This window comes from Methylomonas sp. MgM2, from assembly GCF_054172045.1.
The window spans coordinates 57,672-109,744 of record NZ_JBSYXO010000015.1 but is presented as its reverse complement, the minus strand read 5'-3'; the positions used below and the strand labels follow the sequence as shown (position 1 = coordinate 109,744).

Sequence of the window (52,073 nt, the reverse complement as noted above, 5' to 3'; positions counted from 1 at the left end):
CTTGCCCGAATCGTTTTCCGGTTTGGCTATTTCGTCCAACATCGACTCGACTTGCTGCTTATCGTTGCTGTCCTGCGCGAGCGTGGCCGCGACGATGAGTATGCTTATCCACGTCGACGGCTACCTGGCCGTTGCACCCCTGCACGAAACCAATTATCTCAACTCCTTTCTGTTTTCAAGTGTGTTTTAGCGCGATTGCCCTGATTGGACAAGGCTATTATTAGGCATTGAATAAGCGGCACGGTATAATCGCGACATTTTACTTGTGGTTATAGTATGTCCAAACGTCCCCATCATGTCGGATTCATCAGCCTGGGTTGCCCTAAGGCGCTGGTTGATAGCGAGCAGATTTTGACTCGTTTGCGCGCCGAGGGTTACCAAGTCTCTCCAAACTATAAAGACTCGGATTTGGTCATCGTCAATACCTGCGGTTTCATCGATGCGGCCGTGGAAGAGTCTTTGGACAGCATCGGCGAGGCCTTGGCCGAAAACGGTAAAGTGATAGTGACCGGTTGCCTCGGTGCGCGCCAAGACGAGATACTTGCGCGCCACCCGCAAGTGCTTAAGATTACCGGCGCGCATGCCACGGATGAGGTCGTGGAGGCCGTACACGAACAATTGCCGCCGGCGCATAACCCGTTTCTGGACCTGATGCCACCCCAAGGCATCAAGCTAACGCCCAAGCATTACGCTTATCTCAAGATCTCCGAAGGCTGCAATCATCGCTGCACGTTTTGCATCATTCCGTCTATGCGAGGCGATTTGGCCAGTCGGACCATCGACGACGTGATGTACGAAGCTGAAAAGTTGGTGGATGCCGGCGTTAAGGAGTTATTGATCGTGTCGCAAGATACCAGCGCTTACGGTCTGGACTTAAAGTACGAGCAGCGCCAGTGGCGCGGCAAAGGCCGGCAAACCCGGTTTTACGACTTGTCCGATGCCTTGGGCGAATTGGGCATTTGGGTGCGGATGCATTACGTTTATCCTTATCCGCATGTGGATGATGTGGTGCCGTTGATGGCGGAAGGTAAAATTTTGCCTTATCTGGATATCCCTTTCCAGCACGCCAATAGCCGCATCTTGAAATTGATGAAACGCCCGGCCGCCGCCGAAAACAATCTGGAGCGCATCCAAGCTTGGCGGAAAATATGTCCCGATCTAACGATACGCAGTACCTTCATCGTCGGTTTTCCCGGCGAAACGGAGCAGGAGTTCGATGAGTTGTTGCAGTTTTTGACGGACGCGCAGATGGATAGAGTTGGCTGTTTTGCCTACTCGCCGGTCAAGGGTGCGGCGGCAAACGACTTGCCGAATGCGGTGCCGGAAGAGGTCAAGCAGGAGCGGTTGGCTCGCTTCATGGAACACCAGGCCGCAATCAGTGCGAATCGCTTGCAACGTAGAGTTGGCCGCGTCGAAACCGTCTTGATCGACGAGGTTGTCGAAGAAGGTGCGGTGGCGCGCAGTAAAAGCGACGCGCCGGAAATCGATGGCCAGGTCTTTATCGACAACGCAACCCACCTGAACGTCGGTCAATTTGTCGACGTGCAGATCGAAGAGTCCGACGAATACGATTTGTGGGGCAAATTAGTCTAGCACCACAAATTAAACCGCCCGGCGTTCACTTCCGGGCGGCCGCCGCATTTATAAGTACCGGTTGATCTTATAAAGCAGTCACGTTTTCAGCTTGCGGGCCTTTCTGACCATTAGTCACTTCCATGGTCACTTTTTGGCCTTCTTTCAACGTCTTGCGGCCAGAACCATTGATAGCGCTAAAGTGTACGAACACGTCTTTACCGCCCTCTTGCTCGATGAAACCAAAACCTTTTTCATCGTTGAACCATTTTACTTTGCCTTCTACTTGTGCTGCCATAAATCTCTCTTGCTAAAATTGCCGTTGTCGGCGTTTGTGTTACGGGTGGTGAATAAAGCGGGGTAGTAGTAGACGTGTAAAGCGACAACGAATACCGAGCTAAATCGCTGCCCATTATACAGATCAATAGAATTACGCCAAGAAAAAAGATGGATTTTGTACGTTAAGGTTGTGTGACAGCGCGAAATCGCTGCGGCGTCCTAAGCGTTATTATCCTCGATTAAATTTTAGGCTATTGAATTTACGCGGTATTTCAATCGAGAACACAGCGAGATCATTTGAGCGTTATGGATAAGATCATCTGTATTTGAGTGACATCGATTCCTTTTTCGGTCATTCCGGCGCCGTATTTTTTTAAGATATCTACTGAAATTTTTATCTAGTTTTTTAACTGCGTCTCTGAGTATTTCTCGTCGATGTCATTTAAGTGTTGAAGACTAGCGAGATCGTTCAATCGGGCGCCGGTTGATTAGCCGTCCGATGCATGCATGCTGCCGAGAAACCGTGAACCCGCTTTAACGCGATTCTCGCAGCGGAGCGGGTTTCAAGGAATGAATTCTAACGCTTGCTTTCTTCCAGTTCGTGACGCAACATGATGTAGAGCTTGCTGGTGATGATCTCGTTTTTATGCAATTTGTCCAACGTGTCCTGCTTGACTATAGCCAGCGACTGATTGGCGGTTGCCTCATTTAGTTGGGTTAGCAATTCGGCATTTTCGTGAATCACGGCTTGCATTTTCTCCGTCGCGTTAGCTTGTATGTCCTGGTATAGTGCGAGCAGTTTTTCCAGCGCCGATTTATCGTCGAACACCTCGCTGAGGCTGGAATCTTCCATGGTTTTCAACTCCTTAACCACTTTGCCGCTAATTTTACTCAAGGCGCGGTAATAACCGTATAACTCCGCAGCCGGTACAACGTGTTTACGCCAGAAGGCAACACGCGTCACCAACAATACAAACTTTTCTAGGCTGTCGATCGGAAAATGCTCATCGACCGAAGCGACTTGCTGTTGTCCTCGCTTGATTCGCTCCGTTTGTATGCTGAGCATATTAGCGATCTTTTTATAGGTTTTCTCTTCGATCTCACCTCGTAAAAAGATGTCTTTCAGTTCCTCTCTTTCGATGCCCAACGCATAAGTGCGCAGCATGTTTTCGATCAATATGTCCGATTCACCGATCGCATTTTTACATTCAAGGCAGGCAATCTGATAGAGGCTTTCATAACGTTGCTTCAAACTGTCGTATTGTTTCGGAGTCAATTGCTGGCCTTTTAGTAAATCTTCCAGCTTTTTCAATGACTTGTCGTATATTTGCGCTTTGCTTTTATGATAGCCGACTTCCTCCATGCCGGTCAGCGCGTCTATGCCCAAGGCGTGCATGACTTTACCTATCGTCGTCGCCTTGACCAACAGCGTAAAGTAGATGCTGCCTATCGTGACCGCGGCGACGAAGTCCTTGACGCTGAAGCTGAATTTCCAGCCGGGTAGACTAAGGTCGTCGGGAATCAACAGAACCATGATGACCGCCAGCGAGCCGCGCAGACTGCCCCACGCCAACAAATGCATCCAGTTCATCGGAATGGTGCGTTCCTTGCCGGTTTTATTCAACAGCCAAAGCAAGGGGTATACCGCGACCGCGCGGCCTACCACGACCGTGGCGATGCCCAACAAGATAGGCATCAGCGCGATGTTTAAATCGATGGCCAGGTCGGCGAACAGCAAGCCCATCAAGATGAAGACCAAGGAGTTGGTCACGAAGGCGAAATAGCTCCAGAACTTTTCCATGTATTCTTCGACGTCCGGCGACATCTTGTAGCGGCCGAAGTTGCCGATGACCATAGAGGCGATCAGCGTGGCGATGATGGAGGACAGCCGTATTTCCTGGCCGGCGATGACGATGTGTTCGGAAATGACTTCGGTCAGGATGAACGTGAAGTGAGCGACCAGCAGGGTCAGGGTGATTTCCAAGTGTTCGTTGCCGCGCACTCTTTCGATCAGTTTGGCAAACAAGAAGCCCATCATCAAGCCGAAGACGAGTCCCCCGCCCAACATGATCGAAAACGACCACAGAGCGTTGACGATCGATTCGGAGCCGTGGTAACCGTTGGTGATCAAATCCAAGATGATCAGGAAGGCTGCGAAGCCGGTGGCGTCGTTGAATAAACTTTCGCCTTCGAAAATCAAGGTCAAGCGTTGCGGTGCGCCGTATTCCTTAAACAGAGCCAATACCGCTACCGGGTCGGTCGCCGAGATGATGGCACCGAACAACAGCAGGGCCAGCATCGGTATGTCGATCCCGGCCAGTTCAAAGGCGTAATGCCCGGCGATGCCGACGAATATCGTGGAAATTAACAGGCCGACCACCGCCAGCGAACCGATGGAATAGATATTTTCGGTGACGTGGCGTATGTTCATGTTGTAGGCCGATTCGAAAATCAGAATCGGCAAAAACACGAAGAACAACAGCTCGGGCGTGAGTTCGAAGCTGGTGATGAACGAAAATAATTCGATCTGGGAAATCGGTACCAGCAGCGAACCGGCTATGACCAGCAGTACCGTGTAAGGCACTTTCAATTTTTGCGACAGCATGAAAACTGCCAGGGAAATCAGCATCAAGCTGAACAGCGACAAAAATACGTCTAGATCCATACCTGAATCTCCAAAATTTTTATTGCGGCATCAAAGTACCAAGGCAGTTGCGGCGATCTCGCAACTGCCTTGGGCTACCATTCAACACAATGAGTTCGGGTTCGCTTTTATGTTGGAAAGCGAACCGCCGCCGGCGTCAATTCCAGCCTAGGTCGGATTAGCCTTGTTCCAGCAGATAAGTCAGCCAAAGCGATGAAAGCTTCTCCTGTACCGTGTTTTGGCGCAGGCGGGCGTTCAGGTTCGGAAAGTCGACGCGGTCCAGGGCTTGGTCCTGGTTGTAACAGGAATAGACAAAGCTCTCCGCATGGGTTTCCGGATCGATGTGTTTACACATGCACTGCGCGCAAACGCCTTTCATCATGCATTGCATCGGCGAGTTGATCGACGCAACGGCTTCGTGGCCTTCTTTCAAATAGGGTTTCAATACGCCGAAACGGGCGGCTTTGACGGCAGCCATCATGCGGTCCGAACCGATCACGATCAAGTGTTCGACGTCCTGCAGTTTCAGCGTCGTCTCGCCCAATTCGCCGCCGGCGTAGGCGACCATCGCCTCGACGATGTTGCCGACGAAGCTTTTGTCCTGCGGTCGAGTGACCGGAATCGCTTCGTTGCCGGGCAGTTTGTCGACCGCCCAAACAATGACGTCGGAGGCTTCCTCGATCTCGGCGACTTTGAACAAGTCCACACGGTTGCGGTAACCGGCGAAGTACAAGACTTTGTTGCCGGCGTTGCGCATGGCTTTGCCGATAGAGAACAATACGGCGTTACCCAGGCCACCGCCTAACAGCAACACGGTCTTGCCGGTCGGAATCTCGGTCGGGGCGCCGGTCACGCCCATCAATACCAGCGGGTCGCCCGGTTTCCAGGTGGCGCACAAGCGGCTGGAGCTACCCATTTCCAACGCAATCAGCGAAACCAAACCTTTTTCCTTGTCGACCCAGGCGCCGGTCAATGCCAGGCCTTCCGCCGCCAGACTCGTACCTTCGATGACCGGCGCTAAGGATTCGTAGTTTTGCACGCGGTAGAATTGGCCGGGCTCGAAGTTTTTCGCCGCTGCCGGGGCTTTGATGACGACTTCGATGATGGTCGGGGTCAGGCGGTTGACTTCGACCACATGAGCGACGAGCAGATCGTCCAGTTGGTCTTGCATCGCGCGCAATCGCGCATCGCGGTCGGCTTGTCGCGCCGGGTCCAATGCCGCCAATTCATCGCGGAACAGCTCGACGATGTAGGGATAACCGTCTTTGGCGCTGGCCATGGCTTTCACCACGTTGCCGGCGTAGACAGGGTGATTGTCGCCGTAGAAGGTGATGTAGCGGCCGTTGCTGCTGTATGAGGTAAACGGTGCGGGTTTGCCGACCTTGACTTGGGCCTCGTCGGACATGGCGGTCAGTTCCGCTTGGCCTTGCAGCCATTCCGGTTCGTGGCGTTTATAAAACTTGCCGTCCATCTCGAAGGTCATCGGATGCTCGGATTGATAGATCGTGTTCGGCGCGGTGCCGGCGGCGATGAACAATCCGCGCAAAGTGATTTCCGCCTCGCCGACATTGCGCCACTTACCTTCTTGCAGTTGCAACTGCTCAAAGCGTACCGCTTTCAAGTGGCCGTATTCGTCGTTGATGGCTTCTACAGGGCTCATGCCTTCGGCCAAATAAATACCTTCGGATAAGGCTTCGTGAATTTCCTCGTGATTTTGACGGTAAGCCGGGGAGTCTTTGATACCTTTACGATAGAACATCGTCACGCCGCCCCATTGTTTCAGAAAGGGCAGGAAGTTAGGGGTTTCGCCGGCAGCAGCGGCTCGTTCGCGTTCTTGTTCGATGACGCGGCCGTGCGCCAGGAACTCTTCCAAAATCTCCAGTTCTTCCTTGTCGTAACGGCCGCGTACGTCGGCCTCGCCGTATTTGCCGACCAGTTTGTCGTAGCGTTTGACGATTTTGCTGACCTGTACCGGATAATAAGCCAGCAGCTCCGTCGCGGTGTCGATCGCGGTCAAGCCGCCGCCGATGACGCCCGCAGGCAGGCGAACTTGCAGATTGGCCAGGGACGATTCCTTGGCTGCGCCGGTCAATTGTAGTCCCATCAGGAAGTCGGAAGCCTTGCGGATGCCGCGGGTCATATTGTTTTTTAGATCGATAACGGTCGGTTTGCCGGCACCGCTCGCGATCGCGATGTGATCGAAACCCAATTTCCACGCTTCGTCTATCGTTAGCGTGCCTCCGAAGCGCACGCCGCCGTAGCATTTGAACGCATTGCGGCGTAACAAGGTCAGGTAAATGACTTTCAAAAAGTTTTTATCCCAGCGCACGGTAATGCCGTATTCGGCTACGCCGCCGAAGCCCAGCATGACTCTTTTGTCCAGGTCATCGTAAAGATCTTTGAAATCCATGATCGGCATGGGTACGTTGTCTTTATCGCCGGTTAGATGCAGAGGCAGCGGTTCGATTTTCAAAGCGTCGATTCCGACTACACCGAAGCCTTCGTTCAACAAATAATGGGCCAAGGTATAACCGGCCGGTCCCAATCCGGCAACTAACACGTTTTTGCCGTTGTAGGGCAGGGCGACCGGGCGTTTGACGTTCAGCGGGTTCCAGCGCGTCAGCAAGCTGTAGATTTCAAAACCCCACGGCATGAACAGTACGTCGGTCAGCACGTTGGTTTCGATTTGCGGGATGTTGACTGCTTCGGTCTTTTGATAAATACAGCCGCGCATGCAGTCGTTGCAAATTCGGTGGCCGGTGCCGGGACACATCGGGTTATCGATGATGACCATCGCCAATGCGCCGATATTGTCGCCCTGGCGTTTGACCACGTGCATTTCGGAGATTTTTTCTTCCAGCGGACAACCGGTCATTAAGGACCCGAGGTGGTTGGCCTTGAAGGTGCCGTCTTTCTTGTTTTTGATGCCTTTGGAGCAGGAGTCGTTGTCGCGGTCGTGGCAATAGATGCAATGGTCGATTTCGTACAAGGCTTGCCGGCGTTTGAAACGTTTATCAGTCAACGCAAAGCCGTCGCGGCGGCGATGGTGGTGTTCGTCGCAAACCCAGGCATCGTATTTTTCCAGGGCTTCGGTGTCGTGGTGTACCAGGTTGTCGAGATCGGTTTTTTGCGGGACTTTAAAGCTCAGCCATTTTTCGACTAACGCTTGCAGTTCGGCATCCTGTGTCGCGGCGAAGCTCCAGCGGCACACGATGTCCAACAGGCCGGCGATCAATGCGGCCGGGCTGTCGTAAAAGGCATTCAAGGCCGGCGATTCGCCGATCTGGCTTTTTAATACCGCCACATCGGTGTCGTTTAGTTCGTCTTGTTGCGATAATCGCCACAATTCTGCGCCCAACTGGCTAACGGCGAGTTCGGGATCATCGTTAAAGAGCGTTTGTTTACCGGTCGCGACCAGCAATGCGTCGAGCTGTTCTTGCAAGGCACCGATGTCCCAGCCTTCGATGGTCTGGCCTTTAAACAGCTTACTCAGCTTGCCGATGATCTCCGTACGGTAGACGAAGACGCTATCGAATTCACCGGAAATCTGCTCGATCTGTTGCTCGCGAACGTCGCTTACGTTAAATAATCCGGCGACAAAAGCGCCGACGAGCGGGGCGAGCCTGACCAATAATTCCGAGATTTCCTCCGGCTTCATGCCGTCACCGCCACACGCGCGGTAAGCGGCAATTTCTTCGAATAAGGCGGGGTCGTGGTCTTGTACCGACTGGTCGAACGCCGAAAGCAGGTCGTCTAAACGTTTCGCATCGAACAGGTCTTGATATTCAAACCCCGGAATGCCGAGCGTAAGATGGGTAAATTGGCTGGTATTAATGTGGTTCATCAAGTTGTACCGTTAGTAATCGCTTGTCAGAAATGTAAGATTAATTAATTAGGGCAATTCATCCAGAACATTTTCTTTTTGAGCAATCATCAAATCTTCCTTGTTTAGACCCAAAGCCAGGGCGATCGCGCTGGCTACATAAATCGATGAATAGGTGCCGACCAGGATGCCGATCAACATGGCGATCGCAAAACCGTGGATGATTTTCCCGCCCAGAAAGACCAATGCCATTACAGTCAAAAAGACGGTAAACGATGTCAGAACGGTGCGGCCCAAGGTTTCGTTCAGCGCGTTATTGGTGATTTCTTGCACATCGGATTTGCGGCTGGAACGGAATGTCTCGCGAATACGGTCATAAACGACGATGGTGTCGTTGATCGAATAACCGATGATCGCAAGTATGGCCGACAGGACTGTCATGTCGAATTCCCAGCCGAATACCGAGAAAAAACCGAGGGTGATGATGGAGTCATGAATCAAAGCGGCAACTGCGCCGACAGAAAATTTCCATTCAAAACGAATGCTGACGTATACCAATACGCCGATGAAAGCGAATAGTAGAGCTAAACCGCCATCATCCAACAACTCGTCGCCTACTTGCGGGCCGACAAATTCTACGCGGCGCATTTCGCCGGGTTGCGCTTGGCTGGCATTGGCCGCGTCCATGACCTGCTGGCTTAGCTCTTGTTGCTTGATATCTTCAATCGGTTTTAATCTCAGCAATACCTCTTCCGAGCTGCCGAAATGTTGCACATTGGCGTCGGCAAAGCCGCGCTCCGCCAGGGTGGTGCGCATTTTGTCCAAGTCGACGGATTGATTGAAATGCATTTCGTAGACGCTGCCGCCGGTAAAATCGATACCCAACGACAAACCGTTGACCAAGAACGATATCAGTGAAATCAAAAGCAAAACACTTGAAAAGATAAAGGCCAGTTTTCTTTTGCCAAGAAAATCAACACGTCGAATGGGCTTCATGAATTAATCCTGAATAGTAATGTATAAGTGACGGTTAGCTTGCGCTCGGAAGCGCGCCTGATAACTGTAAAACCGTAAATTGTACTATTTTCTCCAGAAAGTAGGGGTAAAAAGCACAACTAAGGTAAATACTTCCAAGCGGCCGAGTAGCATAGTGATGGCGCATACCCATGTTTGGAAGTCATTCAGGTGGGCGTAATTAAACGCCGGGCCGACCGTGTTCAAGCCGGGACCTGTATTGTTGATACAAGCCATCACCGCGCTGACGGATGTTACGGGGTCCAAGCCGCTGAATATTAGAGTGAAGGTCGTCAGTACGACGGAGATAAAGTAAAGGAAAATAAAAGCTAGCACGGCGAATATAATTTTGTTGGCGATCGGCGTTTGCCCAATGCGTATCGGATTGACTGCGCGCGGATGCAAAATACTGAACAATTCGCGTCCCGCTTGTTTTATCAGTAATAATGCGCGGAACATCTTAATGCCGCCGCCGGTTGAGCCGGTACATGGCGTAAAGCCACTCAAGAATAAAATCAACCACGGGATAAAAGGCGGCCACAGACTGTAATCAGTACTGGAATAACCGGTGCCGGTGGCAAGCGAAACCGTATTGAAGCTGACATAACGTAGACCGGATAAGAAGTCGGGATAAATATCGAAATGCGAAATGTAAATGGCGCAGAGCATGATGGTGCTGACTATCAGCCCTAGCATCGGTAAGGCTTCGGGGTCGAGAGAATAAGCCTTTAAGCTGGCATGGTGTATTGCGGTGTAATGCGTGGCGAAATTAATGCCGGAAAGTAGCATAAATACGGTGATCACCAGTTCTATGGCCGGGGAGTCGAAATAGCCTATGCTGGCGTCGTGAGTGGAAAATCCGCCCAGCGATAAGGTCGAAAAGGAGTGACAGATGGCATCAAACCAGCTCATTCCGGCTATTTTCAAGCTGACAATACATAAAAAAGTGTAGCCGACATAGACCAGCCACAATAAACGTGCCGTTTCGGTAATTCGCGGGGTGATTTTGCTGTCTTTGACCGGACCTGGGATTTCGGCTTTATAAAGCTGCATACCGCCGACGCCTAATAGCGGCAGAATCGCTACGGCAAGTACGATGATACCCAAGCCGCCTATCCAGTTCAGTTCATGTCGCCAAAGATTGATGGATGGGGCTAAATTATCCAAGCCGACCAATATCGTGGCGCCTGTCGTAGTAAAACCGGACATGGTTTCAAAAAAGGCATCGGTGAAAGATAGTCCCGGTAAACCCCACATCAAGGGTAATGTTGCCGCCGACGCCATCAGTAACCAAAAGAAAGCGACTAATAAATAACCATCCCGGTTTTTTACATCCCCCCTGAACTGCATGGTGCTGCCTGCCAAAATACCGCCGACTCCGATATTGAGCGACATGCCGCGTAAAAAATGCTCCGTCATACCGTCGTCAAAATACAGCGATGCGGCGATCGGTAAGGCATAAGTCAGCCCGAAAATCATCAGAATCAGGCCCAGAACGAAGGCCAGGGTACAAAAACGTTGCATATTTTGCCTGTCTTAAGCGAAGTACGGCTATCGGTGAGGTACTTAACGGATGAGGGACGCGAATTGTAACAAACAATTAAGTCATACAATGATCCACTTGCCGCTGATTAAGCCGAACATTGGTGCGAAGCGGGTGCTGATTTGAAGAGCCGGAGGGTCAGAAGCGTGTGGCAGGCGAATTTTGTCTGCAAGATTTGAATCAGCTTGGGATAGGGCGGTTAGGAGTAAAGGTTTGGATAGGCTGATGGTTAGCGGCGGAGATTTCGGCCGTATTTTCCAAGCCGGCCATGACATAACGAGGCATGAACGCATTCAACGCTTGTTCGGCTGTATCCGTCCCGTCTCGATGCTCGCGCAAGAGTCTCGTCTGAAGGCCACGCTTGCGGCCTGCAAGCTCTCTAGCCGGTATAGTGGGAGTTGCGAGGTATGCGGGATAAACCGCACAAACAACGGCTGCCGTTCTTAAATCGATGCGAAGATCCGGTTTATGAGCTCGCGGTTTTTTAGTCAAGCGAATTCAGCAGAAATAAATCTTCGATTAAATCTCTTTCTTCCTTAGTCAATAAAATACGTACAGTCCGTTCTGAAGTAACTTGCCTTTCCAGGCATGAATTTTGGCGACGTTCCGGTTGTCTTCTTTCTGAACGCCGTCTCTCTCCCAATCGTCTATCGAAATTAGGGACATACGCGTATGGATCGGCGACACTTGCTATCCATCCGGGCGAACCGAATTGATGGTCGTGTTGCCGTCTATCCGAGATTCTTCTCGAAGGGCTTTTGCGACGTGTTTCTTTGCGATAATTTTTGATATTCATATGTGACCATTCCTTTATATCAACTCGCGTTTCCGCATGATCTTATCATTTTCCATTTTTTGTTGCAGAATCGACTGACAAACTTGCGGTAAGTTCAAAGTCCACGTTCGTTCGCCGATTTTTTGAGCGATGCTTAAGGCTTAAAAAAGCGATCGGTTTCGTCCTTAACGACTTTCGACAGCATTAACAGCGCTACTAGATTAGGCAGCGCCATCATGCCGTTCATTAGATCTGAGAAATTCCAGACGAATTCCAGCTCCATCATCGCGCCGACCATGACCGTGGAGATAAATGCTATCCGGTATACCCGAACGGAACGGGTGCCGAACAAATATTCGATGGCCTTCTCGCCGTAATAATTCCAACCGATCAAAGTTGAAAACGCGAACACCGATGTGGCTAAGGCAATGAATATTTGCCCGGACTCCCCCAGGGTTTCGGAGAAGCTGGCGCCGGTCAATTGGCCGGCCGTTACACCTTGCTTCCATGAATCGGCGGTCAGAATGACCAGTGCGGTCATGGTGCAGACGATTAATGTATCGATGAAGGTTTGGGTCATGCTGACCAGCGCTTGTTTGACGGGTTCTCTCGTCCGAGCTGCGGCGGCGGCAATCGGCGCCGAACCAAGGCCCGATTCGTTAGAAAATACGCCGCGGGCAATGCCAAATCGCATAGCCGCCGCTACTCCGGCGCCGGCGAAGCCGCCGCTGGCCGAAGCCGGCGAAAAGGCATGGCTGAAGATCGATCCAAACGCGGCGGGAATCTCGGAGATATTAAGTGTCAGCACGGTGACAGCCGTCCCGACATATCCGAGTATCATGAACGGTACCAATACGGAGGTGAAGCGGCCGATCGAACGGATGCCGCCCAATATCACCAGTGCCGTCAGCGTCATCAATACAAGCCCTGTAACCCAAGGATCGATGGCGAAAGTCGCTTCGAATATTTTCGCGGTGGAATTGGCTTGGGTCATGTTGCCGATGCCGAAAGTGGCCAGCGCCGTGAACAAGGCGAACAGCCAGCCGAGTTTAGGAAGGCCGGCGCCTTTGGCCAGATAATACATCGGGCCGCCGCGCATGCCGTGCTCGCCTTTTTCCCGGTATTTGACCGCCAGCACCGCTTCGGAATACTTGGTCGCCATGCCGACCAAGCCGGTCATCCACATCCAAAACACCGCTCCCGGGCCGCCGAGCGCGATTGCCGTGGCCACGCCGACAATGTTGCCGATGCCGACGGTAGCCGCTAACGCAGTCATGAGTGCGGCGAAATGACTGATATCGCCGGCATGTCCTTGGTCTTTATGGAAAATCAGTCGAAACGCTAAAGGCAGCGCCCGAAACTGCAAGCCGCGCAGCAGCACCGTCAGATATAGCCCCGTACCGACCAATAAAGCCAACATCGGCGGCCCCCAAACCCAGCCGGATAATGTGGCGGTCAGCGATTCGATGGCTGGCATAGGGTATTCTCCATAATGATTTTTATAAATTCAACGGGCTGCGGCGAACATTAATCCGGTTGACACTACAGCACAAGACTCGCGATTCGAGCGGCCGAGTGACAGCATACTATTTCATGGCTGGAAACGGCGTTGATTAAGTGAATGCTTATCGATCCAGTCAATATCTTCCGTATTTTAGGAAAGGTGGTTTTGTAGATGCGGTTAGCGGATGAGTTTTATACCGGAGTGGTTATCGAATAAAATAATTCGGAAGTGAAAATTTATTTACTCATATTATGGCTGGAAGTAATATTGACCCATTTATCTGATAGTTTTCGTTTACAAATTTGTCGAAATTTACCTTAAGTAATCATGGATGGAGCCGGTTCTCTCAGCAATCATTTAATTTGGAATGACTCATTAGCCGATGAGTTGAGACGTTTTTTGACTAAACGTTTGAAATGTCCGGAAGCTGCGGCCGATTTAACGCATGAAACTTATTTGCGGCTTCAGCACAAAGATAAGTCACCTGATAATGCGCGCGCCTTGGCTTTTCATATTGCCATGAATTTGGCTGTCGACTATCAACGTAAAATTGCCGTCAGAAACCGGTTTATGGTGGACGAAGACATTGATTCCTGCACTGACCTCACGTCCACTTGTCCTGAACAAACCTTAATCGCTCGAGAACGTCTTGAAATCTTAAAAAGTGCACTAGATGAGCTGCCTCCAGACTGTAGAACCGTGTTTTTGTTGCATGGTGTGGAGGGATTGAAATATGCAGAAATCGCTACGCGCTTGGGTATTTCCTTATCGATGGTTGGAAAACACTTATCCAGGGCCTTAGCGCATTGCGCGCAACGGATCGATGATTGATTTAGATACTGTTTTATCGACGTCGCTTCATTCACACGTCTTATTAGAAAAGAATGCCTAGTCGGATTTAAAAAATGTCCCCAGATTTAGACGATGCAAATTTGCCTAAGCCGAAACAAGAAGCCATTGATTGGCTGATCCGTTTGCGAGACGAAAACATTAGCGATGGCGAAATGAAAGCATTCGCGGACTGGCTGGCCGAGGATTATCGTCATTCCGAGGCGTTTGCCTATGCCGAAGATTTATTCGATGAGATGGTGCTCGCAGAGCAGGCTGCGCCAATGCCAAATCAGCACTCTATCGTTAGAGCTCAAACAACGACCAGTGATATTAGCTTATGCTTAATATCCAACGATCCTAATAAGCGCATTCAGGGAAAAAAGCCGGTGGGTGCCAAGCGATGGATGACTGCAATATTTTCAATAGCAGCAGTTTGGTTGTTTTCCGTCAATTTAGTGGTGCCGGAAAATTCCCATCCGTTTAATAGGTTTTTGAGCGACTACCATACCGTTACCGGTGAATTGCGCGAGATTCAATTGAGTGACGGCAGTCGTGTGCTGTTGAATACCAATAGCGCTGTGTCCGTCAACTACGATAATACAACCCGGCAAATCGTTCTTCATCATGGCCAGGCGCTGTTTACTGTTGCCAAGGATCAGCGTCCGTTTGAAGTGAGAACGGATGATGTCGGCGTGAGGGCTTTAGGTACTGTGTTTGAAGTGGACCGGCACGATCCTCAGGAACTTAGCGTGTTAGTTCAACAACATGCGGTTAGAGTTGATCTATTAGGGAGGCAAAATAATTCTGGTGGAATAGAGCTGCAAGTTGGGCAAAAGTTACGTTATAGACACGATGGTCTGTTGCAGGACGTGGAATCGACTGATTTCAACCAAGACTCAGCATGGCAAAGTCGGCGCTTGTTTATCAATGATCGTCCTTTAGCCGAACTCGTTGCCGAGCTTAACCGTTATCGGGTCGGGCGCATTTTCGTTACCGACGAGCGGTTGGATAATTTGAGAGTGACAGGCGTTTTCTCGCTTGATAAACCGGATGATATTTTGCGGTCGGTTTGCGATGTGCTGGACTTGCGAGAAACTCGCCTGAGCGATTGGTGGGTTCTGCTGCACCGCTGAGTAAAGTGCGTGTGAAGTTGTTGAAATATTAGAAGAAATAAATGTTCGAATTTTTGTACTCGAATTTGGGTGTCAAACGGCTTTATAGATGTAACCTCTAATAAATCCGATATCACAGGGATGATTCTGCATAAACACACCGGCACAGATGCGTTACATGAACTTAACGAAATTCCGAGTGACTTTTTTCTATTCTTGACCGTGTCGAAGGACTGCCGGTGGCGTGACGTAGATGATTTACAAGGCTGAAGGCAATGGCTTGTAAATCATTGTCTAGAATTTTGATTAAGGCCGGACGATTTTTTGTCAAATATTCGATAACCCATAACATTTCGGTGATATTAACTTTTGCGTTGGGTCTTGGACTTGTTCAGGCTACTTTTGCTTCCGAACAGACCATTAATTACAGCATTCCCGCACAAAGCCTTAATAATGCTTTGATTAAGTTTGCCGTTGATTCTAAGCTTGAATTGATTTTCTCGGCCGACATGGTGCGAGGCATCCAGGTAGACGGATTAAAAGGCCAAATGACGCCGAAACAGGCTTTGAACACGCTACTGAAAAATACCGGTCTTGACTATCGATTTATCGATACCTACACGGTGACTTTGGTGTTGCGCGAACCGGTCACCAAGTCGCCGACTGAACCAATCTCGATTTCTACTATGGCTGCCGTTACCGTACTCGGCGAAAACGATAGAGTTTACGATGAAAAAACTGGTAGCTTGGTTACGGATGAAGATCCGCGGAGTTATCGGGCCAGTCATGTCATTTCAGCGACGCGCACCGACACTCCTGTCAAAGAAGTTCCACAATCGGTTCAAACCATCAAGCGCTCACTGATTGACGATCAGCAAAATATTACCCTTAGTGAAACTTTGTACAATGTCAGTAGCGTAGTGCCGCGCAACGTGCTGTACACCCCGGTAATTGAAGGGACTTTGGTGAGAGGTTTTCGCGCCGAGCAATTGGTGGATGGTTTCACTCAGTACTACAACCCGGGTGATCGCGAAAGTACCGTTAATCTGGAGCGCATCGAGGTTGTCAAAGGTTCGAATGCGGTGCTGTATGCCGGCGGTTCGGGTTCACCTGTCGGTGGTGTGATCAACGTCGTCTCCAAATTGCCGCGTGATCAGCCTTTTGCCGATGTGGGTTTCAGGCTAGGCAGCTACGATTTTTACCAGCCTTATTTCGATTGGAATCAGCCTGTCTCTGACAATCTGCTGTTTCGGGTGACCGGCCAATATACTGATTCGGAAAGTGAGATCGATGTGATACATACACGACGTTTCAACATCAATCCGACTGTGGTATTGACGGATCGCGACAGCACCTCACTCAGAATCCAGGGCAAAATTTCCCGCTGGCGGCAACCGGAATATCAAGGTTTACCAGCCACAGGTACTCTAGTAGGCTACTTCCACACACCGGAACATACCTTCATCGGGCCGGCGGACGTCCCCACCAGTCACTCCGATAGCGATGCCGTTTGGGCCTCCTTGGATCATGTCATTGACTCGGTCTGGTCGGTAAGTGTCAAAGCCCGTTATGCGGCCGGCGAATTCGATCAAAAATCGATGACTGTGTTTGGAAGCGACGGTTCGGTAGGTGATACGCCGTTGGTTGAATCTAATTGGACGTTAGTCAATGGCGAGTTGTTTCAGAGCCAACGTGAATACAGTGCCTTGGCCTACGCCACTGCAGCTTTCAGTTGGGGCTCTAGCGAAAACACCTTTTTGTTGGGAGGCGATTACAGTTATCTAAAAGATGTGGGTTTTCTGAATGCCGATTTTATTGACTCAAGCAGCGTTGATTTGTCCAGGCCGGAGTTTTCATATGCATATAATGACCCGACCATAGCCTATAATAACTCGGTTGTCAGCAACACCACCTATGGTGGGTATTTACAACTGCAAAGTACACTGTTCAGACGTTTCCATTCATTGTTGAGCCTTAGACTAGGGGGTGTGGAAATCGATTTTCAAGACAAGGTCAGCATGGCGGAGGTCAACACTCAAATATTAAAGCCCTTACCGCGAATAGGCGGCGTCGTTGACCTTACGGATGATATATCTTTATTTGCCGGATACGGAGAAGGCATGCGTGGTCAACCCTATGTGAATTTTTCCGGCGCACCGTATCCGGAATTGTCCAAGCAGATCGAGGCAGGCATCAAATTCGACTTTTCCGGCCGGTTTAGCGGTCAGATGGCTGTATATCAAATAGAGCGCGATCACGTTGCGGTTAGCGACCCTACCAATCCGTTTCGCTCGATCGCTGCAGGCCGTCAGCGTTCCCAAGGCATTGAAACCGACCTGGTATGGCAACCCAACGATTCGGTCGGTGTGTTGGCTAACTATGCGTACACCCAGGCCGAATTTTCCGACGCGTTGGCCGGAGTTCCATCTGGTAACCGGTTACCCTTAGTGCCGGAATATACGGGCCGATTTTGGGCAAACTATCGTTTCCGGCAAGACGGTATAAAAGGTCTGAGCATTGGCTTGGGGGTTTACTTGAGCGCCGGTGCCTACTTGTCGAACAACAATCAGTTTAAAACCAGCGGTTATCACCGCTTCGATGCCGCGATTGCCTATGAAACCACACGATTCAAGTTGGCGACTTCGGTTAAAAATCTTACCAATCAAGACTACTTTCAGCCTTTCAATTATTTTGCTGGTCGAGTAGCGCCCGCCGATGGCATATCAGTTTATTTTTCTGCTGTAGTGAAATTTTAGGAAAGGAAACTTTGGGCTTCATGCCAGCGTAGTCAAAGCCGAAATGCGGGTTAGTTTTTCAAAAGCGGGTGCAATAATCCGGTTCCCTTGACTTGGTTAAACCTAAAAAGAGCAGTTTAATTAGGTTGAAATCTGCTAACCATATGATTTTAAAGTACTGAATTCAACTGCGGAGCGGTTGAAAGCGTCACCATTTTGATGAGTGTAAAAAAACCGTTGTTCTCAATGAATACAGCGATTTACATCATTCAAATAGCTTCAACTGCCGAATTTAGGTTAAACGGTCAATATCATTTATTCGTCGTGTTTACCTCGATTTATCCTGTTGACTGGTTTCCTAATCTGGAAACCGAGTACGTACTTTTTTTGCCGATAGCGCATTCATTCTCTAAGCAACAATGCGCCGTCATGGCTTCCTGCTGAGAAGTACAAAACTAAATTAAAAATCACAAATTTTTATGTCATTAAAATTCAATGACATATCCTTTTTTGCAAAGCAAACGCCATGTTTTTCAGATTTTTTTTCCGACGGCGGTAGTCATTTTTTTCGTTCGTACGGCTTAGTAGTAGAAGAGCGATCGTTTCGGTAAATAACTAAACATCAGAGATAACCGGAATTCTCTTCGCATAGTGCCGCCGATAACTAATATCTCTGGTAGTCGGTTAACGAAAAGGATATTCAATGCACGTTTCTCACGGATTAGAGCGAAGTCGTAGAAACATGGCAACCATGCCACATTCGTCGAGAGGCGGAGCCGGAAAGCCACGGGTCTTGGATGACGAGACAGCCGGGTTACCTTCAAAGTGCGGATAACTGGGACAAGCACAGTTTGGTTAGTTCAAAAAGTCGTTTAATGGCTGTTTGCAAGCTTAAATGATTTTGCCCCTTGTCTTTGAAGCTAATTGTCAACTTATGTCTAACGTAGCAACAATAAAAGGAAAAGTATGAAAACAACGAAGAAAACGAATAATTTCGCGCTGAACTCATCCGTCATAGCCGCAGCTATTACTATGGTGTTCGCTTCATCGGCAGCAAACGCGATTCCTGTCAGCGCCAGTACCGGAGGTACGTTTACTTTTAGTATGGATCGGGATGCCAATGCGATTCTCGCAGGCGGAACGGTTCAAGATCCGGGCTATTATTTGGCGCAGTATTTCGACGCCGCGGAATCCGATTATACGACCCTAGCAGCTGCCGACTTCCAGTTGCCAGCCGGTTCTCCGGAAGTATCTTCAGTGAATTTGGTTCACGATATAACGCCGGTGAGCGCGACGAATCCGACCGGTCAGGCCAATGGCCGTTTCGTAAAATCCACTACTCCTGATTTCTCTATTGAGTCTGATACCTTAGTCGGCACGGGTACCATGGGGATGACCGGGGTTGAATCGTTTCTAGGTAATTTCGCCGGTTATTTGCTAACGGGCGATTGGTCCCTACGCTACAGCGTTGCGGGTCGGCAGTTTGCGTGGGAAAACTACGAAGTAGCCGGCACGCCGACTGGGTGGTATTTACAAAACAACATCAGTTTTTCGGCTGTCGGTTATGACTTAGGCAACTTGAACATGCTAGTGCTAGACGCAAACAATTGGCAACTGACCGGTGACTTGTTAATGAGCCCGGAAAACGCCGGTTTTCTGTTAGGTCCAGCTTTGGCTGACATGGGCAATTTTTGTTTAGGCGTTGGGTCGTATTCCGGATGTACCGCTCCTTTAACCCCGGCTGCGGTTCCAATTCCTGCGGCGGGATGGTTGTTTGGCGGCGGGCTAGCTAGTTTGCTGATGCGTATGCGCCGTAAATCCGCGCTGGCGGTTTAATGTCTAAATCTGTAATTGGATTTTTGTTTGATGATTTCGGAGGGGTTTTACAAACTCCTCCGAAACTTTACATCGATCGAATTATTAAACGTCTTCCGGTTAATACTTATGAAAAACTGTTTCTATTATTTCGGCCAAGCGCGCCACGGCACGTTCATTTTTTTTAGGCTATTCGGTGTTATTTTACTTATTCTTAGTGCATCAGAAATCAAAGCGGCAACCGTCGCTGGCGGTGATTTCGTCATGAATATCGATCGCGATGCTTTGATTGCCAATATTCATGTAGACAATTATCCGGATGAGCCGACCCCGGATTTTTCTATATGCTGCAGACCTTCTCTGTATGTCGAAGAATTTTGGGATGCGAGCGCGTTATCGAAAAACTTTGCTGAATTGCGGGATGAGAACACGCCCGATTTATATGACAATATTCCCGATGAAATACCGGCAACCAATCTGCAATTTGCGGTCAACGGTGCAACAATAGCGCCTAATCCGATAGGTCGCCAAAACCGTAGCACCACCCTCACATTCGACCCTTCTGATTTGACCGGTTCGGTAGCTGGCCGTGTGGGCTTAGCCGGCGTCATTCGCTTTCGTATCGATGTAGATCCTCCGACCAATCGAGTTTTAGCAGGCGATTATACCCTCGAATACCATCCTGAAATGGAGGACCAAGCACTCGGGCGTTCGGGTTGGCTATTAATGAATCAGATAGGATTTCCGATAGTCGGTTTTACACTGTTCGATGTGAACACCGAATTGACGGCCGATAATTTTGCCCTAACAGGGGTTCTTGGTTTGGGCGAAGGATTTGATCATTTACAGGGAGTGCGTGACGCTAGAGTGGGGACATTTAGTTTCGAAACGGCGGTGGTACCGATCCCGGCCGCTGTTTGGTTGTTTGTGTCTGGATTGACAAGTCTCGGATTAGCTGCACACCGGTCAAAAGAGACTAGGAGATGACGTTTGCCATGACTAAGTACTCAATTTCGGTGATGGTGGTACTGTTAGTGGCCGCCGACGTTCACGGCGATAGCACGGCACCTCTGCCGGATAAATTAACATTCGGTTCATATACCAGCGTACAAGTCAATGTCGATACATTTGGCCGGAATATAGTTGGAGACGCCGCGAACGAACCGGATATCGCCGTTAATCCGGTGGATCCGCAGAATATGGTAATTACTTGGAAACACTTTCCGCAGGTATCGTCTTATGTCCGTTTTGGTGGCTACGCTTATACGCAAAACGGAGGAAAGAGCTGGACGTTTCCCGATGTATTAACGCCGGGAGAAGCGCGTAGTAATCTATCGGTAGATGTCGATTCCGAAGGCAATTTTTATATTCAAGGCTTACATTTTGATGAGGCGAACTTGCATGTTGAAGATATTCAGGTTCTGAAATCGATAGATGGTGGACGCAGCTGGCTAGAACCGGTTTTTGCTTATGGTTTGGCTGCCGATAAGGGACGCATCGCTGTTGATAGAACGGGCGGGATAGGCGATGGATTTGTTTACGTCAATTGGCGTGATGGATCTACTCCAACCTTTTTTACCCGTTCCATTGATGGCGGGCAAAGCTTCCAAGAGCCGGTAACTATTCCGAATCCTCCTGGTTTCGGTACTGTCGCCGTAGGCGTTGACGGGGCGGTTTATGTCGTGGGCAGAAGCGAAATTTCAGAATTTGACGAGGACGATTTTTCACGGCTGTATTTTAGGCCGTATTTATTCGCAAAATCGACGAATGCCAATGATGCTTCGGTTAAGCCGAGTTTTGAGACGCAAGCACTGAATTTGGGTGGCGACGCGGTAATGTTTACATATCAGAACAATCCGAACCAGTACGGACCCATTGGCGATGTACAAATCGACATTGATCATTCCGATGGGCCGTTGCACGGAAATGTGTATATCTTGGCTTCCGTTGATCCCTCAGGTGTTGATAATCAGGATGTCTATTTTATTCGCAGTAGCGATGGTGGCGGGAGTTGGTCCGAACCCGTGAGGATCAACGACGATCCGCCTAATAAGGACTCGTACCAATGGTTCGCGGTGCAAGGAGTGGCCGATAACTCACGTATTGATGCCGTATGGTACGACACCAGAAATAGCGGCAAAGCCAAAATATCGCAGCTATTTTATGCTTATTCTTGGGATGGCGGGATAACCTGGAGTAAAAATCAGCCAGTGACTCAGTCTTTCGATACTCATATCGCTTACCCATTGGGCGCACAAAAGCTCGGCGACTATACCGGCCTAGTATCGGATTCATATGGTGCCCATGTCGCTTATACCGCTACGTTTAACGGCGAACAGGATGTGTTTTATTTGAATGTCTTCCCTGACTGTAATAACAATTCAATTTCCGATGTCCTAGATATTCAGCAGAGGCAAAGTGGCGATACCAATAGCAACCACATTCCCGACGCTTGCGAAAAACTATCGGTTGCCGGTGATCAGGATGGTGACAAAGATGTGGATAAACTGGATCTACAATTGCTGTTGGGGCGCAGAAATACTGTCGCTGCAGGAAATGATGACCCTGGCGATTTAGACGGAAACGGCGTTATTAACGCGCTTGATGCCCGCAAACTGGTCTTGCTGTGCACCCGTCCGCGTTGTGCCGTGTAAGCCTTTCACCGACTAAGAAATCAATAAAATGAATATATATGCCTTCAAAGGATTATTGCTAATCGGGCTGCTGCTAATAGACGATAACTTGCAAGCGTCCGTCGATCTCGGATTTTCCGAGGTTTCTCGGACGGCCGACAGCGTCGACATGGCGCTGGAGGTTTCCGGACTTGACGGGGGAGTAGCATCCTCCTTGAGTACTTATGATCTAGATGTTCATTTCGACTCGACTCACCTTACGTTTGCCGGCGTGGTGTTCGGCGATGCAACATTGGGCGATCAACTGGATCTGTTCGGTTTTGCTTCCAATCCTATCGCCTCGCACCTTACCGAGCCAGGTGTCGTCAATGTGTTTGAATTATCCCTGGATACTCCGGAAAATTTAGACAATTTACAGGCGGATCGATTTGTTCTGGCCACGCTTTCTTTCGATATTATCAATATTGGCACAACCCGGTTATATATTGATGTCAACGCATTCGCGGACGCCAACGGCAATCCAATCGTACCAATTGTCTCGTCGGCCACCATCAGTAACGTGCCGTTACCGGCATCCGCCGGACTGATGGTGGCAGGCCTGGGTGTAATGTTAAAACGAAAATGGTGTTAAGCGCGCGATGAAAATTTGCCGGTTTCGGTATTAACCTTAATGGTTTCACCCGTTTCTATGTATTCCGGTACCTGAATCTCCAAGCCTGTTGTCAGCTTGGCCGGTTTGGTTCTGTTGGTCGCGCTGGCACCCTTCATCGCCGGCGGGGTTTCGACGACTTGCAAGGTAATCGTGGTCGGCAACTGTATGCCGAGCGCTGCGTCGTCCATCAACAACATGATGATTCCATCCAATCCGTCGGTTAAATATTCGGTCTGTCCTTCCAAGTCGTCTACGGAGAGGCTGTATTGGTCGTAGGTTTCTGTGTTCATGAAGTAATAGGTATCGCCGTCCTGATATGAATACTGCACGTTCACCCTAGAGCAATCGGCGGCTTTCAGCATGTCGTCGCTTTTAAAGGTTTCGTCCAGTTTTTGTCGGGTTTTCATATGGGTGAAACGGATTTTATACAGCGTCGTCGCGCCGCGCGAGGTCGGATTACGCACGTCGATATGTTTAACCACATATGGCTCACCGTTAATTTCGACGGCGGTTCCTTGCTTGAGTTCGTTGGCTTTGGGCACTGGGTTTTCCTCGTTAAATCGAAGCGTGTTCGGAAATGGTTTGCCACTTGTCCGCTATAAGGCCTTCGAGCGGCTGATATTGAATTTTGTAACTCATTTTACGACATTCTTTGATCCAAAAGCCCAGATAAACATAATCGAGCCGGCGGCGCTTGGCCTGTTCTATTTGCCAAAGTACGGCGTAGACACCTGGACTGTATCGGTTAAATTCGGGATCGAAAAAGGTATAAACCGCCGATAGGGCGTTTTCCAATACATCGACGACGGCGACGGCCATCAGTCGGTTAGCAACGCTAAACTCGACAAACCAGGTGTTGCACCAATGGCTGGCTAAGAACCGAATGTAATCGCCCCGGCTGCAGGAGACGGCTTCATCTTTTTCTTTGTGTCGCGCGCGCTGATAACGTTGGTACAGGTCGAAATGCTCGTGATCGAAACCGGCCGGTTTAATTATCACAGCCGTTTCCGAATTACGCTTGAGGCAACGCTTTTGCGCACGATTCGGTTGAAATTGTTTGACCGGGATTCTAGTCGGAACACACGCTAGACATGCATTACAGTAAGGCTTGTAGACTTGATCTCCGCTACGGCGAAAGCCTTGAGTAATCAGCTGGGAATATAGCTTGGTATCCATCTCGAATTCGGGGTGGACAACGGCCGAACGCGATAGCCTATTATCGAAATAGCTGCATTGATGTTCTTGCGTTAGCCATAGCGGTACGGAAATCATCTATTCCATGCTTCGGCGGCAGGTGTGAGGGAACAAAGACGGTCGAGCAGGTCGACAAAGTCGCCGCGCGGGATTTCCTCCGCGCCGAGGCTCAACAAATGATCGCTGCAAACCTGGCAATCAATCAAGTTATATCCCCAGGCCGTCAACTGCTTGACCAAATGCACGAAGGCGACTTTAGAGGCATCCCTGACCCGATGAAACATCGATTCGCCAAAAAACACCCGGCCTATGCCCAGTCCATATAAACCTCCGACCAGGCGGCCGTTCTGCCAAGCCTCGAAACTATGCGCGATACCGAGCTCGTGTAAGCGCTGGTAGGCCATTTTCATATCGTTGGTTATCCAAGTACCTCCATAAACCTGACGCGGCTCCGCGCAGGCGTCTATCACTTCGGCGAACGCACTGTCGTATCGAATCTGAAATGCTTGTTTGCGCAAGGTTTTCGCTAGGCTGCGAGATATGTAGAGATTATCGGGAAACAAAACCGAACGCGGCTCGGGTGACCACCATAAGATGGGTTCACCGGGGTTGAACCACGGGAAAATGCCTTGGCGATAGGCGTTTGTAATGCGTTGAGGCGATAAACAGCCTCCCACCGCGATGAGCCCGTTGGGTTCCTTAAGGGCCTTATCGAGTGATGGGAAATTTTGATTCGGATCGAACGGGTCGAGAATGCGTAGTTGCATGCATCAAATATCGACGCGGGATTGTCGTAAGGACAATCCCGCGCAGATTTAAGCGGAAGTTTCGTCCAGGAATTTCTCGGCATCCAATGCAGCCATGCAGCCTGCGCCGGCTGAAGTGACCGCCTGTTTGTAATGCGAGTCCATTACGTCGCCGGCTGCGAATACGCCGGGTACGCTGGTTGCCGTGGCATTGCCGTTGATTCCGCTGTTGACGACGATATAACCGTGCTTCATTTCCAATTGGCCGGCGAAAATATCGGTGTTCGGCGTGTGGCCGATGGCAATGAATACACCGTGCACATCGATATCTTTAGTCGAATCGTCCCGGGTGCTTTTAATGCGGATACCGGTAACTCCCATGTCATCCCCTAGAACTTCGTCTAAGGTATTGTTCCATTCGATACGGACGTTTCCGTTTTGGGATTTTTCGATTAATTTGCCCGTCAGGATTTTCTCGGAGCGGAATTTATCGCGCCTGTGTACGACGACGACTTCCGACGCGATATTGGCCATGTACAAGGCCTCTTCGACCGCGGTATTGCCGCCGCCGATCACCGCGACGGGTTTGTTCCGGTAGAAAAAACCATCGCAGGTGGCACAGGCGGATACCCCTTTGCCTTTGAATTCTTCTTCGGATGGCAGCCCCAGATATTTAGCCGAAGCCCCGGTAGCGATGATCAATGCGTCGCAGGTATAAACGCCTGCATCGCCGGTCAGCGTGAACGGACGTTTCGAAAGGTCTGCGGTATGGATATGGTCGAAAACGACTTCGGTATTAAAGCGTTCGGCATGGCGCAGCATTCTGTCCATCAGTTCCGGCCCTTGCACACCGTCGACGTCGCCCGGCCAATTATCGACATCGGTTGTCGTGGTTAACTGGCCGCCTTGCTGCATACCGGTAATCATGACAGGATTAAGGTTGGCGCGCGCGGCATAAACGGCAGCGGTGTAACCAGCTGGACCGGACCCTAAAATTAACAGTTTGCAGTGTTTTGCATCGGCCATTGAGGCAGTCTCCAGAAGTCGGGTTAAGATCAAACAATTATACGGGCAAACGTCTAGCCTTTAAACCGTTCAGGTTTTAAGGCATAAAGGATGGAGTAGTTTTATACGAACCGTGTCGGATGTTCCGGGCAAAAATAGTATGGAAGGCGGCGAACGGGTAGACAATCACTCGTCATTCAACTAGCTCCGTTTGATAACAGTCCCTTTATTTTAACGCCCATTCGTGTTTCTGAATTTCATGGAAACAGTCTATTTCCCGGCAATGCTTTCCGGTTCGCATGAGGATTGACGGCAACCGGAACGCAGGCGCGTCAATCCGTTCGGAACGATGGAAAGCTTTGCGTCAGATCAGTGTGATGGTTTCAACACGATTAACCGAATCAATCGTTATTTTGTTTTCCTGAGCCAACCAGCCGATGCTACGTTGGATAATTTTTTCTTCTTCCATAAGCTCGGTAATTAACTTGGAAACCGATGTGGCGCCGTTTTCGGACAGGTAGTTCCAAATATTGCCGGCAGTTAAACCGACGCGTTCCGATGTCGTTAAGGTCGACATGACGGTTTCGGTTTTTTTAGCGGCGGTTTTGGCTGCCGATTTTTGGGGTGCCGCTGCAGAGCTTAAGTCTTCATTTTTGGCTTGGTCGTCTTTGGTTTTAGGCGAGACGGGTTTGGCTGTTTTTCCGGCGGTGCTCGTCTTTTTTGCGGCAGCTTTAACGGGTTTGGCGGCAACCGCCGGTTCGGTTTTGGTCGTTTCCAATGGCTTTTCAGCGCTGATGTGCGGTTTTTTCATAATGAGGTTCATAAATAGCTAAGGAATATAGGGGGGCAGTATAGTACGTCCTAGGCAAATTAGCTCTAACGTCCATACATTTTCTTTTCCCGAATTGTTTGCGGTCAAACGCTGCAAATCGTGCGGTGAGAGCCTGATTTACGTTCAAGCCGGAAGATTGAGACCTGTTTCGGCATCTGGTTTCCGGAGAATCCGTCGGGGGCGATTTGCGCCATATATCGGCCCGCCTGCATGTTTTGCATCAAAAAGATGCCGGATTTTGCATGATGTGCACTAGAGCCGCAAGAAAAAATTGTCAACCAGCCGTCAGCAGGCTATCGTGGTCCGGGATTTAACAAAACCGATTTGTGCGGACGTGGGTTCAAGGCCTGAATAGGGTCGAGTCGGAAGGACTGAACGCAGCCTATCGGTGTTGAACGAATGCTGAATAGAGTGCAACCCAATCACCCTTTGCCCGTATGCAGTGCATAAGAACGCAATAACGACTCAAGCAGAACCGACGGATTTAACGGCCATGACGATGAAATATGACTAAGCCAGACCCGCCCTCAGCCGAATACTTTCAGTTCGGCCGACAACGCTTAGACCCGCAAACGGTGTGGGAGTTTGCCCGAACGGCGATGCAGCCGGATGCACATTGGCAACTGGAATTTGCCACGGAAGCGCTCGCGCGTATGCGTTCCAGCGCGGATTTGGTTGCGAGAATGGGAGAGGGCGATGCATTGATTTACGGCGTGAATACCGGATTCGGCCATTTTGCCGAACGCCGAATTGCACCGGATCAGTTACGACAGCTCCAAATCAACCTGATTCGGTCTCACGCGTGCGGCGTCGGTGAGGAGGTATCTCGCGATATCGTGCTGGCTTTATGGCTGTTGCGTCTGCATACCATTAGTCGTGGCTTTAGCGGCATTCGCCCGGAAACCGTTGATTTTATAGTCCGCTTGTTGAATGCGGGGATACTGGGTTGCGTTCCGTCGCGCGGCAGCGTTGGCGCATCCGGCGATCTCGCGCCTTCGGCTCATGCAGTGTCGGTTCTTATCGGGGAAGGGTTTTGCACCCGCCCGTTGCCGGCGGGAAACGGATTCGAGCGCGTCTCCGCAGAGCGAGTGCTTGGACAGTTGGGTTTGCAAGCCATGTCATTGGCCCCCAAGGAAGGGCTGGTCTTGATCAACGGCACCCAATATACCACGGCATTGGCGCTTAAAGCCTGGTATGAAGCGAAACAGTTGCTGCGCGTCGCCAATTTAGCCGCAGCAATGAGTATGGAAGCCACTGGCGGTGCACTGTCGGTATTGGATGACATAGTCTTGCAGACTCACCACCCGCAAACCTTGACCGTCGGGCGGGAAATCGCCGCTTGGCTGGCCGGCAGTAGCTGCGCTCAACGCGCCAAGACGGAACGGCGTTTCATACAGGCGCCTTATTGTCTGCGTTGCGCACCTCAAGTACATGGCGCGGTTAAATTGGCGATCGATTCCGGCGAAACGACCTTGGAGGCCGAGATCAACGCCGTTTCCGACAATCCTCTGGTGTTTGCCGATGCGAACGGCGGCGAAGTCCATTCTTGCGGTAATTTTCATGGCATTTATCCGGCACGCGTTAGCGACGATCTGGCTTCCGCATTGACCGTTTTAGGTTCTATCTCCGAACGTCGGATCAACATGATCATGGATGAGCGTTTAAGCGGCCTGCCTTGTTTTCTAACCGAATCCGGGGGCGTCAGCAGCGGCATGATGATGGTGCATGTGACGGCCGCGGCCCTAGCCGGAGAATGCAAGCTGCTCTGCGTGCCGGCCGGCATCAATTCCATTCCCACCAATTGCGATAGGGAAGACTTTGTTCCCATGGGGCCGGCCGCAGGTTTGAAGGCTTTACAAGTCGTGGGCTATGTCCGGCAAATATTAGCCATCGAACTGCTGGTCGCGGCCCAGGCTTTGGATTTACGCCAAGCGGCGGCCTTACCCGATAGATTGGCCGGAATACATGGTCTGATACGCCGCGAAATTCCGTTTTTGGCGGAAGACCGGTCGCTGTCTTCGGATATCGCGGCGCTGGCGAAGTTTATCGCTAGTGAAAGCTTTAATGCCGAATTGGCCGAGGCCAGCGGAAATATCTCCGAGTTTGACGGCTGAATGCGTCGGCTATCACTTATTCGTCGCCGGCATTGGCCGAAGAAGCGAGGCGACATTGTTCCGGTATTCCGTCCTTGAACGATGCGGCGATACTCATAGGCACTTCCGTAATTCCCTGGAGTAAAAATAGGTAAGCCTGACCGTCTATGCAAACCTTACGTAACCGCCAGGTCTGGACGTGGCCCTGAATGTTGATACGCTCCAGGCTTATTTGATCGAGCGGCAACGAACGCGCGTCCTGAGGCTTTGCGTCGGCGACGAGCGGCATAAGCATTAGGAGTGAACCCAACAACTTTCTATTCATGGCTGTTTCTCCGACTGATTAACCTGGAAAGTGCAATCAAACCGATTAAATCCGGTTCAACGCAGGTTAACGATAAGTTGCGCAGGACGGGTATGCTACCTGAGATTGTTGCAAACTAGCCAGCGCTATTTTGTGCTAGCGCTTCTGCATTAATTTCAATAAACCCTTTATGAGTACCAAGGGTGCGGGCGGGCAGCCGGAGATGACCAGGTCGACCGGAATCACATTGGATACGGCGCCGCAGCTGGCGTAAGACACGCCGAATTCGCCGCCGCAGGCGGCGCAATCGCCGACGGCGATCACCCATTTCGGATCCGGGGTGGCTTGATAAGTGCGCAGCAAGGCGGTTTGCATGTGGCGCGATACCGGCCCCGTGACCAGCAATACGTCGGCATGGCGCGGGGACGCCACAAAATGGATGCCGAAGCGTTCGACGTCGTAATAAGGATTGTTCAGCGCATGGATTTCCAATTCGCAGCCGTTGCAAGAGCCAGCATCGATTTCCCGTATTGCGATGCTGCCGGAAAATTTGCGGTCGATATGCCGTTTGACTTCAAGGCCCAATTGTTGCAATTCATCGTCTTTAGGCGGCTTGATCCGTTCCGTGACGATGCCGGTGGTCAGGATTTTTTTGAATAGTCTCAACATGACTGTAGCCTATAAATCGTTGCCGGAATAGGAAGCGTTCACGGATTTGTTGCAGACCGGAAAGTCCGGCACGATGTTGTCCAACACCAGTTTTTCCAACACCGGCCAGTTGAGTTGGCTGGGGTCGCGCGGATAAAAACGGCTGATGGTGTCGTCGCCGCCAAAGCGGACGAAGGTGACGATTTCGCCGCGCCAGCCGTCGACTATACCTAAACCCGCGCTGCCTTCCGCAGGCGTTCTCCATTTCGTCACGATTTCGCCCGGTTCCAATAGATTGATGAATTGTTCGATCAACTTCATCGAAGCCATCATTTCCTTATAACGTATCCAGAAGCGCGAGGCGATATCGCCTTGTTTTTCCAACGCCACTTTGAAGGTGACTTGGTCGTAAGGCGCATAAGGCGCATCGCGGCGCACGTCGAAATTCTGGCCGCTGGCCCGCCCCACATAACCGACTGTGCCGTAGGCCGACGCGATGTCCTCGGATAAAAAACCCGCCGTATATAAGCGGTCTTCCAGAGACGAATTCAAATCCAGCGTCGTGATAAGGTCCGACAACTCCTTTCTGAGCCTAATGATGTCTTGTTTGAGCATGTCGCAATCCGCATCGGACAAGTCGGATTCGATTCCACCCGGTATCACGCAATCCATCAACAGTCTATGCCCGAAGATTTTGGCCTGAGTCCGCAACCAGTCTTCGCGCAAACGGGAGAATTGGATCTGGGCGAAGGTGAAGGCGACGTCGTTGCAGATTGCGCCGATGTCGCCCAAATGGTTGGCGATCCGCTCGCGTTCGGCCAAGATACCCCGGATCAACGCGGCGCGCGGCGGAATGCTCAGGCCGGCGGCCCGCTCCATTGCCATGCAGGCCGCCCAGCTATGGCTGACCGTGGTATCGCCGGAGACTCTGCCGGCCAGCCGGGCTAGCGCACGCGGGGATCGGCCTTCGGCAATTTTTTCGATGCCTTTATGCACATAGCCCAGGCGTTCTTCCAGATTCAGGATCAGCTCGCCGACGGCCTGAAAACGAAAATGGCCGGGCTCTATGATGCCGGCATGTACCGGACCGACCGGAATTTCGTAGGTACCGGCGCCGTGGGACTTGACGAACACGTAATCGGTATCCGGCGGCGTGACGTCTTCCGGCTGTCCCAGCACGGCAAAATCCTTACGTAAGGGATAATCATGTTTACCCCAGGCTTTATGCCGAGTCCAGGGCCGGTTATCGGGGTGGCCGGTAAAATTGATGCCTAACATATCCTGGGTATGACGTTCGCTTCGGTCGGCGGCGGGATATACGATGGCCTGGCTGGGCAGTTCGGGATAAGCTTGGTCCAGCAGGCAGTACAGCCACAAATAAGTCCCTTGTTTTTCCAGCAACGCATGAACCGTGAAACGGTCTCCGTCGTGCTCGGCCCAACCGGCCGACCAGCGCGCATCCCGTTGCAAGGCCAATTCGGCCACATGCTGCCAGGTTTGGCTATCGACTTGCCAGGCGGTTATTCGGACTCCAGCGTTGTTTGCCGATGCTTCAATGGATATTCCGTTTTCATCCAAGGTTTGTTGCAATTCAATCAGCCAATCGATGGTGTTCATAACGGCATGCTCCCGGAGATTAGATAGGTGGCCTGCGAAAACCAGTTGGCCAGGAAACCCGGTATGGCCAGGCCCAGCCACAAAACCAGCGCCAGATGTATCATCACCGGCCACAGATTGGCATGGATAGCTTGCTGGCCTTCCGGCCTATCGCCGAAAACGATGGGCTGGATATGGCGGAACAGGCCGGCGAAGGCGATGCCGATGCCTAACAGCAGCAGCGGTGTCAACCACGGATAGCTATCCATCGTCGCCAGCAATACCAGAAATTCGCTGGTAAATACGCCGAACGGAGGAAAACCGGCAATGGCGACCGTGCCTATCAACAGGCCCCAGCCGATCTCGGGCTGGGTCTTGATCAAGCCGCGTATCTTGTCCATATTCTGAGTGCCGGCCAGTTGCGAGGCGTGGCCGACGGTCACGAATATCGCCGATTTGGTCAGGGAATGCACGGTCATGTGCAATAACGCGGCAAAGGTTGCCAGCGGCCCGCCGATGCCGAAGGCGTAGGTCATGACGCCCATGTGTTCGATGGAGGAATAACTGAATAGGCGTTTGATGTCTTTTTGCCGGTGTAGAAACAAGGCGGCCACCAAGAACGACAGCAAGCCGAAACCCATCATCAGCAAGCCCGCCATGTCCGTGTGAGTGGCGCCGTCCACCAGCATCTTGTTACGCACCACCGCGTACAAGGCATCGTTAAGCAGCAGTCCCGACAGAATGGCCGACATCGGCGTAGGCCCCTCGGAATGTGCGTCGGGCAGCCAGTTGTGCAAGGGGACCAAGCCAATCTTGGTGCCGTAACCGACCAGCATGAAAACAAAGGCGATTTCCAGGATATCCGGATTCAATTTATCGGCGTGATGGTAGAGCACAGACCACAATAATGCAGTGCTGCCATCCCCGATTTGACTGGCGGCGTAATAAAGCAGGATGGTGCCGAACAGCGCTTGTGCGATGCCGACGCCGCATAAAATAAAATATTTCCAAGCCGCTTCGATGGACTCCGGCGTGCGGTACAGACTGACCAACAATACCGTCGCCAGCGTCGCTCCTTCCATGGCCACCCACATGATGCCCATGTTGTTGGTCGTCAACACCAGATACATCGCCAGCATAAAGCCTTGGTACATAGAGTAATAAAGCCTCATGCGTCTTTCGGTCAATTTGCCAAGCTGCCTTTCATGCTCCATATAAGGCGCCGAAAATATCGCGGTGGTCAGGCCGACGAAAGCGGTCAAAACGATCAGATAAACATTGAATGAATCGACGATGAAGGCCCGGCCGCCGGATAAAATGGTGCCGTTATTTAACACATTAACGGCCAACCAAACCGTTGCGGCCAGCGTAACGGCGTTAAAGCGGACATTGAAGCGGCCGGTTTCCGGTTTGTGGCCGAAGAACGCAAAAAACACGATGCCGATAAAAGGAACGAGCAAAACCAAATAGGCGGCAATCATTGATCGACCTCGTGCAAGCGGTTTAAACGATCCACGTCCAGCGAATCGATGCTGGTGCGGATGTGCAGGAAAAATATGCCGAACAACACGGCGGCGACCAGCACGTCGAAGGCGATGCCGAGTTCCACGACCATGGGCATGCCTTTGGTAGCGACGATTGCGGCAAAGAACAAGCCGTTTTCTATGGACATGAATCCGACCACGTGCGCGATGGCCTGCCGATGGGAAATCATCAACAGCATGCCCAGCATGACAACCGACAGGCTAACGGCCAAGGCATTCAGCATGATAAGGGTAGAGCCTTGCACGACGGGATGCAGCACATAGTAACTGAATACCATCAGGCCGGCGCCGAGCAACATGACGGCAGTTTTGTTTTTTAAGGCCTCTACATCGCGGTGCATATTCATCACCAAGACTTGCCGCCTCAGCATCCACGGAATGAACGCCACTTTCAGCACCAGCGTCAGAAAGGCGGAAATATACAAATGATGGTTGTTCAAACTGTAGGCGGCGAGTGCCGTGGTCAAGGTCAATAACAATCCCTGCAGCGTGAAAACGAAAATCAGCCGTAACAATCGGCCTTGGCCCAACATCAGAAACGAAGTGAGTCCCACCAGTGCCGCCATCGATAAAATGGCTTGGGTGTAGAAATCCAGTTGTTCGATATTCATCAGCGCGAGGCCTCCAGAATAATATGACTCAACATTCCCAGCAAACCCAACAGATAGGCGAAACTGAGATATTCCTGCACTCTGAACAAGCGCATTTTCGCCACCAGGGTTTCGGCAAAGGCCAGCAGTATCGCTAACACCGCCAGCTTGCCGGTGACGGCCAACAGTCCGAAACCGAGTGATTCGGCGGTAAAATCCCGGGCGATGCCCCAAGGCAGGAAGATATTGGCAATCAACACCCCGTACAGCATCAACTTCAACTGGCTCGCCCATTCGATCAAAGCCAGATGACGGCCGCTATATTCCAATATCATCGCCTCGTGTATCATCGTCAGCTCCAAGTGGGTGGTCGGATTATCGACCGGTATCCGGCCGGTTTCGGCGATTGCCACCAGAATCAAGGCAAACATCGCGAAGATGAACGACGGCCTGAGTACCATACCTTCCGTCAGCACATGCTGTATCGCCAGCGATAGATTAGTGGTCGAAGCGGTCATGGTCAGCGTAAACACCGCCATCAGCATGGCCGGTTCCGCCAGCGAAGAAATCGTCATTTCCCGCGACGAGCCCATGCCGCCGAAAGCCGTGCCGATGTCCAGGCCGGCCAAGGCCAGGAAAAACCGAGCAAATGCAAAGAAACCGACCAGCACGATCACGTCGGCGCTCGCGGCGGTCGGCAATTCGACCGCGATTAGCGGCACGACCGATGCCGCCAGCACCATCGCCGCGAACATGATGTAAGGCGATTGCACGAATATCCATGAAGCATGCTCGGCAACGACCGGTTGTTTGCGGGTCAGCTTCAGCAGATCGCGATAAGGTTGCAACAGCGACGGTGCCTTGCGGTTTTGCAAATGGCATTTGCACCATTTGATCCAAGCGCTCAACAGCGGCGCCAACGCGACGAATAAAACGGTTTGAAGGACGGCGACTAACCAGCTCATTAACTGACCACCCATAGCATGATGATTAAGGTGACAAAGGAATATCCAAGGTAAACCCGGATGTTCCCGGTTTGAATGCGGCCGACCTGTCTCGCCAATTGATTAATGCCCTGTGCGACGGGCTGATACAGTTTGGGCCAGCTGTGGTCTTGTATCTGTAAACGATACTGGATGGAAGCGACATTCATGTTGACCGCACCTTTTCGCTCCTTGTCGATTTGCTCGTCTATCAGCCAAACCTTGGCGAATATGCGCCGAAACGGCATGGTAAATGCGCTGGAACTGTATTGCATGCGGGACGTCAGGCCGCCGAAACCGCAGTCCCAGGCCGGCGAGCTGCGCATCGTTTTCGTGCTGGGATCGCGCCGCAAATACCAAAATAGGATGCCGGCCGCGACCAGCACGCTGATTAACACCAATACCGGGGAATAAGAGGCTTTCTCGGCCGACACCGGCGCCAGCCACAACCAACTCAATGTATTCGCGCTGGGCAAGGTCTGCCCCAACAATTGCTGAGCGACATGATTCAACAGATGAATGACCGATGACGGAAAAATCCCGAACAGGAAACAACATCCCGCTAATATCGCCATGCTCAGCAACATGCCTTTGTCTTCCACTTCCTTGGCTTTATCGGCATTGCGCGAGCGGGGTAAGCCCAGGAATATCAGGCCGTATACCTTTACGAAACAGGCCGCCGCCAAGGCTGCCGTCAACGCGAGGCCGGCAGCGGAGACCGGAATCAAACTGCGCAACACGCCGTTATTCAGCGCGTCGACTTGCAACGCGGTTTGGAATGCCAGCCATTCGGACACAAAACCATTGAATAACGGCAGCGATGAAATACTCATGCAGCCGATCAAAAACAAGACACTGGTCTGCGGCAGGCGCCTGATCAAACCACCCATGCTGTCGATATCCAGACTATGCGTTTGATGCTGCAACACACCGGCACCCAAGAACAACAAATTCTTGAACAGGGCGTGGTTGAAGGCGTGAAACAACGCGGCCAGTAAACCCAATGCGGCCAATTGCGGAAAGCCGTTGGCCATGAATATCATCGAAAGCCCCAATACCAGGAAAATCACCCCGATATTCTCGACCGAACTGTATGCTAAAAGACGTTTCAAATTGGTCTGCATCATCGCATACAAAATCCCGCCCAAGGCCGATACGGTGCCGAGCATCAACAGCGCCACACCCCATTGCCAATAGACATCGGTCAGCAAGTCGAAGCAGAATCGGATCAGGCCGTAGACCGCCACTTTCAGCATCACGCCGCTCATTAGGGCCGAAATATGCGAGGGCGCCACCGGATGCGCTTCGGGCAGCCAGACGTGTATCGGCACGATACCGGCTTTCATGCCAAAACCCAGCAGGGCAAGGGCAAAGGCGATACTCGCCCAGGTCGCGGGCAAACGAGCTCCCCGCATCGAGTCGAAGGAGATGCCGTCGGAAAAGCCCGCCAACACCCCGAAGCCTAAGATGATGGCCAATGCGCCAACCTCGGCCATCAATAAATATAAAAATGCCGCTCTTCGGTTCGCCGGGTTTTCGTGCTGAAATGCCACCAGAAAATAACTGGCGACCGACATCAGCTCCCAGGCGACCATAAAAAAGAACGCATCGTCCGCCAGCAACACCAGCAACATGCCGCAGACGAACAAGCCGGTAAACAGGCCCAGTACGGCGAAAGGGTGTTTTTCTTCCTCGTAGGCTTCGACATAGCCCGGCCCGTACAGGCTGACCGTAGCGACCGCAATGCCTATGATCACAAAGAAAAAGCCGGATAAACCGTCGAAGCGTACGTGCCAGGGTAACCAAGGTAAACCAAGGCTGAGTTGACCGGTAACGGTCGTTTGCCCGATCAAAACCGCCAAGCCGGCCAATACGGCGAAGATGCCCGATATCCCCAGCAACGCGAATACGGCTTTTCGTAACAGCGCGGGATATCGGCTCTCATCCGGAAACCGCCCCATAAGCTCCCGGCAATATCGATGCTCTGGAAAACGGCTTAAATAGCGGTCAGCCAGAGCGAGCAGCAGAGGTCGTTGTCTAGCCAAAAGCGCCAGCAATCCTGAGGCGAAACTAAGTAACACGGCGGCATAGGCCAGTATCAAAATCATATTGCTAACTCGTTGTCGAAATGACTGGGATCAGTGAGTTGAAACTGTCGTTCGATTACTTCAGCCTGGAATTATCCGAAATCGCTTATACCCTTTCATGACAATTTGCGCCGAGATGCCAGGTGATGATTCGAATAGGCTCGGTGTTCATCCAATCCGACAATATCGCAATGGCCGCCGTTGTGAATATATTCGTTGGTAAAGTGGTGAATGAATTCCATCACGGTATGATCGATCAATTTAGCATCGCTCAAATCAAAAAATACATTTTTTTGTGCAGGAAAATCGGCCAGCAAACTTTTTAGACTGATGATATTGGAAAACACCGCGGCGCCGCTGACTTTGATGTGATAAGTGTCTTCGTCGGTTTGGCTGACATCGTAGGCCATCGAAAACAAGTTGTGCGGTTTCAGGCCGCGGGCAAAATGCATCAGCAATTTGACGACGATGCCGATCGCGACGCCGATCAACAAGTCCGTAGCCAAGACTCCGATGATCGTGGTCAAAAAAATCACGAAATTATCCAAACCGACTTCCAACGTTTTGGCGAATTCCTTGGGCGAAGCCAGACGAAAGCCGGTAAACACGAGCAAGGCCGCCAACGAAGCCAGCGGAATTTCGTGTATCAACCTCGGAAACAAGGCCACGAAGAGCAGCAAAAAGCCACCGTGAAAAAAGTTCGCCCAACCGGTTTTGGCGCCGTTATTGATATTGGCCGAACTACGGACGATTTCCGCAATCATCGGCAAACCGCCTATCATGCCTGAAGCAATGTTGCCGACACCCACCGCGGTTAAATCGCGATTTAGGTCGGAATCGCGTTTGTAAGGATCTAACTTGTCGACCGCTGCCGCGCTTAACAGGCTTTCCAGGCTACCCACCAAACAAATTGAAACGACCGCCACCCAGAATTCATAAGTTGCGATTTTGGAAAAATCGGGAAAATAAAAGCCGGCCGTAAAATTTTCCGGAACGGCGACCAAAAATTTGGGGCCGACGGTAAATTCGTGATGCGGCAAGAATTCCGCATCCGGCAAAAACAAATATTTGTGCGCATGATCCAAATCGTAATATTGTCCCAAGGCCAGACCTATCATGACGACCAAAATCGGTGCCGGAATCATTTTCAAATATTTATTTTTGATTAATGCCCAAATCACCATCAATCCCAGGCCGATAATGCCTATGACCGATACTTCGGGGTTCATTTCGATGATCGAGTGCGGGATTTCGGCGATCGTGCCGATTAAGGAATCGGCCTCCGGTTTGACGCCGAGCAAGGTATGAAACTGCTTGGCCATAATGATGATGCCGATAGCGGCCAGCATGCCGTGGACGACCGAGGTCGGGAAAAAAGCGCTAAGCTTGCCGGCCTTGAATACGCCCATCAATACCTGCAATATGCTGGCAATCACGATCGCGGCTAGCGTATAGCGATAGCCTGCCATCGCATTGCCTGCACCCAAAGACTGTACCGCATCGAGAATAACGACAATGAGTCCGGCTGCGGGGCCGTTAATCGTTACATAAGAGCCGCTGACACGCGATACCACCAGTCCGCCGATGACGGCACTGATAATCCCGGCCATCGGTGGAAAACCCGAGGCCATGGCAATCCCCAGACAAAGCGGCAGCGCAATCAGAAAAACCAGAAAACCGGACAACAAATCACTGCGCCAGTTTTCGACAAGTCCGGCAAACCCGGTTTTAGGCGAAACTGCTTGAGAATAGGCCGACATAACACATTCCGATTAGATGAAAACATCGATTCGTATGCAAGTGTCAAGCCATAACAATTTGTTATATATATTAGTTGCTTATGCCAAGTCGCCGCGGTAAGTTCAGCATATCCACCAAAATCGCGGTCGATTAGAACCAGTGGATGGTTTATTTGAACCGGAACATTTCGATGGCGGATGCGCATTTCGACCGGACAAACGGACGTTTATGGCCTATGTTTACCGAATTACCCGGGATCGACGCTCGTTTTAATTCGAACGAACGGGGTGCAAAAAAATTGCTCGCGTCATTAAACTGAATGCGTGCCGCCGCTGTGGTTAAGTTGTTGCAATATTCAGCCGGTCGGCGAGCAAGCGCAAGTCCATTTTTTATCCAGCGGAGAATTATATGAGGCTAATCCACATCGCACCCCTGCTGATAGTTATGTGCTCATCTCATTTTTTAAGCGGTTGCGCTTCCAACGACATTTATCGAAGCGATTACACATCGTGCACTGTTTCCGAGGAAAACCGCTGCGATAAAAATTCGCTTCAAATACACCATCCGGGAACATCCATGGAGTATAGCTTAGGCTTTGTTGAAATAGACGACCAAGGCCAGATGCGCGATCGCAAGCAGATGGATGCCTTGCTGGATTCCTTGTACCGGCGGGCGGGAAAAGAAAGTTTATTGTTAACCGTTTTCGTGCACGGCTGGCATCACAATGCCAAACCGGGCGACAAGAACATCGAAAGCTTCAAAAATAACCTCGCAATGCTCAGCGCGATCGAGCATCGGCCCGGAGGAAACGAAAAACCTCGGAAGGTTGCGGGTATCTATGTGGGCTGGCGTGGAGAATCGATCGATGTTCCTCCGTTCAACTATCTAACTTTCTGGGATAGAAAAAATACCGCTCAGGATGTTGGCTACCTTGGCATTAGCGAGTTGTTAGTCAAATTGGAAGAAATTGCCAATGTGAATAACGTGATGTACCCGGACGCGAAAAGCCGCCTGGTTGTTATAGGCCATAGCTTCGGCGGAGCCGTGGTGTTTAGCGCGACCTCACAAATATTGGCTAGCCGCTTCGTCAACAGCGGGAAAGGCAAGGCCTACACCGGCGATGCCGACGGCTTTGGAGATTTGGTCGTCCTGTTAAACCCCGCGTTTGAAGCGCTCCGCTACGCGCCTTTTTACGACATGGCGCAAGCTCGCTGCAGTTATTTTCCATCACAAACGCCGCGTTTGGTCGTGTTGACTTCGGAAGCGGACGATGCGACCGGCACATTATTTCCGTTAGGTCGGATTTTCTCTACCGTTTTCGAGACGCACGACGATATTAACCGTGAGGATTGCGGCTTCGCGCTTGAATTGGATGAAGGAGAAGCCGACCGCAATACCATAGGTCACTATCTTCCCTTAATCAGCCACACCCTGAAACCTTTCGCCGAGGAAAAAGGCTTTCGAATTGCTAGTCACGACAACATCAAAAACATCTGGAGTACGCAGTCACGGGGCGGTTCGACCGTATTCGGATCCACGGTATTGACGCATCTAAAAAAAACTACGCCACAAAACCCCTATCTAAATATCAGAGTCGACGAGGAAATCATTAGCGACCATAACGATGTATTCAACGATCGGGTGATGGAATTTATACGTTTGTTGATTACTCTGTCGACAAGCGATTAAGCGGGACGATATTTGCCGGTTCCGCCTGCTTTAGTTTGACGCTATAAACTCCGAAACCAAAATAAGAATACTTGAAAACGCGGCAAGATAATTTATTTTATAGTGATTTATAATATTCTAATTTGTCTTGCTGAAAAAAATAGACAAGCTACCTTGTTTTATCTAACATATTTCTTCGCTGGCTTGCGTAAAGATTATGTGGGTTGGGTTGCGCATACATTACGTTTCCTCAGCAATTAAGCAATTATTGAATTAAATATTTATTTAGATTCGGCGAAGAATAATAATTTGGCATGAATTCTTAGTTCTAAATTGTTAATGTTTAAATTTTGGAGGTTATATGAATGGTAAACATGTAGTTGTTGTCGTTAGCGCGATGTTAATTTCAGCTCCGGTTATTGCAAAAAATATTAAAGGTTGTCCGGTTACCCACGATCAATTATCGGCGGCTTTAACCGCGGCGCAAGCTCAAAACAACGGGGATTTAAGCTTGGATATGTGGGCCACCGTGGTCACGAAAGAAGGTAAGGTATGTGCGGTTGCAAAAACCGGTGCCAAGTTAGCTGACCAGTGGCTCGCGAGCCGGGTGATTTCGGCTCAAAAAGCTTATACCGCAATGAGTTTGAGTAATAACAAGGGGTCGTCCGCAACCACAGCTACGCAAAGCTTCGGTTTTACCAGCGCAGGACTTTACCTTGCGACTCAACCCGGCGGCTCGCTGTATGGCCTTCAGCATAGCAACCCGGTCGATACGAAATTCGCATACGCGGGAAGTAGCAGTAAGTTTGGCACAGCTAACGATCCGATGCTCAATAAGTATGTAGGAGGCGTCAATGTTTTTGGCGGCGGTTTGCCATTGTTTGATGCCAATGGCCAAGTTATCGGCGGTCTCGGTGTTAGCGGCAATACCTCTTGTGCGGATCATAATATCGCCTGGCGTATAAGAGGTTCTTTTGCTGACGATGGTTTGGCTCAAGGTGCCGGCATAGAAGTTGGAATCGACTACGCCGGCGGCTATCCGTCGTGCGATGATGGCGCTAAAGAACTTTGGTATTCCGATATCATGAACATTTCGCAATATTTTTAGAATTTAACGATGATGATTTCTTCCCCCGGTTTTGCCGGGGGAATATTTTATGCCGGTCCCACCGATTCTCCGAAAGCATGCGTGTCGTTTCATCAATTTGCTCGATAAGCAAGCACACGGCCTGTTTTTTACGCCAACGGAAAAGATAATCGCGTATGGAGCAAAACTATATAAAACTCTATTGCCGTACGGTAATGGCATGCCTTCAACCTGGTTTAATATGCCAGTATTCATCGACGGGTGGCGTTATGAACAAGTCTTGACCGGTTTGATTAAATTTTCAGACTAGGGTTTTTAACCTTATTCATTTATTGCTTTAGCTTGTCCGGTTTTAAATATTTTGCTCAAAAAAATAATTATTATATTAGTTCTATCCGCCGCGGTATTCGTATTATGGTTAATCGAGACCGGATATTGGTCTGAATTGAGGTTTTGGTCGTCAACCGAGCCTAATTATCGAGAGAAGAAATCTCAAGTCAAACCGGAGAACATTGACTCGACGCGGCTACTCGAAAGATTTCAGACAGCCCAATCGTACGAACCCACGCCTGAACAAATAGCGGAAGATCAAGCTTTTGAATCGGAACAGGTCGATTTAGCAAGACAATGGTTGTCGGACCTTGATTTAGAGAAACGCATGGAAGGTTTGGAACAATTGACCGCTTATCCATCTCCGCAGTCCGAGCAGATGATGGTAGACATTTTGCAAACGGATATGTCCGATGAGATGAGGGCGCTGACCGCCGATTATTTGTCTTATATCGAGGAGCCTTCATTAGCGACGCAAAATGCGCTCATTGACGCGTTAAACGACCGCAACGAAGATGTAAGGTCGAATGCGCTGAATACGCTGGAGTCTTATCTTGCCTCCTTGGACGAAGATAGCGCAACGGCGCGGCGCATCGTTAATTCGCTAAAGAAGCAATCGAAAAACAAACAGTTGCCCGGCGACATCCGGCAAGAGATTAAAGCATACTTAAGCGAGCAAGACGAAAATTGATTTCGTTGCGAAGCTTATTCGTCGCAGACGTGTCTGGGCTTGCCGCCTTCTGTCTGCGGCTGCGCAGTGCCGGGTAGGTTCGGTATCATATCCCGCATGCCCTCGCCGCAATTCCGCATGTCCTGCATTATCTCGCTGTTCATTGACTCTTTACCGAAAGCCATGGCCCTGGCCATGGCGGCATCGCGCTTGCCGGCAGCGCAGAGCGCTTTGACTTCAGCGTTCATCGCTTCGGCTTTTTGCTGAAATGCGGCCAATTCCGCCTGATCGATATTGGCCATGCACGCTTGCATTTCTTGCGCTTGTTGCATCATTTGCTGCATTTGGGCTTCATCCATCGGCATACCGCCGAAATTCTGGGCAGTCGCGGCGACTGGGGCAACAAATAGACCGACAAATAAAAATTTGTTCATAGTGGATCTCTTGACATAATTTGGTCTGTGTTCAAGCAAATTAATTTTGCAAATATTGGTTGATTTCGAGTAAATCCTGGTCAGTCAAATTACCGGCCGCCTGTTTTAGTTTGACGCCGTTAATCAGATATTGATAACGACTTTGCGCATAATCGCTTTTGGCCCGGTAATAATTACGCTGGATTGTCAGCACGTCGACCATGGTGCGGGTACCGACTTCAAGACCGGCTTCGGCCGCTTCGACCGCCAATTCACTGGACGCCGTCGTGGTTTTTAACGCCTTAACTTGATCGACACTGGCAACGACCCCGCGATACGCGTCTTTGACTTCACGGTTGACGCTACGCTTGACTTTGGTTAATTCTTCCTTTGCGGCTTCGTATTCGTATTGAGCTTGCCGGGTTCGGGATACGGTATCGCCGCCTTCGAACAGCGGCATGTTTAACTGTACGCCGTAGTTTTCATTATCGCCGCGAAAGCCAAACAGGTTTCCGTTGTCCTGTTGCCGGTAATTCGCCACGAAATCGATGGTCGGTAAATGTTTGGACTGTTGTATTTCAATGGTTTTCCGAACGAATTCGGCTTGATTGATTTGGGCGACGATAGAAAAATTGTTGCTTTCGGCCGCGGTCGCCCATGCTGAAATATCATTCGGCAGGGGGGGGCTCAAAGGTATTTCGGGGGTCAATTTTTTTAAGGCGGCAGGGTTGTCGCCAATAATTTCCCGCAACACCTCTTTACTATTGTCGACTTGATTTTCAGCCTCGATCACCGCCGCTTGCGCACGGTCAAACGCGGCTTGTGCTTCGTAAACGTCGGTTATCGCGATGATGCCCACATCGAAGCGTTGTTTGGCTTGTTCAAGTTGTTTTTCGATCGCCTTTTTTTCGGCATTGATGAATTCCAGATTATCCTCGGCCGCCAACACATTAAAATAGGCCTCTACCGTTCGGGTCATCAGACTTTGCTGATTGGCCTGAAATTCGGCTTCAGCCTGGGCTATCTTATTATCGGCTTGGTCCAGTTGCACCCAGTGACTCCAGTTAAACACCGGTTGAGTCAGGCTGATCACCAGGCTGTGGTCCCAGAAATGTTGTAACAACGCACCGGTGGGGCTTAAATAACTTTGTTTCGTACTATTTAAACGATTCTTGAGGCTGCTCGCGGACAAGCCGAGATTAGGCAACATTTGTGCGATACTCTGCGACTTGAATTCTCCGGCCACCGACTGATTGATATCGCTGATTTTGAATTCGGGATCGTTTTGCAACGCGAGTTGATAAATTTCCATCAAATCTTCGGCCCAAGCCGTCTTCAACGGTATTGACGCTAGCCATAGCGCCGCCAACAGTCTTATCATTGGGATATATTCCAGAAAGGGATGTGAAACAAATAAATATTATGGCCTAAAATACAGCTACTTCTATAGATTAAGTTAAGTTTGGAATAAGGTTAGGCTTTCAAGATCAATTCGTCAAAACCAAAAAACGACATAGAGCAAATATGACAATAAAAGTAACTAAAGCTGTTTTCCCGGTTGCCGGTTTAGGTACACGTTCATTGCCAGCGACTAAGGCAGTCGCCAAAGAAATGCTGCCGATAGTCGATAAGCCGTTGATTCAATATGCTGTAGAAGAAGCGGTAGCTGCCGGATTGGACACGATGATTTTCGTCATCGGCCGCAATAAAGAATCGATAACCAATCACTTTGACAAATCCTACGAATTGGAAAAAGAGTTGGAAAAAAGCGGAAAGACCGAGTTGTTAAAAATGCTGCGTGAATTATTGCCGCCGAATGTTTCCTGTGTGTACGTCCGCCAAGCTGAAGCCTTGGGACTCGGGCATGCGGTACATTGCGCCAAGCCGGTCGTCGGTAACGAGCCGTTTGCGGTCATATTGCCGGACGATCTGATCGAAGACGGCGAACGGGGTTGTTTAAAACAAATGGTCGATTTATTCAATCAGGAACAAAGCAGCATTCTTGGGGTTGAGCGTGTCGACCCGCAGGAAACCCATAAATACGGGATCGTTGAATATACCGAAAAAGCGCCGCGCGTGGGGATTTTGAAATCCATCGTGGAAAAACCCAAGCCCGAAGTGGCTCCGTCCAACAACGGTGTAGTCGGACGTTATATTCTGACGCCGGCAATTTTCGACAAAATCGAAACCACCGAACGCGGCGCCGGCGGCGAAATCCAATTGACCGACGCAATCGCGGCACTGATGAAAGACGAACAAGTATTGTCCTACGAGTTTGAAGGCAATCGCTACGATTGCGGCTCTAAATTCGGGTTCTTGCTGGCGAATGTCGAATATGGGCTGTTGCATAAGGAAATCGAGACCGAGTTCGCCGATTACCTGAAAGATCGCGTCAGCAGAATCTAAGCGGAAACTTCCGAACGCCGGCCGGTTACAGGTCGGCATTCGAGCCCGTCATTAGGCGTAAAGAAAAGAATTTTTCCTATGGCAGCATGGGTCTTGGATGGCGATAATATCCGGTTTGCATCGGACTTTGCTATCTATTATGAGTCTTCGATATCAAATCATCTTACGCGTGCTGCTCTCATCCGCTTGCCTGTTGGTGCTCGGAGGGGCCATCGCTATCTGGCAAGCCAGACAGGCCGTTGAAAAAGAGGTCGACGCGTCTATCCACCTGGCGCTGCAGCTGATCAAGCTAGGTATAACGGGCACGCCGCAGACGCTGGATGATTTATCCCGTTTCGGAGCCTTGCGTCAGACACGCCATTTAAGCATTCAAATCCGAAAGCCGAACGGGCAACTGATGCAATTTGCGGCCCGTCGACAACCGAGCCATCCGGAAGACATGCCGCCGGCCTGGTTTGTTAATTGGGTGAAAAGCGATTATCCGGAAGTCGAGCACCGTTTAACCACCGCGGACGGCGAAACCTTGACTCTGGTCATCAAGGCACAGCCCTTGGATGAGATTTCCGAAGTCTGGCAGGAAAGCCAGGTTTTTTTTGCGTCGATTTCGTTATTGACCTTATTGACTTTTCTGGTTGTACATTTGGTGATGAATAAATCGCTCAAAGCGATCGATGCGATTGTCGATGGCTTGCATGTGGTCGAAACCGGGCAATACAGACAACAACTCCCATTCTTTTCCATCGCCGAGTTCGACAGTATCGTCGGCGCCATCAATCATATGACGGCGGAATTAAAAAAAGCCCAGCAGGAAAACCGCGCTTTAACTCAGCATTCAATGGCGATTCAGGAAGACGAGCGGCAACGTTTGTCGCAGGAATTACACGACGAATTCGGCCAGTCGCTGACCGCCATTAAAGTCATGGCGACCACCGTCGCCAAGCCGAATGTCGATATCGGCAAGATCAGCGCCACCATTATCGAGGTCTGCGATCATTTGATGCTGGTTCTGCGCTCCATGATGCAACAATTGCATCCTTTGGTCTTGTCGGAGCTGGGGCTCAAGGCGACCCTGGAAGACATGGTGGATCATTGGTCGGAACGTAATCCCGAGCTGGATTTACAGATTCACTGCGACGATGCCGTCGATAGTCTGGATAAAAACGTGACTCGACAGGTTTTTCGGGTCATACAGGAATGTTTGACCAACGTGATTCGACACGCCGAGGCTCGGCGGGTGTCGATTCGTCTGACCTTGCTTGAATCCGATAAGGTACTGGAGCTCACCGTTGAAGACGACGGCCTGGGCTTTGATGTGCGTAACATCGATCTCGGTTTCGGTTTGCGCGGCATGAAAGAGCGCGTCAGTTCGCTCGACGGCGAGCTCAAATTCGTATCCGAGCTCGGCAAAGGTACTACGGTTACGGCTTGGGTTCCTTGTGCATAATGGATAGGATTCGAATCATTCTGGTGGACGACCATAGCGTGGTGAGAGCCGGATTTAAAATGCTGCTGGCGACGGATAACCATATTGAAGTCATCGGCGAAGCCGAGCGCGGCGAGCAAGCCATTCAACTTTGTCAGGAATTGAAACCGGATATCGTGGTAATGGATATTTCCATGCCCGGTATCGGCGGACTGGAAACCATACGCCGTATCGTCGCGCGCGACCCTGAAGCCGCTGTATTGGTATTCAGCGTGCATAGCGAGCAAGTGTACGTCAGCCGCGCCTTAACGGCCGGCGCAAAAGGCTATATTACCAAGAACAGTGCGCCGGCAATACTGGCCGAGGCGATTGGCGCGATTATGCGGGGCGAGACCTATGTCGAAACCGGTTTGATAAAGGTAGGAGGCGATCATCCCAAGCCTGACGACTATCAGGCTGTCATTTCCAAATTTTCCGCGCGCGAATTCGATGTGTTTAACTTACTGGCTCAAGGTATGACAGTGCATAAAGTGGCCGATCAACTTTGCCTTGGGCACAAGACCGTCGCCAACTATGCCACGCAAATCAAGAAAAAACTTAAGGTGAATACGACCGCCGAGTTGGCGCATATCGCGGTGAATTTAGGCATGATGGTGCTTTGATCTGCAATTCTAGAATCGAAATCGACCGGAGAGTGTCGGCTTCCGGGTACGACTTTTACGCCGCGCTTTACCGCATGAGCCAACATCGCCCGCGACGGGTCGATCCCGACCGTACGCCCAGCGGTCCCGCGAAGCGGCCGCTGCCGACGCCGATTTCAAGGCCGTTTCCTTGCCACGGCACGAAGGGGCGCACGGCCAACAGTTCCGAAATATAAGCGGCTCGGTGTTTTTCGAACCACGCTTCGTGGCGTTGATGATGGGCATTGAACGCTGCCGTTTTGGATTCGATATCGATCATGGCGAAAAGCACCGGCTTAGTTTGTCTTGTGACCGCCGCGACGTCTGCCTTGCCTTCTTAGGTAGCCGCCGGCCTGTCGCCGCGTTCCGTCGCCCGCGCCTTGCGCGCAGCGCTGGAAGGCGGGCAAATGATGTAGCTGCGAGGCGTCGCGAAGATTGCGGAACACGGCCAAAATGTCGGGACGTTGGGTGGCCTGCGTCAGACGTTGGTAGATTGCGGTATTGGCGATTTCGGCGGCGACGCCGGCTTCGCAGGCGGTTTTCAGGTCCGGATAGCGGTTGACCTTGCCGGTCCAAGGATTTTCCGGCACCGTTATGCCATAGTGGGCGAAAAGCGCATAAAGCGCCTCGATGTGTCTGGCCTCGGCTTCGCGGATGTTGATAAAAGGCCTGACCTCACCGAAGTCGGCGATGATTTGATCGTAGGTTGCCAGGGCTTTATATTCGTCGTCGAGCGCTTCTTCGAGCGCGCGGATTTCGGTTTCGCTTAGATTGCTCATGTCCTTAAGCTCCAATATGAAAAAATGCGATGGTGATGATGCCGGCCAGCAATAACGTCAGCTGGCGTAGGGAGGTGTCGGGGCCTGTTTGCCGGTGCAGTGAGGGGATCAAGTCTGCCGCCGCGATGTAAATGAAACTGGCGGCCGATATTGCCACGATGTACGGAACCGCTGCGCTGGTTTCGCCTAGCCACAAATAGCTGAGCAGGGCGCCCGGCAGCGTGGCGGCGGACGATAATCCATTCCACAGCAGGGCTTTGTTTCGGCTGTAGCCGCTGTCGAGCAGGATTGCAAAATCGCCGACCTCTTGCGGGATCTCGTGGGCGATGACGGCTAAGGCCGCTGCGATGCCGAGCGGAATTGAATTCAAAAACGCTACGGCGATCACTACACCGTCCACGAAGTTATGAAAAGCGTCGCCGATTAGAATCAGCGGCGCAGCACTGCGATGGATTTCGCAGTCGGTCTGATGACAATGGCGCCAGATGACCAGCTTTTCCAATATAAAAAACAATACAAATCCGCCTAGTACAGCAGGCATCACGACGTTTGCTGGCGCCAGTTTCAGACCGGCAGGGATCATGCCTAGGAAAGCGGCGCCGAGCAGGGTACCGGCGGCGTAACTGATTAAATTAGGGATCAGTGTCTTACGAATGCCCTGCGGAAAAAATAATAACAAGGCCGAAATGCCGACAGCGCCGACGCTACCCAATAAACTGAAGACGAGTATCCAAAGTAACATCCGATTTACCTCGATCTTTGATTACGGTGTGCAACTTGAACTTTCGCTCAGGCGCGGCGAATCCAAATAAGGTGTTTCGAGCAAAGGCCTTATAGAGTTTAGCAGGCTATTGCAATGCTTAAACGCACTTTTGCACGGATTCCGCTTTTAAAGCTAAAGCAAACTCGGTCTTTGTTATGGATGGCTGAGCAAGGAATCGCAACGGCATGACCGGATAGGGCGCTTGCGCCGGGTATATCGGAGTATCGAACGGCCGCCGCCATGCGTATCTAAATAGACAGAGCCGTTCATGTGTTCAATCCCTGTTTGCTTTTAATTTTCGAATTAGCCGTTATCATTCAGGAAACCAAAAATTTAAATTCAGCCTATATCGATGAGTTCAACGGACATTAACAAAGACGCGCCTTCGGTCGATGTGATTATCGAGGTCCCGCGCGGCAGCTTTCTAAAGCGCGGTTCCAGCGGAAAATTGGATTTTATCTCTCCGTTACCCTGTCCGTTTAACTACGGCTCGGCGCCGGGATTCATCGGCCTGGACGGCGATTTTCTGGACGCCGTTGTGCTTGGCCCCAGGCTTCCTCTAGGCACAACGGTTTCTGTTTACGCTTGGGGCGCGGTTGGAATGATCGACGGCGGAGAGTACGAGGACAAGCTGATCTGCGGCCGCACGCCAATATCCCCGCGCCAGCGGCAACTTATTCTTCTGTTTTTTGTGATTTACGCAAAGGCCAAATATCTGCTGAATCTAATCAGAGGCCGCAGGGGACATAATAGCTGCGAAGGCTGGCAAGATGCTGCGGGCGCGCTGGCGAGAGCGAAGCCCCGTACTGATGATTAAGAAAAGGTCTTTAAATAGTTGAAAGCTGATTTACAAAGTCGTTCGGCATAGACGGGTTTGACAGCCCAAGCGTTGCACGCATAGACTCCCCGGACACGCGCCAGGTAGCAATAACCGGAGCGGCCCATGATAATCAATGACAGGAGGCTGCCATGGAATCTTATCGCACGGAGCTGTTTTTCATCGCCTTGGCCGCGGCTTTGGCGCCTTTGTTGTCTCGTCTGCCGCAGCGGCTACGCATGCCCGTGGTCGTCATGGAAATTCTGTTGGGCATGGCCATAGGCCCGCAAATATTGAATCTGGCATCGGACGCCGGATTAATTTCGATGTTGGGCGAGTTGGGTTTGTGTTTTCTGCTATTCATGGTCGGCATCGAAATCGACCTGGAACAGTTTAGAGGAAAGCTGTTGACGCTGGCGCTGGGCGGTTGGGTATTGTCGTTTGTTATAGCGATGGCCGGCACCTTATTTTTTTATGCCATCGGCCTGATACACGTGCCACCGGTTCTGGCCGCGGTTGCCGTGTCGACTACGGCGCTGGGCATAGTCGCTCCGATTTTACGGGACAGCACCAATATAGATGCGGATTTTGGGGCATTGCTTTTATCGGCGGCGGCCATGGGCGAATTCGGACCTTTGTTGATTATTTCGTTTGCGCTGATTCCGACACATAGCACGGTTTGGCATACCTTGTTTATGCTGGCCTTCGTCGGTATTAGTTTTTTGGTCGTCGATATGGCGATTAGGGTACGTTCCTCACCATGGATGAATTTGATTGCCGAAACCATGCGCTCCAGCGGGCAATTGCCCGCGCGCATTTGTATTGCGGTTCAAGCCTTATTGGTTGCTTTGGCGAGCAAATTCGGCATCAATGTCGTCATTGGCGCGTTCGCCGCCGGTTTGGTGGTTAATCTTTGTACCGAAGGAGAGGCATCCGCCGATTTGAGACATAGCTTAAACGCTATCGGATACGGATTTTTGATCCCGTTTTTCTTTATTTCCGCCGGCATGCGTTTCGATATCGGCGCTTTGTGGTCGACACCGTTGGTGCCGGTACAGATCGTTATTTTACTGCTATTGCTGGTGTTGGTGCGCGGCGCGCCTATCGTGCTTTACGGCAAGTTATTGACAGCCGAGCAGAGATTGCCGTTTGCACTTTATTCCGCAACCGGCCTGCCGTTGATTGTCATCGTTTCGGAAATCGGCGTATCGTCCGGTTTGATGTCACCGGATAAGGGAGCGGTGTTGGTCAGTGCGGGTATGATCTCGGTCGTGTTGTTTCCGGCACTCGCGCAAAAATTCATCGCCGAGGCCAAGGTGGCGGCGAATCAATAAATCCGGTCCCGGTTCGTAGCAGCTTAGCTTTTTAGGAGATTGCATGATGTTGGTATTCGGTCCCGTACCATCGAGACGATTAGGCAATAGCCTCGGCATCAACAATATTCCACCGAAACATTGTTCCTATTCGTGCTTGTATTGCCAAGTCGGGGAGACCACATGCACTGAAATTAAGCTCCACGTTTTTTACAAACCCGAGGCGATTTTCGATGCCGTCGAACGGCATTTGGCAAAGCTGAAGCCGGACAACCCTAAGATCGATTATCTGACCTTCGTGCCGGACGGCGAGCCTACCCTCGATGCCTTCCTCGGCAAAGCCATCGGTTTATTACAGCGCCTGAAAATCAAGATTGCGGTTATTTCCAATGCATCGTTGATTTGGCGGAAACAGGTTCGCGATATGCTCAAGCAGGCCGATTGGGTATCGTTAAAGATGGATAGCGTCGATGAAGCCATTTGGAGGCGTATCAATCGGCCCGATCAGCGCCTGAACCTGGACGATATCCTGTCGGGCATGCTGGATTTTAAACAGGAATTTCAAGGAACCTTGGTCACCGAAACGATGCTGTTACAGGACATCAACACCGGCCCCGCGGCGGTAGAAGGCCTGGGACTTTTTTTTACAAAAATTGGCGCCCGACAAAAGCTATCTAGCCATTCCGACGCGCCCTACCGCCGATAATAGCGCAATAGCGGCGGACGCCGCGACGGTCAACCGGATTTACCAAACTTTGAATCGAAACCTAATAAACATCGAGTTATTGACCGGCTATGAAGGCGACGGCTTTGCGTCGACCGGCAATTTTGCCGAAGACATTTTAGCCATCAGCGCCGTGCATCCACTACGCAAGGATGCGCTATTAAAGCTGATGGCAAAGACCGGTGCGGATTGGAATGCCGTGCAAGTTTTGCTGGATAACGGCATGCTGCGGGAAATCGAATATCAGGGCCACTACTTTTATTTGAGGATGCATTAGCAGCCGAAAAAGCCTACCGGTCCTATCATTTCCTATCCGCCGAAGGCTTGAAAAAACCGGATATATAAGTTAAATCATAATACTATGATCCATGACGGATTAATATGCTGAGAGCGCTCTATGAAGATTTTGCGGCAGTATGGCGCCATGACTATCAAATTGAAAGACATGAAACTCGGCGATTGGGGATGCATCGCCAAATACGATCACAACCTGTTGGCTTACCGGCAAAAACTGCTGGCGATGGGCTTAACGCCCGGCACCGAATTTCAGGTGCTGCGCATCGCCCCATTGGGCGATTCATCGGGAGCATTCGGTACTAAGCGCCGCCGGCCGTGGAGTGACGCCTGCGCCGGCCCCATTGGACATAAGCCAAGACAATTGGCCGGCGACGGTCGCGCTATTCACCGGCGTGTTGCATAAGGTCGT

The 52,073-nt window shown here is 50.8% G+C and carries 47 protein-coding genes and 1 riboswitch (1 of these 48 only partly in view); of the genes, 22 read left to right on the top strand and 25 right to left on the bottom strand.

Annotation, left to right across the window (positions count from 1 at the left end; translation table 11 throughout):
- The coding region (locus ACW73I_RS12960; protein WP_458029803.1) for a hypothetical protein at positions 1–190 on the top strand (190 nt) is incomplete at its 5' end.
- An 86-nt stretch (positions 191–276) separates the two neighbouring features.
- Entirely contained in the window at positions 277–1,593 is a 1,317-nt protein-coding gene (rimO, locus tag ACW73I_RS12955) for a 30S ribosomal protein S12 methylthiotransferase RimO (RefSeq protein WP_458029802.1), read from the top strand.
- A 67-nt stretch (positions 1,594–1,660) separates the two neighbouring features.
- Here the strand turns inward: rimO and ACW73I_RS12950 are convergent, their stop codons facing one another.
- The 7 genes from ACW73I_RS12950 to ACW73I_RS12920 form a co-directional block, all read right to left on the bottom strand.
- Complete coding sequence (locus ACW73I_RS12950) at positions 1,661–1,870, bottom strand: cold-shock protein (protein WP_458029801.1); 210 nt, start codon at positions 1,868–1,870, stop codon at positions 1,661–1,663.
- 558 nt (positions 1,871–2,428) lie between these two features.
- Positions 2,429–4,516 (bottom strand): cation:proton antiporter, encoded by a 2,088-nt coding sequence (locus ACW73I_RS12945; RefSeq protein WP_458029800.1) that lies wholly within the window; start codon positions 4,514–4,516, stop codon positions 2,429–2,431.
- Positions 4,517–4,673: 157 nt separating this feature from the next.
- On the bottom strand, positions 4,674–8,339 hold the full coding sequence (locus ACW73I_RS12940; RefSeq protein ID WP_458029799.1) for a pyridine nucleotide-disulfide oxidoreductase: 3,666 nt from the start codon (positions 8,337–8,339) through the stop codon (positions 4,674–4,676).
- Between the two features lie 48 nt (positions 8,340–8,387).
- Positions 8,388–9,314 (bottom strand): protein translocase subunit SecF, encoded by a 927-nt coding sequence (gene secF / locus ACW73I_RS12935; RefSeq protein ID WP_458029798.1) that lies wholly within the window; start codon positions 9,312–9,314, stop codon positions 8,388–8,390.
- Between the two features lie 84 nt (positions 9,315–9,398).
- Positions 9,399–10,856 carry a TrkH family potassium uptake protein gene (locus ACW73I_RS12930; protein ID WP_458029797.1) on the bottom strand — a complete coding sequence of 486 codons (1,458 nt, stop codon included), beginning with the start codon at positions 10,854–10,856 and terminating at the stop codon, positions 9,399–9,401.
- Between the two features lie 559 nt (positions 10,857–11,415).
- Positions 11,416–11,541 carry a hypothetical protein gene (locus ACW73I_RS12925; RefSeq protein ID WP_458029796.1) on the bottom strand — a complete coding sequence of 42 codons (126 nt, stop codon included), beginning with the start codon at positions 11,539–11,541 and terminating at the stop codon, positions 11,416–11,418.
- Between the two features lie 263 nt (positions 11,542–11,804).
- On the bottom strand, positions 11,805–13,127 hold the full coding sequence (locus ACW73I_RS12920) for an alanine/glycine:cation symporter family protein (RefSeq protein WP_458029795.1): 1,323 nt from the start codon (positions 13,125–13,127) through the stop codon (positions 11,805–11,807).
- Positions 13,128–13,481: 354 nt separating this feature from the next.
- On the opposite strand from ACW73I_RS12920, the gene ACW73I_RS12915 reads away from it, so the two are divergent.
- The 7 genes from ACW73I_RS12915 to ACW73I_RS12885 all read left to right on the top strand — a co-directional run bounded on the left by ACW73I_RS12915 (position 13,482) and on the right by ACW73I_RS12885 (position 22,911).
- Complete coding sequence (locus tag ACW73I_RS12915; RefSeq protein ID WP_458029794.1) at positions 13,482–13,985, top strand: RNA polymerase sigma factor; 504 nt, start codon at positions 13,482–13,484, stop codon at positions 13,983–13,985.
- Between the two features lie 74 nt (positions 13,986–14,059).
- Positions 14,060–15,118 (top strand): FecR domain-containing protein, encoded by a 1,059-nt coding sequence (locus tag ACW73I_RS12910; RefSeq protein ID WP_458029793.1) that lies wholly within the window; start codon positions 14,060–14,062, stop codon positions 15,116–15,118.
- Between the two features lie 254 nt (positions 15,119–15,372).
- Positions 15,373–17,853: a TonB-dependent siderophore receptor gene (locus tag ACW73I_RS12905; RefSeq protein WP_458029792.1), complete on the top strand. Its 2,481-nt coding sequence runs from the start codon at positions 15,373–15,375 to the stop codon at positions 17,851–17,853.
- Positions 17,854–18,575: 722 nt separating this feature from the next.
- A riboswitch (cyclic di-GMP riboswitch) is annotated at positions 18,576–18,654 on the top strand.
- A gap of 144 nt (positions 18,655–18,798) precedes the next feature.
- Complete coding sequence (locus ACW73I_RS12900) at positions 18,799–19,668, top strand: VPLPA-CTERM sorting domain-containing protein (protein ID WP_458029791.1); 870 nt, start codon at positions 18,799–18,801, stop codon at positions 19,666–19,668.
- Between the two features lie 108 nt (positions 19,669–19,776).
- Positions 19,777–20,634 (top strand): VPLPA-CTERM sorting domain-containing protein, encoded by an 858-nt coding sequence (locus tag ACW73I_RS12895; RefSeq protein WP_458029790.1) that lies wholly within the window; start codon positions 19,777–19,779, stop codon positions 20,632–20,634.
- A gap of 212 nt (positions 20,635–20,846) precedes the next feature.
- Positions 20,847–22,301, top strand: a complete 1,455-nt coding sequence (locus tag ACW73I_RS12890; RefSeq protein ID WP_458029789.1) for a hypothetical protein — start codon at positions 20,847–20,849, stop codon at positions 22,299–22,301.
- A 28-nt stretch (positions 22,302–22,329) separates the two neighbouring features.
- On the top strand, positions 22,330–22,911 hold the full coding sequence (locus tag ACW73I_RS12885; RefSeq protein WP_458029788.1) for a hypothetical protein: 582 nt from the start codon (positions 22,330–22,332) through the stop codon (positions 22,909–22,911).
- Here ACW73I_RS12885 and efpL read toward each other — a convergent pair.
- From efpL to ACW73I_RS12860, 5 genes are all read right to left on the bottom strand, one after another.
- Positions 22,908–23,474 carry an elongation factor P-like protein EfpL gene (gene efpL / locus ACW73I_RS12880; protein WP_458029787.1) on the bottom strand — a complete coding sequence of 189 codons (567 nt, stop codon included), beginning with the start codon at positions 23,472–23,474 and terminating at the stop codon, positions 22,908–22,910. The genes ACW73I_RS12885 and efpL overlap by 4 nt on opposite strands.
- A 13-nt stretch (positions 23,475–23,487) precedes the next feature.
- On the bottom strand, positions 23,488–24,204 hold the full coding sequence (locus ACW73I_RS12875; RefSeq protein WP_458029786.1) for an arginyltransferase: 717 nt from the start codon (positions 24,202–24,204) through the stop codon (positions 23,488–23,490).
- Positions 24,201–24,893 carry a leucyl/phenylalanyl-tRNA--protein transferase gene (gene aat, locus ACW73I_RS12870; RefSeq protein ID WP_458029785.1) on the bottom strand — a complete coding sequence of 231 codons (693 nt, stop codon included), beginning with the start codon at positions 24,891–24,893 and terminating at the stop codon, positions 24,201–24,203. The genes ACW73I_RS12875 and aat overlap by 4 nt, the downstream gene beginning before the upstream one ends.
- A gap of 48 nt (positions 24,894–24,941) precedes the next feature.
- Positions 24,942–25,898: a thioredoxin-disulfide reductase gene (gene trxB / locus ACW73I_RS12865; protein ID WP_458029784.1), complete on the bottom strand. Its 957-nt coding sequence runs from the start codon at positions 25,896–25,898 to the stop codon at positions 24,942–24,944.
- Between the two features lie 343 nt (positions 25,899–26,241).
- A complete protein-coding gene (locus ACW73I_RS12860; RefSeq protein WP_458029783.1) occupies positions 26,242–26,688 on the bottom strand; it encodes a winged helix-turn-helix domain-containing protein in 447 nt (148 codons plus the stop codon).
- 527 nt (positions 26,689–27,215) lie between these two features.
- On the opposite strand from ACW73I_RS12860, the gene ACW73I_RS12855 reads away from it, so the two are divergent.
- Complete coding sequence (locus ACW73I_RS12855) at positions 27,216–28,823, top strand: HAL/PAL/TAL family ammonia-lyase (protein ID WP_458029782.1); 1,608 nt, start codon at positions 27,216–27,218, stop codon at positions 28,821–28,823.
- 16 nt (positions 28,824–28,839) lie between these two features.
- Here the strand turns inward: ACW73I_RS12855 and ACW73I_RS12850 are convergent, their stop codons facing one another.
- The 8 genes from ACW73I_RS12850 to ACW73I_RS12815 all read right to left on the bottom strand — a co-directional run bounded on the left by ACW73I_RS12850 (position 28,840) and on the right by ACW73I_RS12815 (position 38,314).
- A complete protein-coding gene (locus tag ACW73I_RS12850) occupies positions 28,840–29,127 on the bottom strand; it encodes a hypothetical protein (RefSeq protein WP_458029781.1) in 288 nt (95 codons plus the stop codon).
- 135 nt (positions 29,128–29,262) lie between these two features.
- Positions 29,263–29,775 carry an NADH-quinone oxidoreductase subunit B family protein gene (locus ACW73I_RS12845; protein ID WP_458029780.1) on the bottom strand — a complete coding sequence of 171 codons (513 nt, stop codon included), beginning with the start codon at positions 29,773–29,775 and terminating at the stop codon, positions 29,263–29,265.
- Between the two features lie 9 nt (positions 29,776–29,784).
- Positions 29,785–31,371, bottom strand: coding sequence for a hydrogenase large subunit (locus ACW73I_RS12840; protein ID WP_458029779.1), 1,587 nt, complete (start codon positions 31,369–31,371; stop codon positions 29,785–29,787).
- Positions 31,368–32,831: a hydrogenase 4 subunit F gene (locus tag ACW73I_RS12835; RefSeq protein WP_458029778.1), complete on the bottom strand. Its 1,464-nt coding sequence runs from the start codon at positions 32,829–32,831 to the stop codon at positions 31,368–31,370. The genes ACW73I_RS12840 and ACW73I_RS12835 overlap by 4 nt, the downstream gene beginning before the upstream one ends.
- Positions 32,828–33,505: a formate hydrogenlyase gene (locus tag ACW73I_RS12830; protein WP_458029777.1), complete on the bottom strand. Its 678-nt coding sequence runs from the start codon at positions 33,503–33,505 to the stop codon at positions 32,828–32,830. Before ACW73I_RS12830 ends, ACW73I_RS12835 begins: the two co-directional genes overlap by 4 nt.
- Positions 33,505–34,449, bottom strand: a complete 945-nt coding sequence (locus ACW73I_RS12825; protein WP_458029776.1) for a respiratory chain complex I subunit 1 family protein — start codon at positions 34,447–34,449, stop codon at positions 33,505–33,507. Before ACW73I_RS12825 ends, ACW73I_RS12830 begins: the two co-directional genes overlap by 1 nt.
- Positions 34,449–36,575 carry a hydrogenase 4 subunit B gene (gene hyfB, locus ACW73I_RS12820; protein ID WP_458029775.1) on the bottom strand — a complete coding sequence of 709 codons (2,127 nt, stop codon included), beginning with the start codon at positions 36,573–36,575 and terminating at the stop codon, positions 34,449–34,451. Before hyfB ends, ACW73I_RS12825 begins: the two co-directional genes overlap by 1 nt.
- Before the next feature lie 95 nt (positions 36,576–36,670).
- Positions 36,671–38,314: a SulP family inorganic anion transporter gene (locus tag ACW73I_RS12815; RefSeq protein ID WP_458029774.1), complete on the bottom strand. Its 1,644-nt coding sequence runs from the start codon at positions 38,312–38,314 to the stop codon at positions 36,671–36,673.
- A gap of 556 nt (positions 38,315–38,870) precedes the next feature.
- Between ACW73I_RS12815 and ACW73I_RS12810 the strand changes: the two genes are divergently transcribed.
- The 3 genes from ACW73I_RS12810 to ACW73I_RS12800 all read left to right on the top strand — a co-directional run bounded on the left by ACW73I_RS12810 (position 38,871) and on the right by ACW73I_RS12800 (position 42,070).
- Positions 38,871–39,983, top strand: coding sequence for an esterase (locus tag ACW73I_RS12810; protein WP_458029773.1), 1,113 nt, complete (start codon positions 38,871–38,873; stop codon positions 39,981–39,983).
- 340 nt (positions 39,984–40,323) lie between these two features.
- Entirely contained in the window at positions 40,324–41,070 is a 747-nt protein-coding gene (locus ACW73I_RS12805) for a heme-binding protein (RefSeq protein ID WP_458029772.1), read from the top strand.
- Between the two features lie 637 nt (positions 41,071–41,707).
- Positions 41,708–42,070: a HEAT repeat domain-containing protein gene (locus tag ACW73I_RS12800; RefSeq protein ID WP_458029771.1), complete on the top strand. Its 363-nt coding sequence runs from the start codon at positions 41,708–41,710 to the stop codon at positions 42,068–42,070.
- Between the two features lie 14 nt (positions 42,071–42,084).
- On the opposite strand, the gene ACW73I_RS12795 is transcribed toward ACW73I_RS12800, so the two are convergent.
- Positions 42,085–42,483: a hypothetical protein gene (locus tag ACW73I_RS12795; protein WP_458029770.1), complete on the bottom strand. Its 399-nt coding sequence runs from the start codon at positions 42,481–42,483 to the stop codon at positions 42,085–42,087.
- Positions 42,484–42,523: 40 nt separating this feature from the next.
- Complete coding sequence (locus ACW73I_RS12790; protein WP_458029769.1) at positions 42,524–43,843, bottom strand: TolC family outer membrane protein; 1,320 nt, start codon at positions 43,841–43,843, stop codon at positions 42,524–42,526.
- A 143-nt stretch (positions 43,844–43,986) separates the two neighbouring features.
- Between ACW73I_RS12790 and galU the strand changes: the two genes are divergently transcribed.
- The 3 genes from galU to ACW73I_RS12775 all read left to right on the top strand — a co-directional run bounded on the left by galU (position 43,987) and on the right by ACW73I_RS12775 (position 46,953).
- Positions 43,987–44,868 (top strand): UTP--glucose-1-phosphate uridylyltransferase GalU, encoded by an 882-nt coding sequence (galU, locus tag ACW73I_RS12785; protein WP_458029768.1) that lies wholly within the window; start codon positions 43,987–43,989, stop codon positions 44,866–44,868.
- 139 nt (positions 44,869–45,007) lie between these two features.
- The gene (locus ACW73I_RS12780) at positions 45,008–46,312 is read left to right on the top strand and encodes an ATP-binding protein (RefSeq protein ID WP_458029767.1); all 1,305 of its coding nucleotides are present in this window, start codon (positions 45,008–45,010) and stop codon (positions 46,310–46,312) included.
- Positions 46,312–46,953, top strand: a complete 642-nt coding sequence (locus ACW73I_RS12775; protein WP_458029766.1) for a response regulator transcription factor — start codon at positions 46,312–46,314, stop codon at positions 46,951–46,953. Before ACW73I_RS12780 ends, ACW73I_RS12775 begins: the two co-directional genes overlap by 1 nt.
- 67 nt (positions 46,954–47,020) lie before the next feature.
- Here ACW73I_RS12775 and ACW73I_RS12770 read toward each other — a convergent pair whose 3' ends face one another.
- The 3 genes from ACW73I_RS12770 to ACW73I_RS12760 are packed head-to-tail and all read right to left on the bottom strand — an operon-like array spanning position 47,021 to position 48,492.
- Positions 47,021–47,251, bottom strand: a complete 231-nt coding sequence (locus ACW73I_RS12770; RefSeq protein ID WP_458029765.1) for a hypothetical protein — start codon at positions 47,249–47,251, stop codon at positions 47,021–47,023.
- Between the two features lie 16 nt (positions 47,252–47,267).
- The gene (locus ACW73I_RS12765; protein ID WP_458029764.1) at positions 47,268–47,750 is read right to left on the bottom strand and encodes a ferritin-like domain-containing protein; all 483 of its coding nucleotides are present in this window, start codon (positions 47,748–47,750) and stop codon (positions 47,268–47,270) included.
- Positions 47,751–47,754: 4 nt separating this feature from the next.
- Positions 47,755–48,492, bottom strand: coding sequence for a ZIP family metal transporter (locus ACW73I_RS12760; RefSeq protein WP_458029763.1), 738 nt, complete (start codon positions 48,490–48,492; stop codon positions 47,755–47,757).
- A 373-nt stretch (positions 48,493–48,865) separates the two neighbouring features.
- Here ACW73I_RS12760 and ACW73I_RS12755 point away from each other — a divergent pair, with 373 nt between their 5' ends.
- From ACW73I_RS12755 to ACW73I_RS12730, 6 genes are all read left to right on the top strand, one after another.
- A complete protein-coding gene (locus ACW73I_RS12755) occupies positions 48,866–49,330 on the top strand; it encodes an inorganic diphosphatase (RefSeq protein WP_458029762.1) in 465 nt (154 codons plus the stop codon).
- Positions 49,331–49,482: 152 nt separating this feature from the next.
- The gene (locus tag ACW73I_RS12750; protein WP_458029761.1) at positions 49,483–50,664 is read left to right on the top strand and encodes a cation:proton antiporter; all 1,182 of its coding nucleotides are present in this window, start codon (positions 49,483–49,485) and stop codon (positions 50,662–50,664) included.
- Positions 50,665–50,707: 43 nt separating this feature from the next.
- Entirely contained in the window at positions 50,708–51,349 is a 642-nt protein-coding gene (locus ACW73I_RS12745) for a radical SAM protein (protein ID WP_458029760.1), read from the top strand.
- 49 nt (positions 51,350–51,398) lie between these two features.
- A complete protein-coding gene (locus ACW73I_RS12740) occupies positions 51,399–51,644 on the top strand; it encodes a hypothetical protein (RefSeq protein WP_458029759.1) in 246 nt (81 codons plus the stop codon).
- 120 nt (positions 51,645–51,764) lie between these two features.
- Positions 51,765–52,067: a FeoA family protein gene (locus ACW73I_RS12735; RefSeq protein ID WP_458029758.1), complete on the top strand. Its 303-nt coding sequence runs from the start codon at positions 51,765–51,767 to the stop codon at positions 52,065–52,067.
- On the top strand, positions 52,006–52,073 hold the start of the coding sequence (locus tag ACW73I_RS12730) for a hypothetical protein (RefSeq protein ID WP_458029757.1). The gene runs 496 nt beyond the window's last position; 68 of the gene's 564 nt are visible here — the first part of the coding sequence; its start codon is at positions 52,006–52,008; the stop codon falls past the right edge of the window. Before ACW73I_RS12735 ends, ACW73I_RS12730 begins: the two co-directional genes overlap by 62 nt.

What these genes read in the sequence shown, in the direction of transcription:
- rimO (WP_458029802.1), top strand. Translation starts at nt 277, where the DNA reads ATGTCCAAACGTCCCCATCATGTCGGATTCATCAGCCTGGGTTGCCCT.
- ACW73I_RS12950 (WP_458029801.1), bottom strand. Translation starts at nt 1,870, where the DNA reads ATGGCAGCACAAGTAGAAGGCAAAGTAAAATGGTTCAACGATGAAAAA.
- ACW73I_RS12945 (WP_458029800.1), bottom strand. Translation starts at nt 4,516, where the DNA reads ATGGATCTAGACGTATTTTTGTCGCTGTTCAGCTTGATGCTGATTTCC.
- ACW73I_RS12940 (WP_458029799.1), bottom strand. Translation starts at nt 8,339, where the DNA reads ATGAACCACATTAATACCAGCCAATTTACCCATCTTACGCTCGGCATT.
- secF (WP_458029798.1), bottom strand. Translation starts at nt 9,314, where the DNA reads ATGAAGCCCATTCGACGTGTTGATTTTCTTGGCAAAAGAAAACTGGCC.
- ACW73I_RS12930 (WP_458029797.1), bottom strand. Translation starts at nt 10,856, where the DNA reads ATGCAACGTTTTTGTACCCTGGCCTTCGTTCTGGGCCTGATTCTGATG.
- ACW73I_RS12925 (WP_458029796.1), bottom strand. Translation starts at nt 11,541, where the DNA reads ATGTCCCTAATTTCGATAGACGATTGGGAGAGAGACGGCGTTCAGAAA.
- ACW73I_RS12920 (WP_458029795.1), bottom strand. Translation starts at nt 13,127, where the DNA reads ATGCCAGCCATCGAATCGCTGACCGCCACATTATCCGGCTGGGTTTGG.
- ACW73I_RS12915 (WP_458029794.1), top strand. Translation starts at nt 13,482, where the DNA reads ATGGATGGAGCCGGTTCTCTCAGCAATCATTTAATTTGGAATGACTCA.
- ACW73I_RS12910 (WP_458029793.1), top strand. Translation starts at nt 14,060, where the DNA reads ATGTCCCCAGATTTAGACGATGCAAATTTGCCTAAGCCGAAACAAGAA.
- ACW73I_RS12905 (WP_458029792.1), top strand. Translation starts at nt 15,373, where the DNA reads ATGGCTTGTAAATCATTGTCTAGAATTTTGATTAAGGCCGGACGATTT.
- ACW73I_RS12900 (WP_458029791.1), top strand. Translation starts at nt 18,799, where the DNA reads ATGAAAACAACGAAGAAAACGAATAATTTCGCGCTGAACTCATCCGTC.
- ACW73I_RS12895 (WP_458029790.1), top strand. Translation starts at nt 19,777, where the DNA reads ATGAAAAACTGTTTCTATTATTTCGGCCAAGCGCGCCACGGCACGTTC.
- ACW73I_RS12890 (WP_458029789.1), top strand. Translation starts at nt 20,847, where the DNA reads ATGGTAATTACTTGGAAACACTTTCCGCAGGTATCGTCTTATGTCCGT.
- ACW73I_RS12885 (WP_458029788.1), top strand. Translation starts at nt 22,330, where the DNA reads ATGAATATATATGCCTTCAAAGGATTATTGCTAATCGGGCTGCTGCTA.
- ACW73I_RS12875 (WP_458029786.1), bottom strand. Translation starts at nt 24,204, where the DNA reads ATGATTTCCGTACCGCTATGGCTAACGCAAGAACATCAATGCAGCTAT.
- aat (WP_458029785.1), bottom strand. Translation starts at nt 24,893, where the DNA reads ATGCAACTACGCATTCTCGACCCGTTCGATCCGAATCAAAATTTCCCA.
- trxB (WP_458029784.1), bottom strand. Translation starts at nt 25,898, where the DNA reads ATGGCCGATGCAAAACACTGCAAACTGTTAATTTTAGGGTCCGGTCCA.
- ACW73I_RS12860 (WP_458029783.1), bottom strand. Translation starts at nt 26,688, where the DNA reads ATGAAAAAACCGCACATCAGCGCTGAAAAGCCATTGGAAACGACCAAA.
- ACW73I_RS12855 (WP_458029782.1), top strand. Translation starts at nt 27,216, where the DNA reads ATGACTAAGCCAGACCCGCCCTCAGCCGAATACTTTCAGTTCGGCCGA.
- ACW73I_RS12850 (WP_458029781.1), bottom strand. Translation starts at nt 29,127, where the DNA reads ATGAATAGAAAGTTGTTGGGTTCACTCCTAATGCTTATGCCGCTCGTC.
- ACW73I_RS12845 (WP_458029780.1), bottom strand. Translation starts at nt 29,775, where the DNA reads ATGTTGAGACTATTCAAAAAAATCCTGACCACCGGCATCGTCACGGAA.
- ACW73I_RS12840 (WP_458029779.1), bottom strand. Translation starts at nt 31,371, where the DNA reads ATGAACACCATCGATTGGCTGATTGAATTGCAACAAACCTTGGATGAA.
- ACW73I_RS12835 (WP_458029778.1), bottom strand. Translation starts at nt 32,831, where the DNA reads ATGATTGCCGCCTATTTGGTTTTGCTCGTTCCTTTTATCGGCATCGTG.
- ACW73I_RS12830 (WP_458029777.1), bottom strand. Translation starts at nt 33,505, where the DNA reads ATGAATATCGAACAACTGGATTTCTACACCCAAGCCATTTTATCGATG.
- ACW73I_RS12825 (WP_458029776.1), bottom strand. Translation starts at nt 34,449, where the DNA reads ATGAGCTGGTTAGTCGCCGTCCTTCAAACCGTTTTATTCGTCGCGTTG.
- hyfB (WP_458029775.1), bottom strand. Translation starts at nt 36,575, where the DNA reads ATGATTTTGATACTGGCCTATGCCGCCGTGTTACTTAGTTTCGCCTCA.
- ACW73I_RS12815 (WP_458029774.1), bottom strand. Translation starts at nt 38,314, where the DNA reads ATGTCGGCCTATTCTCAAGCAGTTTCGCCTAAAACCGGGTTTGCCGGA.
- ACW73I_RS12810 (WP_458029773.1), top strand. Translation starts at nt 38,871, where the DNA reads ATGGAGTATAGCTTAGGCTTTGTTGAAATAGACGACCAAGGCCAGATG.
- ACW73I_RS12805 (WP_458029772.1), top strand. Translation starts at nt 40,324, where the DNA reads ATGAATGGTAAACATGTAGTTGTTGTCGTTAGCGCGATGTTAATTTCA.
- ACW73I_RS12800 (WP_458029771.1), top strand. Translation starts at nt 41,708, where the DNA reads ATGGAAGGTTTGGAACAATTGACCGCTTATCCATCTCCGCAGTCCGAG.
- ACW73I_RS12795 (WP_458029770.1), bottom strand. Translation starts at nt 42,483, where the DNA reads ATGAACAAATTTTTATTTGTCGGTCTATTTGTTGCCCCAGTCGCCGCG.
- ACW73I_RS12790 (WP_458029769.1), bottom strand. Translation starts at nt 43,843, where the DNA reads ATGATAAGACTGTTGGCGGCGCTATGGCTAGCGTCAATACCGTTGAAG.
- galU (WP_458029768.1), top strand. Translation starts at nt 43,987, where the DNA reads ATGACAATAAAAGTAACTAAAGCTGTTTTCCCGGTTGCCGGTTTAGGT.
- ACW73I_RS12780 (WP_458029767.1), top strand. Translation starts at nt 45,008, where the DNA reads ATGAGTCTTCGATATCAAATCATCTTACGCGTGCTGCTCTCATCCGCT.
- ACW73I_RS12775 (WP_458029766.1), top strand. Translation starts at nt 46,312, where the DNA reads ATGGATAGGATTCGAATCATTCTGGTGGACGACCATAGCGTGGTGAGA.
- ACW73I_RS12770 (WP_458029765.1), bottom strand. Translation starts at nt 47,251, where the DNA reads ATGATCGATATCGAATCCAAAACGGCAGCGTTCAATGCCCATCATCAA.
- ACW73I_RS12765 (WP_458029764.1), bottom strand. Translation starts at nt 47,750, where the DNA reads ATGAGCAATCTAAGCGAAACCGAAATCCGCGCGCTCGAAGAAGCGCTC.
- ACW73I_RS12760 (WP_458029763.1), bottom strand. Translation starts at nt 48,492, where the DNA reads ATGTTACTTTGGATACTCGTCTTCAGTTTATTGGGTAGCGTCGGCGCT.
- ACW73I_RS12755 (WP_458029762.1), top strand. Translation starts at nt 48,866, where the DNA reads ATGAGTTCAACGGACATTAACAAAGACGCGCCTTCGGTCGATGTGATT.
- ACW73I_RS12750 (WP_458029761.1), top strand. Translation starts at nt 49,483, where the DNA reads ATGGAATCTTATCGCACGGAGCTGTTTTTCATCGCCTTGGCCGCGGCT.
- ACW73I_RS12745 (WP_458029760.1), top strand. Translation starts at nt 50,708, where the DNA reads ATGATGTTGGTATTCGGTCCCGTACCATCGAGACGATTAGGCAATAGC.
- ACW73I_RS12735 (WP_458029758.1), top strand. Translation starts at nt 51,765, where the DNA reads ATGAAGATTTTGCGGCAGTATGGCGCCATGACTATCAAATTGAAAGAC.